Below are 55,264 nucleotides of genomic sequence, written 5' to 3'. Positions count from 1 at the left end.
TCTTGCTCCCGACAGACGCTGATCATTAAGCAAGATGTGTTGGGCGAACGCTTACCACCCACCTCTACGGCACCCACCACAGTTGGCTGCTCGGTCTATTGCGCCGCCGCCTGAATGACCGCTGGGATGCCGCCGACCTGGCCCACGACACCTTCATCCGCATCCTCAACCGCCCACCCAGCGAGACCGATCACCTGCGCCAGCGCTCCTACCTGGCCACCATCGCCCGGGGTTTGTGCATCGATCACTGGCGCCGCCGCCAACTGGAAAAAGCCTGGCTCGACAGCCTGGCCCTGCGCCCGCAAGACACCCAGCCGTCGCCGGAACAGCGCGCGATCATCGTCGAGACCCTCTACGAAGTAGACGCCATGCTTGCCCGCCTGCCGCGAAAGGTCAGCGAAGCCTTCCTGCTCGCCCAACTCCACGGCCTGCCCTACCAGCAGATTGGCGAACAGCTGGGCGTGGGCGAGCGCATGGTCAAGAAATACATGGCCCAGGCCCTGCTGCATTGCGCGATCCTCGAAGCCGAGCTGGACGGGATGCTGGTGCAATGACCACCCCCGGCACACTCAGCCATGCCAGCCTGGAACAGGCGGCGCAATGGTACGTGCGCTTGCAGGATTCAGGCAGCGCCCACGAGCAACAGCGCTGGCAGGCCTGGGTTGTGCAGAACCCCGAGCACTTGGCGGCCTGGCAGTATGTCGAGCGCGTCAGCCAACGCTTCGCGCCGCTGCTGGAGCAACCGCAAAACGCCGGCCGGGCCTTGCGCAGTTCCCGTCGGCAAACCCTCAAGACGTTGCTGGTGCTGTGCGGTGGCTCGACACTGGCCTGGGGTGCCTGGCGCCACACCGCCCTGCCCCGGCTGGTGGGCGGTTGGAGCGCGGACTACGCCACCACCCGTGGCGAAACCCGCGATGCGTTGCTGGCCGACGGCAGCCATGTGTGGCTCAACGCATTGACCGCGCTGGATGTGCGCTTTGATACGGCGCAACGCCTGTTGCGCCTGCGCTTTGGCGAGGTACTGATCGACACCGCCAAGGACGCCCACCGGCCGTTCCTGGTGGACACCGAACACGGCCGCCTGCAAGCGCTGGGCACACGCTTCAGCGTGCTGCACACCGAACACCGCACCCAACTGAACGTCTTCGACGGCCGCGTGCAGGTCAGCACGCCCAACGGGGCAGTGCGCATCATCGAAGCCGGCCAGCAAGTCTGGTTTACCCGCGAACACATCGACAGCACTGCCGCCGCGTCCCCCACCCGTGAAGCCTGGAGCCACGGCGTGCTGCTGGCCGACAACCTGCCGCTGGGCCAACTGATCGCCGAACTCAACCGCTACAGCCCCGGCCACCTCGGCTGTGACCCGGCGGTGGCGCAGTTGCCGGTGATGGGCTCGTTTCCGCTCAAGGACAGCGACCACGCCTTGCACCTGCTGCAAGCCGCGCTGCCGATTCGCCTCGACCGCCCGCTGCCGTGGTGGGTCACCGTAGTCCCCCGATAAAAATCTGCCTGCGCCAGTTCCCCTTTTGAACACTCGTTCGGTTAACCCTGCAGACGCTTTCAATTCGCCGTTCGATCTGATTCAAAGGGAACCCTTCATGTCGCAACCTGCTCGTTTCGCGCTGCGCCCATTGGCGCTGGCCACTTCACTGTTTTGCCTCGGCCTACCCACGGCGTACGCCGCCGAGCCGGACGCCACCCAGCAAGCCACGCGCAGCTACCGCATCGCGGGCGGCTCCCTGGTCAGTGTGCTGAACAGCTTCGCCGCGCAATCGGGCATTTTCATCGCCGGCCATAACAACCTCGCCGCCGGCAAGACCAGCCCCGGACTGAATGGCAACTACACCCCGGCCAGCGGCTTGCAGCGCCTGTTGCAAGGCAGCGGCTTGCAGGCACAGCCCCAAGGCAACAACGGCTACGTGCTCGAACTGATCCCGGCCAACGGCGACGCCCTGGAGCTGGGCGCCACGACGATTTCCGGCGAGCAACTGGGCGCCACCACCGAAGACAGCCCTTCCTACACCACCGGGTCCATGGCCTCGGCCACCGGCCTGCCGCTGTCGATGCGCGAAACCCCGCAATCGGTCACCGTGATTACCCGCCAACAGATGGATGACCAGGGCTCCAACAGCATCGCCGACACCCTGCGCCGCGCCCCCGGCATCAGCGTGCAGAACTACGACAGCGAGCGCTGGGAGTTTTCCGGGCGCGGCCTGCCGATCACCAATTTCCAGTACGACGGCGTCAACTCGACCTACGACGGCGTGTACGACTACGGCACCACCAGCACCGATATGGCGGTGTATGACCACCTGGAAATCATCAAGGGTTCGGCCGGTTTGCTCAGCGGCTCCGGCGACCCGTCGGCCACCGTCAACCTGATCCGCAAAAAACCCACCGCCGCCTTCAAGGCTTCGGCGACGCAGACCTTGGGTTCGTGGGACAACTACCGTACCGAAGGGGATATCTCCGGGCCGCTGACCGAATCCGGCAATGTGCGCGGGCGTTTTGTCGGGGTGTATCAGGATCGCCAGTCCTACCTGGACCACTACCAGAACACCAAGGACATCGCCTACGGCATTCTGGAAGCCGACCTCACGCCCGACACCCTGCTGACCTTTGGCATCGACCAGCAAAACACCCGCTCCCGTGGCGCCACCTGGACCGGTTTCCCGATGTTCTTCAGCGACGGCTCGCGCACGAACTTCTCGCGCTCGTTCAACCCCGCCGCCGACTGGAGCCGCCGCGACTTCACCAACCAGACACTCTTCGCCTCCGTGCAACAGAAACTGGCCAACGACTGGTCGCTCAAAGTCAGCCTCGACCGCAAGCGCAGTCAGCACGACACCCTGCTCGCCTCCGCCAGCGGCGGCAACCCGGACCCGGTCAGCGGCGAAAACATGTATATGTTCATGGGCAAGTACAAAGGCGACCAGGTGCAGAACACCCTGGACGTCAACGTCAGCGGCCCCTTCAGCCTGCTGGGTCGCGAGCACGAGTTGATCCTGGGTTTCATGGCCACCCGCTCGAAACAGGATGTGCCGGTGTACGGCTCGATCTACCCCAGCGTGGGTGGCAGCATCTTCGACTGGCACGGCGAGTACGCCAAGCCGGACATTCCCCGCAGCGGCCAGAACGACATCGTGCAACGCCAGACCGGCGCGTACCTGGCCACGCGCCTGAAGCCCACCGACGACCTGTCAGTGATCCTCGGCGCACGGGTCAACACTTTCAGCGGCACCGACACCACCGACTTCTACGACCCGACCAAAGCCGACAACCGCACCACCTATCGGCAGAGCGGCGTGGTCACACCGTACGCCGGCCTGGTCTACGACCTCGATGACACCTGGTCGGCCTACACCAGCTACACCCAGATCTACCGCCCGCAAACCAGCAAGGATGCCGACCGCAAGCTGCTCGACCCGGTGGAAGGCGACACCTACGAGGCGGGCCTCAAGGCCGCGTTCTACGATGGCCGCTTGAACGCCAGTTTCGCCGTGTTCCGCATCGAACAGGACAACGTCGCCCAATACGTTTCCGGGTTTGATACCGACTCGGTATACCGCGCAATTGCCGGCGCCACCACCAAGGGCTTTGAAGCCGAGCTGTCGGGCGAAGTGCTGGACGGCTGGAACGTCTCGGCCGGCTACACCTACCAGCACACCCGCGATGCCGATGACGGCTACGTGTACAGCTCGGTACTGCAAACCACCACGCCGCAGCAGGTGGTGCGCCTGTTCAGTTCCTATCGCCTGCCCGGCGCCCTGGACAACGTCACCGTGGGCGGCGGCGTGAACTGGCAGAGCGCGTTCTTTGGCAACGTGTTCCAGCCCGACCCGAGTGACAGCGTCAACGGCGGCGACTACGCGCGCATCACCCAGGACAGCTACTACCTGGTGGACTTGATGGCCCGCTACCGTTTCAACGAGCACCTGAGCACCACGCTGAACGTGAAGAACCTGTTCGATAAAAAGTACTACACGGGCCTGGGCAATTTCGGCACCGGTTTCTACGGCGAGCCGCGCAGCCTGCAATTGGCCACGCGCTGGGACTTCTAACGCCTACAGCCGTGGCTGAGAGCCGCCACGGCATCCGCTGAACCGCCTGCTGTCAGCCTGCACCCCATTGACGCAAACATGGGGTTTACGCCACGACAGGAGGCTGTCCCATGGATGGACCACGCATTAGCAAACGCTCCCCCGATGATTTTTCCAGCCCGTCAGCCAGCACCCGCTATTCGGCCCTAGTGCTGAGCCTGCGCGACGACCTGCGCAAGCAAGGCGACAAGGAGCTGATCGACCAACTGCTGATCGCACTGAACACCCCACCCGACCAGGCGCTTCCCGCCCCAACCCACCCCACCATCGTGTCCGAGTTGTCGCTGCTGGGGCAGTGGGCCGAAGTGTTTCGCAAGGCCTTCAATCAGTCAGAGCTGCTGGACTGGGCGGACCGCCGGCGCCTGGATTTCACCACGCTACGCATCCACAACGGCACCCTTGAAGGCAAAGTGCTCGGCCAGCGCACCCTCTACCGTTTTACCCTCGCCGACGCCTCAGGGTGGTGGAAGGTGTCCAGCGTGCTGGTGTTCGTCAGCCAACTGCTGGACCCGGCCGAACTGGGCATGGCGTACGTTGGCGAGCGCATCGACAACATCGCGCGCACCCTGCCCCTGGATCGGGTCCTGGCCTTCTACGGCTATCCCATCCCCGAAAACCGCCTGCAAGCGCAATTGATGATTGACGAGCTGCAGACCGCCCAAGCCTTTCCCGCAATCGATGAGGCGGGCAAAAGCCGCTCGCTGATCCATGCAGAACGCACCCAGCAGCGACTCGACTACCAACAGCTGGCCGACGCGCTGCAAGCCCTGGGTCGATTCGACAGCCTCGCGCTGTTTCGTACCCGCCTGCACCTGACGTCAGACTCACTGATGGCGCGCACGCTGAAGGAAGCCGCCCAGCGGCTGAAGGTGATCGTCGAAGACAACATCGTCGAGGGCCTGCAAGCGGCGACCGCGGAGTATTACTACGATCACCTCAAACAGGTGGTCCACGTGCTACCCAGGCGTGAAGCGGGGGAAATCCGCAGCCGCGAACTGCGCCCGAAAACACCCCATACCCGTTGGGAGATCCTGAGCCGGCTCGCCACCAAGCTGGGCACGGACATCTACCCCGAGCACAGCCTGAGCATCGCCGCGTGTTTGAAGGCGTACAACATTGAACGTCCCCTCACCCAAACAGCGCTGGCGAGCCTGGTCGTACGCCTGCGGCAATGGCCGATGCCGCCGGTGCCCACGCTCTTCGCCGACGCACGCAGCCTGCGCGAGCGCTTTGACTACAGCCTGCACGCGGGTTTTCTCAATGACCGCCACGCCATGCGCAAGGGGCTGTACAACGCCATCAGCCACGGCACCTTGAAAGGCCCCCGGGGGCTGGATGCGATTATCACGGTCGACGAAGATGACGTCCCCACGACCCTGGCGCCGGGCCGCCAGGCCCTGCAAACCCTTGCGAGCCAGCCGGAGTTTGTCGCGATACGCCAAAAGCTGCACATCGACCCCGACAGCCACATTTTGCTCAATGTGGACACCGGCCTCGCCGGCCGAAACCTGGAGGGCGAGTGGGTCTCATTGACCACCGAGGTATTGGCCGACAAAAAACTCAGCGCCATGCTGCGCAAGTTGCTGCCGCTGGCCATCCGTTCAGGCGGGCAACTGCGCACCAACGACGCGGTCAGCCTGCGCCAGGCGCTGCTGCTGTACGGGCACAAGTTGCCGGCCACCCTGGAGGACGCACGCCTCGCCGCACAACGCCTGACGATCACCGTGCCGTTGCGCTTGAAAGAAAACGACTACTGGCGCGCCCTCTCGCCGGCCCTGGAGGCGCAACCGATTGCCTGGACCTTGTCCGATACCGACCGGCAACGGGCAATTACCGTCAGTCGCACGTGGCTTCCCGAAGATGAACCCCATCTGTTCGGCTACCTCGCCCAACCGGTGCTGGAAGGCAAGTCACCGGTGGATATCCGCGCCGAGGCCGACCTGCTGATGATCCGCCTGATCGCGTCGCCACGGGCCCAGCAACTGGCCGCCAAACTGTCCTCGGACCTGCAACGGCACGGCGTCGATGCGATCGAGACCAGCGGCCACGCGAGCCGCAGTGCGTTGGTATGGGCTGCACTGATTCTGAGCCTGGACCCGGACATCGATACCCAACCTGCGCGTATCAATCGCCTGGACTGGACCGGCACGTTCTTCTGGGGAGAGTCGGCGGCCTTCGTCCGCCAGCAGTTGGAAAACAGCTTCCCACGCCTCGACCCAGGCCAGGCCGCGCTGGCCACGCACTTGATACTCTGTGGCCGCGCGCCGCACCTGCTGGTGCGTGAGATACCCGACTCGCTGCCCTATCTGGCGACCCAGACATGGGCACTGTTCCAGCAATACACAATCTACCTGGAAGAGCGGATGCCCGGCGCGGCGCGCCAGTTCTCCTATAACGAGATCATGTACCTGGCCCATCTACCGCCCGATGGCAAGTGGGCCCGCTTTCTACAAGGCCCCCTGACCGCGCCGGCTATCCAGGCGTGGGCCGTGACCAACGGCCTGTTGCCACGCCAACAACGCTACAGTGTCGAACAGAGCAATGCCGCGATTGCCGCGCTCAATGCCTTGCGCGCACGGTTGCGCACGGCCATGGAGGCCTTTGCCGCTCCGTTACCGGGCCGGCGCGCCCTGGCCCTGCAAGCCCTGGAAAAGGTCTACCCGCAGACCCCGTTGCTGGATGAGCTGATACTGATTGAGCTACCGGAAGACTCGGAAATTTCCGAGGACCGCTGGCCCGACGACGCCCCTCAGGGCAATCTATATTCCTTCGTGGACCTGTATATGGCCAATGAGCTGCAGGTGACGACGCAGCGCTGGCACTCCAGCGACAAACGCATCAAGTACCGCGAACTGGCGCCGCGCTTCGACCAGTTGAACGCGTTCAGCTCGCTGTTTGCGCAAACCTTCAACGAGCACCTGCTCCGCCTGCAGACCGCCTTGATCGACTACCTGCTGGATGCCTTGCCGGGGCTGACATTGCCCTGGCGCGAGGCGCTGGAGTTCGGCAAGGTGGAATTTTTTGCCCTGCGCGACGGCAGCGGAGCTGTCGGGACCTTCGGCCTGATCGTCTGCGCCAGCTTCTACCGCGACCGCCGTGTGTATGAATGCTTCCCCAAGCACCTGCTGATTCGCGCGCGTCATGACCTGGATTACGACACGCTGGTAGCGGCGGCGGATTCGCCCGGTCAGGCTGTCTCCAGCCTGGCGCTCGATTGGCCGGCTTATGCCTCGGGCGTCCAACCCATCGACGTGAGCGCCGTGAGCCGTGCCCCCGGCGTACGCATCCGCCGCCTCGACGAGGTGCTGCCCGCCGTCGGAACCCTGCCGGAAGCCGACGCCGATGGCCACCGTATTCCACGCAGCCTGGACTCGCCGCGCTCCCGTGCGGTGGCGAAAATCATCGTCGAGCGGCATTACCTGCAAGGCGCCGCCAAACTGAAGGAAAGCGCCGCGCAGGTACAGACGCTGGAACAGGTCAGTCGCGACGAAGACCCTTGGGCCGAGTACCTGCGCGCGGTCACACTCGCCACCCAGTGAGGCCTTGAACAACGGCCGGTTATAGATGAGTCTACGCACTGGTTCTTTTGGAGCACTGCGCCATGTCCTCGCCCGCAAGCCCGGCGGCCCCTTGTTTCTGGCGTGATGCCGCGCTGCCGTTTATCGAGGCGCGCACCATCGCCGACGGACGCAAGGTCACCTATACCCGGCACGCCCATGAGCATTTTTCCATCGGCGCGGTGACCCACGGGCGCAGCTACTACCACTACGGTGTCGAGACGTTTGAGATCAGCGCCGGCACGGTGGTGCTGATGAACCCCGGCGATGTGCACGCGTGCAACCCGATCCAGAATGAGCACTGGTCCTATCAGATGCTGTACCTCGATACGCCCTGGCTGACCGACCTGCAATACCAGCTGGGTTTCAGCACCGACCAGGGCTACCGAGCCTTCAGCACGCCCTACACCCGCGACCCGGTGCTGTACGACGGCCTGCTCGAACTGTACGCAACCCTGGTGGACGAGCACGCCGAGCACCTGCAAAAGCAGAGCGCGCTGGTGAGCTACTTCAGTGAAGTCCAACAGCGCCTCAACCCCGCCCAAGCGCCGTTGCGCGAGGTCAACCACAAGCTGGAACGGGCCGCCGACTACATCCGCGCGCAGTGCACCCAAGCCTTGAAACTGGAGGACATCTGCCTGGCCGCCGAGCTGTCGCCGTCTTACCTGATCCGCGCGTTCAAGCAGTATTACGGGTTCACGCCCCACGCTTTTCTGGTGAACCAGCGCATCCAGTTCGCCCGCACGCAACTGCGCCAAGGCGAGCTGATCGCGGATGTGGCCCTGGCCGCAGGCTTCGCCGACCAAGCGCATTTCCAACGGGCCTTCAAACAGCATTTCGCCGCGACGCCCGGGCAGTACCGCGACGTGCTCAAGCCATCAGCAAATAACCCACACTGGCCACCAGCAACGCGGCCATTGAGCGGTTGAACACACGCACACCCTGGGGGTTAGCCAGGTAGCGACGCAGAAAGGTGCCGGCATAGGCCCAGCACGCCACGGACAGGTAGCAGATCACCAGGTAGAGCGCCGCAAACAGCCAGACTTGGCGAGCGTCGCCATCAGCCACGAACAACCCCATCCCGGCCACGCACGCCAGCCAGGCCTTGGGGTTGAGCCATTGCATGATCGCGCCATAGAGCATCGAGGGTGCCGTGGCGCGGCCCTCGGCATTGAGCCGGCCATCGTCCATCGCCAACTTCCAGGCCATGTACAGCAAGAACGCGACTCCGCCCCACTGGATCAACTGCGTCAACAGCGGCCAGCGCACCAGCACTTCGTGCAGCCCCAGACCGATCAATACCAGCAACAAGGTAAAACCCGCCGCGGCGCCAAACACGTGCTTCTGACTGGCGGCAAAACCGAAGCGCGCACCGCTGCTGAGGGCGACCACATTGACCGGTCCCGGGGTGATCGAGGTGGCCAGGGCGAAGGCGGCCATGGAGATAATCAAGCTCATTGCGATTCCCTTTTTGTCATGACGCTAAAGATGGCGTCACGGTAAAGGGCGCGTCGCGGGCGGTATTGCACAAAATGCCCCTCGGGGCATTCACGTCTGCGACGCTGGCACCTGGGTGACGATATCGTCGAGGCCGAGTACCCGGCCATCCTCGGACAGCACCTCAACCTTGCGCAACGGTTTGAGCGAGCGCGCATCCAGTAGCCGCGTACCGCCCCACTCGGGTGCAGTGTGGGCCTCACCCCATTGCGCCAGGGTCACCAGTACCGGCATCAGCGCACGGCCCTTGTCGGTCAACTGGTACTCGCTGCGTGCGCCGACTTCACGGGTTTGCAGCAAGCCTTGCTCGACCATGTCCTTGAGCCGCGTGGCAAGAATATTTTTAGCCACACCCAGGTGCTTGTGAAAATCACCGAAACGCGTCACGCCGGCAAACGCGTCGCGGATAATCAGCAGCGTCCACCAGTCGCCCACCACGTCCAAGGCGCGAGCCACCGGGCAACCATCGCCTTCCAGGCATTTGCGTTTCATTGTCGGGCCTCCGGCCGTCGGGAAAATATGGTTGCATTATAGGACCAGTACCCTCAGGATAAAAACGGTTTCATTATTAAACCTAATTCGCAGCATGGAGTTCAGCATGGACATTCGTGGAAAAGTGGTACTGGTCACCGGTGCCAATCGTGGCCTGGGCAAAGCGTTCGTCAGCGCACTGCTCGAAGCCGGCGCGGCCAAGGTCTACGCCGGCGCGCGCAACCCTGCCAGCGTTGATATTCCAGGCAGCACGCCGATCGCCCTGGACATCACCGACGCCGCCAGCGTGCAGCACGCCGCGCAGCAGTGCCGCGACGTCAGCGTGGTCATCAACAACGCCGGTTTTCTCCAGTACGGCTCGCTGCTGGCCGAAGACAGCGTGGAGAACCTGCAGCAGCACTTTGACGTGAACACCTTTGGCACCTTGCGTGTAAGCCGCGCGTTCGCACCGATCCTCGCCGGCCAAGGCGGCGGCGCGCTGATTAACGTGCTCTCGGTACTGAGCTGGCTGAGCCCGCCGGGCACGGGCGGCTACAGCACGTCCAAGTCCGCCCAGTGGGGCTTGACCAACGGCCTGCGCGGCGAGTTGCGCGCACAAGGCACCCTGGTCATCGGCGTGCACCCCGCCTACATTGACACCGACATGGTCGCCGAGGTGCAGGCGCCGAAAAGCACGCCTCAGGAAGTGGTCGCACTGACCCTGCAAGCCCTGGCCGAGAACCGCGAAGAAGTGCTGGTCAGCGACACCAGCCATGGGGTGAAGGCATCGCTGTCCACGGACAGCCCGGTGTACCTCAACCATTAATCAAGGACACGTGCGTGCCCACCCCGGCACGCACACCTTCGGCCACCGCCAACGCCACGGAACCGGCGGCGAGGGAAGCATCGCCACAGGCAAATACGCCGGGGACGGAGGTCTGGCGAGTTTCGTCGCTGCTGACATAAGGGCCCGTAGGGCCATCGACCCTTGCGCAGCCTAACTGTTCGACCAGCGGGCTGATTCGCGTACGCGGTAGCGTGAACAGGCCATCCAGGCTGAAGACCCGGCCGTCCGCCAACTCCACATCGGCCCGCTCACCGCTGATGCGGCGCACCGCGCCACTTTCCCAGTGGACGCCACGCCGCTCCAACTGCGCCCGCTGTTCGGCATCCGGGGTGAATACGTCGTTGGTGAATAAGGTGGTCGGGCCCCAGTCCGGCAACATCAGCGCGTGATGCATTGCCAGCGCGGAACTGGCCAATACACCGATGCGCCCTTGTTCCAGCTCATAACCATGACAGTAAGGGCAATGGAATACCCGCGAGCCCCAGCGCTCCTGCAGGCCCTCGACAGCGGGCAACTCGTCCACTACGCCGGTCGCGAGGATCAGGCGGCGGGCGTCAAATTCGCCGTTGCATTGGGTGCTGATGCGAAACCCGTCCGCCTGGCCATGGGCCTGGAGCACGCTGTCCTGCACCCAACTCACTGTCGGGTACTCCATCAGTTGGCTGCGCCCCTCGGCGGCGATAACGTCGGGCGCCTGGCCGTCCTGGCCGAGAAAGCCATGGGAGGTGGCGGCAAACCGGTTGCGCCGCTGCCCCGCATCGATCACCAGCACCTTGCGTCGCGCCCTTGCCAGTTGCAGGCCCGCAGACAGGCCGGCATAACTGCCGCCCACGATAATGACGTCATACAGCATGATCGGTGACTCCGTGTTTTTCTGCGCCAGGGGGTCCTTGCGCTATCACGGCACACCATAAGTTACATGAAAATACAGCGTCAAGAGTCTCGCAACTTTTTAGGTTACGAACGATACTTCGCAGCGAATCGACCCTGAGGTTTTTTGATGAGAAACGACACCCGGCTTTCGCGCATGCTGCACGTGCTGATCCATATGGGCCGCCATGAAGAACGCGCGACCTCGGAGACCATCGCACAGATGCTCGGCACCAACCCGGTGGTCGTGCGGCGCACGCTTGGGTTGCTCAAGGAAAAAGGTTACGTACGCTCGGAAAAGGGCCACCAGGGCGGCTGGACACTGGGCAAACCCTTGAGTGAAATCACCTTGCTGGATATTCACCGCGCCCTGGGCACACCGTCGATCTTTGCCATCGGCCTGTCCACCGACCACCCGGAATGCCTGGTGGAACAGGCGGTGAACGCCGCCCTGACCGACGCCTTCGAACAGGCCCAGGCCCTGCTGTTGAAGCGCCTGGGCGATGTCAGCCTGGCGCAGTTGGCCGAGGACTTCGACGAGCGCTATCGCGTCGCAACGCTGCCCTAGCGCTGGGCCGGAATGCGGATGTCGCCCTCGCGGCAGGTGCTCTTCACGCTGCGCGGGCAGCCGGCGAACGCGAGGTCCTTGGTCAGGCACACGCGCACTTCCGACAACACCTTGCCCTTGCAGATCACCGCCAGGCCATGGTTGCCCATGCGCGGGTTGCTCTCGCGAAACAGCGCCTCGATCTCACGGGCCGGCAACGCAGGTGGGGTATTGAACGGCTGCAGTTGCGGCGGGATAACGACCACGCCGAGCGCCTCGTCGGTCTTGTCCAGGTATTGCAACGGCTCAAGCCCGGAACAGGTGCCATGCTTGGCCCATTCATGCTTGAGCAGTGCACGGGTCGGGAACAACGCCGCGCCCTTGTCCATTTCCTCGCGGGTCAACCGTGCCTGCGGGGCACATGACGCCGGCCAGCCGCCCCGGGCGTACTGCGGCCACAAACCGTGCAGCACAAAACCATAGCCTTTGCCCGAACACTGCTCGTTGTCCGGGTGCGTCAGGCAAAACGTCGGTGACCACGACAGCGATAACACATAAAAATCAAACTCGCCCGGCGTCCCTTGGATACGCGGGGCGGCGGCTGCACTTGTGGCCATGACCAGCCACAACACCATCCAGTATTTCATTCGTCGGTTTCCTTGGAAAAAACTCACCCTATCGCGCCTACCCAGGATGGTAGGGGTTACGTTGCAGCACCTTGTCCAGGATCCGATCGGTCTTCAACGCCTCGATGGCCAACGACGGATGCTCGGCTTCACCGCGGATATGCGCGTTCATGCCCAGCACGTGATGCCACTGGATATGCGCATGACACGGCACTTCAAGCACCTCGTGGGTTTCGCCGGCAAGCCGCAACGGTTGCTCGTCGAACACTGAAAACTCGATACGGCCGCGGCTGCCAATCAACTCGACACGATCTTCACGGCGGTCCGCGACGAAATTCCAGCAGCCCATGCCCAGTGCACCCGAGGCGAAACGCCAGCTGGCGGTCACTGCATCTTCGGCGGCATAACGGCCTTCCTGGCGCGACGTAAAGCCGGCCACTTCAATGATGTCCCCGGCCAGGTACTGAAACAGGTCGAAGCCATGGCTCGCCAGGTCGGCAAAGTAGCCACCACCGGCAATCGCCGGGTCAGTGCGCCAGTTGGCTGCGCTGGCATCTTCGACGGCAGGCGGTTTGCACAGGGTCCAGGTCAGGTGGCGCAACTCGCCAATGCGCCCTTCCTGCAGCCAATCCCGCACCTGCTGGAAGCGCGGCAGCGAGCGCCGGTAGTAGGCGACGAACAGATGCAACCCGGCGCGCTCGAAGGTGCGTTGCATCAACGCACTTTGCTCGGCATTCATCGACATGGGTTTCTCGACGCAACAATGCTTGCCGGCTGCCGCCACCATCAGGCTGTATTCAAGGTGACTGGAGGGTGGCGTGGCGATGTACACCGCATCCACTTCAGGGTCGTGGATCAGCGCTTGGGCGTCGGTATAGACGCGGGCAATGCCATGGCGTGCCGCATAATCGCGCACCGCTTCTTCACGGCGCCCCATCACGGCCACAAGCGCCGAACCTGGCACTTTGTAGTAAGCGGGTCCACTCTTTACCTCAGTGACACTGCCACAACCGATCATCCCCCAACGTACGGTGTCCATCTATGTTCCTCGGCCGTTCAAATCAAGGGCGCAGTATCCACATACCTTGAGGCCCTCGCCACCAGCACTTAGCATGACAATTGCATTACACTTTTATGACAATCATCCACCTGCGGGGGCACAGACGATGAAAATTCGCGCAACGGTCATTTGCGAACACGAGGGGCAAATCCTCTTCGTGCGCAAGGCCAGATCGAAATGGGCACTGCCGGGCGGCAAGGTCGAACCCGGCGAGCGTCCGGTTGGCGCCGCTGAACGGGAGCTGCAGGAAGAAACCGGGCTCAACGTGGACGGGTTGCTGTATTTGCAGGAATTGAAGGCGCGCGACACGTTGCATCATGTGTTCGAGGCGTCGGTGGTGAACATCGCCGATGCAAAGCCTTGTAACGAAATAGTCGATTGCCAGTGGCATGCCTATGGCGCGATGGACCAACTGGACACCACCGACGCCACCCGACATATCGTCAAATCCTTCCTGCGTCGCCTGTAACCTTCATTTCTGTTTTGTTTTGGCCTGCCCTCGCAAATACAACGCCTCCACCAGGTTCTGTCGCTCAGCCTGGGGCAGCGTGCTGGCGAATTGTGCCAGCGTCGTGTCCACCAGCGCGCGCAAGGCCATATCCGCTTCGCGCGCCTTGGCCAACTCGGCCACCAGTACGTCACGCTCCAGTGTCGGCGCTTGCAGTTGCTGGATCACCCCAAGCCGGGCTTCGCGACCGGCCATAATCAACGGCTGGCTGTCGGCACGGTTATGCCGCAGCAGTTGGCGCAGTTCCCGGCGGCGCTCCGGTGGCAACTTGAACATCGCCTGGCGCAGCCCGTGTTGGTTGACCACCGCTTCGACGGGTTTGGCCGTCGCCATCCAATGGTAGAGGCCACCGCCCACGCCACCGATCAAAAACACGTTGAGCAACACCGATAGCGCCAACCACGGTTTAAGGGACTTGGGCGTCATTGTTCGGTTTCCTCGGCGTTAACGCTAAACACGACTTCCGCATCGCCCTGATCGAAGACACTGGGCAGCACTTCGGAAGACAGCATTGGCAGCGGCACACTCATCGAGGCCACCAACACCCCGGCGGCAATGCCGGCAATCCCCACGCCCACCAGGCCGGCGGGTGACAGCCAGGTGGCATACCGCGACAGGAATGACGCCCGGCGCGGTACGGATTGGCGAATCTGCCTGGCCAGCGCCGGATCGCTGAGTAGCGCTGAGTGAGCATCCAACTGCGTATCCAACCCAGCGGCCTCATGCAAGGCCTGCCGGGCGCTGGGGTTGCCGCTGTCGAGCAGGGCCTGGGCTGGCGCCTGTTCAGCGTGAGGCCAGCGATGCAGGTTGGCTCCATAGGCATCAGCCAAATAGGCGAATCGTTCGGGCGTCATGGTTTTTCCCTTCCTGGGCGGGCAAGCCCTGGTGTGTCGGCAAGTCTATTGCGCAGCTGGCGGCGAGCCCGCGACAGCAGACTCTCCAGTGCCTCGACGCTGATCTCCATCAAGGCCGCGGCGTCGATGTTCGACAGCTCCTGGTAATACTGCAACACAATCGCTTCGCGCTGACGTTCGGGCAATGCGGCCAACGCCGCGGCCATCCGCGCGCTGCGCTCTGCGGCTTCAAGGTGTTCGTCGGGCGACGGTGCGCTGTCGGCCAGCGCCAGCGCCTCGTCTTCGTCCAGCGGGCGCTCCTTGCGCCGGCGCAGGCGGTCGCGGCACAGGTTCAACGCAACCCGGTGCAACCAGGTATCAAATCGCGCGTCGCCGGCCCGCCAGCTCGCCGCCTGACGCCAAATACGTAGAAAGCTCTCCTGGGCCACGTCCCTGGCCTCATCGGCATCCCCCAGGATCCGACTGGCGAGCGCCAGCAAACGCGGGAGCTTGCGCGTCACCATTTCGTTGACGGCCGCAGGTTCGTTGTTGCCAATACGCGCCAGCAGCTCAACGTCCGGATCAGTGTCTTTCAATCGGGGAATTCTCGGTCCGCAGGCTAAGTAGCAGGTTTCAGCGCATCCAACGGCCTTCACGCCAGTACCAGTTCGGGCCACGGGACTCCCAGTGCCCGGGCTGCCAGCGCGCATTGCGCATCACCGGCTGCCAGTGCCCCGGCACCCAGGCATAGGCGCCGCGCTGCCAACCCCAATGGCCACGGTCCCAGGCGTAACCCGGGCGCCCGGCGGGGATCACCTCGACACGCTCCACCGGCGGCGCCTGGCGAATGATGACTTCGGTCTGGGCAAACGTCGGGGTGCTGACAAACGCCGCGAAAACCAGCGGGACCAGCAAGGCATAGCGCAATTGGGCCAGTGTGCTCATGGCAACTCCTTCAGGCGGCGGACGAAAATGTTCGCGGCTGATGGGTTGAACGGCGGGTGCCGGAAAATCCGTCGCAGGGCACGCAGGTTTTTTTCCGGGAGTGCTTGAAGGGCAGTATTGCCCAAGGGATGACAGCGCTTGATGAAATGTTTGAAAGCCGCGCGACGGATTTATGCAGGCGGCGACGTTAAAGGAATAACGCCGCACACACCCAGAGGAAATACCATGTCCCGTCGCCTATCCATGCTGGTTGCCGCCCTGCTGATCGCCAGCCTCAGCGGCTGCGTGATCCTGCCCGAACACCGCCATTGCTGCTGGCGCTACTACGGCGCGGCCACAACCGCCACAGACACCGTCAACAGCTAACCCACCGCCGCAAACCCCCGGCGCCCGGCCTTGATCTCGGTGCGCAACTCACCGATCAGGTTTGAGATGGCACGGATGCTGTCCAGACCTTCGGGCGACACCCGGGTCAGCAACAGATCGACGCGCCCGGACACCGGCTCGAATACGCTGATGCGCAGCGAACCGTCGCCATTGAGGGTGCAGTCGCAGGCCAGTGGCAGAAAACCCACGGCCATGATGCGATTGAGTTCGATGATGGAAATCATGATAAGCCCCCGTCCCTGGGTTCTACCCTGCTGGTTGGATTCGACCAGATTAGTTGAGGTTTGGCCGCACCTGGAGAATTAATGCAAAAGTGTTAGCCACGCCTCATTTCGCCCGTAAAGCGCTGGCCCGCTGGCGCCAGAAACCCAGCACACGACCTCTCGTCTGCTGCCACGGCGAAGGCTTGACTCCCACCCGCGATCACCAGACGCTCTTGGCTTTTCGCCACTCCCGGAGCCGCCACCGATGAGCATCGTTCCCCCGAGCCCGCCCGATAGCGATGTGTACAAGACCCTGCTGGAATCGACCAAGGCCATCCCCTGGCGCATCGATTGGCAGACCATGACCTTCAGCTACATCGGCCCGCAGATCGAAACGCTGCTGGGCTGGACCCCGCAAAGCTGGGTCAGCGTAGATGACTGGGTCGAACGCATGCACCCGGATGATCGCGAGTACGTGGTGAATTTCTGCGTGTCGCAATCCCGCGCCGGCGTGGACCACGAGGCCGACTATCGCGCGCTGACGGTGAACGGCGACTACGTATGGATCCGCGATGTGGTGCATGTGGTGCGCAAGGACGGCGAAGTCGAAGCGCTGATTGGCTTTATGTTCGATATCAGTGAACGCAAGAAGACCGAAGAACACCTGATCCGCCTGCAGAAACAACTGGAGGAATACTCCTTCCAGGACGGCCTCACCGGCATCGCCAACCGACGCATGTTCGACACCGTGCTGGAGCGCGAATGGACCAGCGCCCAGCGCAGCCAATTGCCCCTGTCGTTGATTATCCTCGATATCGACTTTTTCAAGCAGTACAACGACCACTACGGCCATATCAAGGGCGACGAATGCCTGCGCCAGGTGGCACACACCCTGTCACAAGCGGCCAACCGCCCACGGGACTTCATCGCGCGCATCGGCGGTGAAGAGTTTGTGTGGCTGTTGCCGGAAACGGACGCCGCATCGGCCAAACTCGTCGCGCAACGCTGCCTGCATCTGATACGTCAGCAGCAGATCGAACATGGGTTTTCCCCGGTCTCGAAATGGCTGAGCCTGAGCCTCGGCGTGGGCACCCACACCGTGACACCCAGCAGCGCAATGCTGGGGTTTGTCGAACAGGTCGATAAGTTGCTGTACCAGGCCAAACGCAATGGCCGGATGCGCGCGGAGTTTGCCGCTATTGAAGTTTGACGCCGGGTCAAATCGCGGGCAAAAAAAATCCCAAGTAGCTGATGGAAACTTGGGATTTAAAAATGCATAAACCGTGGGAGGTGAACGCCCGGCTATAGTAGCGATTGTAAAAAGCTGTAACAAGTAAAAATCCATCCTTTCGTCGGATTAAAACAGCCGTAAGTCATTCAATAACCACATGTTTTTTAAGGTGGCCGGGTATATGAGTGCCACTTTTTGGTGCAAGTAAGGGGGATACTTGCGACGTACATTTCCCTTTATTAAAGAGGGTTATTGATTAATGCGACCTGACACTTCGCCACCGTTGCTCGCGCAACTGTCGCCCAGTTTCAGGCCGCCGGACGCAGCGGCGCTGGCCAGACGCTCCACCTGCTGGCACAGCACCAAACGCTCAGCCGCCTCGGCCCGCTGGCGATCCGCGCTGGCGTTGATGTGCATGAAGTAACCGCCCAGCAGCACCGCGATACACAGCACGCCGACCGCGAAGTGGCGCAGGCTGTTGGGTGATGAAGGCTCTGGCTGGTACATGGTCCGGCAACGACCTGCTCTACTTGCGACGAAGCGTGCAATTGTATGCAAATAGAAACACAGCAATTGTCGTGGTTTTGTAAACCGCCTCGCTAGAGGGTCACAGGTTTGGCAGCAGTCCCTGTTAGCCCTATCCAAGCATAGGTATCTACACAACTACTGGACCTGACAAAACCCGAAGCTCTGGCTCTGGCTCTGGCTCTGGCTTTGGCTTTGGCTTTGGCTTTTCAGCTTTTGATCTTAGGCGCCCCGTTAACCACGCTGGCCGAACGCAGGCTTGAATCCGTGGGTAACCCGGCAGGACGCCGGGTTAGCCGTCCTGGGCCAGGGATGGCCCATGACGGCGGCCCACGGATTCAAGCCGGAGAGAGGGCACACCGAGCCTAGGCGAGGTGCCGAGTGGTGGGGCAAGAGCGTTTTGCTTACTTTTGCGCTCTTCAAAAGTGAGCCGCCGTAAGGGCGGAACCCTAATCAGCCGTTACCTAAATTACGGATATGTACTCCGATCAAAGACATGCAACGCCTGACACATAGCCTTCGCGAGCAAGCCCGCTCCCACATTTGGACCGCATACACCTACCAAAGCTCGGGCGCCTGCGAAAAAGGCTATCGCAGGCAAGCCAGCTCCCACAGTTGAACCGATTTACATCCGGTGAGACTCGGTCGCAGGACAGTCCGTCACGGGAGCAAGCTCCCTCGCCACAGGTCCAGCAGCAATGCTCACTCTGCCTATCCAAGAGCAGCTCAACAGCCGATACAACGGCAAGCACGCCGCCTGGATCAGCAGCATGCGCATCACCTGCATCGCCGTCACCAACGTCACGGCCAACCCCAAGGCCTCGGCAGTCAGGCTCATCTCCGGCGCACTGCCGGGCATCATGCCCAGGGCCAGCGACAGCCACGGCATGCCCAGCCACATGCCCAGCGCCCAGGCCGCCAGCGCGGTGGCGATTATCGAGCCGCTCAGCAGCACCAGCACCTTGACGAGAAAGCCTGGGGCGCGACGGAAAAAGCTGCGGTCAAACGCCGCGCCCAATGCACAGCCGATCAGCAACTGGCCAACGCCACTGAGCCAGCCGGGCATGCTCATCGACAAGTTGTTGCAGGCGACGCCCACGGCGCAAATCAGGAACGGGCCGAAGGTCCAGGGATTGGGCAGGTTGCAGCGTTTGAACCCCATCGCTGCCAGCAGGCTGATACCCAGGATAAAGATCAGCCAGGGCCAGATCACCGGCAATGGCGCGGGGGCGGCGGTATGCGCCAAACCAAAAGTAGCGACCGCAGGCACTGCCAGCAGGATCAGCAACAGCCGCAGACTGTGCGCGGCGGCGATGAAACCGGGGTCGGCTTGGCGCTGGCGGCCCAGGTGGACCATCTCCGTGGAGTTGGCCGGCATCAGCGCAAAAAACGCGGTGCCAAAGGCCTCGCCCCAGCGATGCAGCAACCACACCGAGGCCAATGCCAGCACCAGCGTCAGCAGCACCGCCGTGACGATCAGCCCGAGGTGCGCGACCACTTGTTGCATCACCGGCAAGGTGAAGTGGCAGCCAATGGCCACGGCGACAATCAACTGCCCGGCCTCGCGCCCATGGGGAATTTGCGGAACCCTCGCGCCGCCACATCGGCTGACAAGCACCGCCAGCAATGAGCCGATCACCCAGGGCAACGGCCAACCGGCCCATTGCGCCAGGCTGCCGCCCAAGGCGCCGACAATCAGGGTAACAAGCCAATACTGGCGAAGGTTGAGGGTCATGATGAAGTCCGGCATGGAGAAGAGTGCCGACAGGTTATAGACTGTCCCTCATCACAAAAAATATCCATTTGTGAAACATCCCATCACTATTTGTTATGTGAGCGTTCGTGAACCTGAAAGCCCTGGAGTACTGCGTCGAAATCGCCCGCCAAGGCAGCTTTACCAAGGCCGCGCAGGCCCTGCATGTGGCGCAACCGGCGCTGAGCATGGCGGTCAGCCGCCTGGAAGATGAGCTGGGCGTGGCCCTCTTCAACCGTGCCACGCGGCAGATCAGCGTGACGGCCGAAGGCCAACTGTTCCTCGCCCGCGCCGAAGCCTGCCTGCAAGGGTTGGCGGGGGCCCGTCGTGAGTTGCAGGATTTGACGCAATTGCACAGCGGCGAAATCCGCGTCGGCATCCCGCCGATGTACGGCATCCGCCATATTCCCGAGCTGCTGATGCAGTTCCGCGCGCATTACCCCGGCATTGCCATGCACGTGGTGGAAGGCAGCGCCGATGACATCAGCGCGCGCCTGGCCACACGGGATATTGATGTGGCGCTGCTGGAGTCGCGGCGCGTCGATCCGGATTGGCACTCGGTATTGCTGGGCAGCGACGAGATGGTGCTATGCATGCATGAGCAGCACCCATTGGCGAGCGCAGCCTCGGTCGCGGCCGAGCGCTTGCAGGGCGAACCGATGCTGGTGTTTGACAACACCTTCCTGCAACGTCACCTGCTGGATGCGTTTTGCAGCCATGCCCGGGTGCGCTTCAACATCGTCCTGGAAAGCAACTTCGTGCCGCTGGTGATTGCCGCCACGCGCAGTGGCATGGGGCTTTCCACCCTGCTGCGTTCGGTTCAGGAACAGGAGCCCGGCTTGGCCGGGGTGTCTTTCGAGCCTGCGCAGTTCATGCATTTCAACCTGTGCTGGCGGGGCAGCGAATACCTGTCCCAGGCCAATCGGCGGTTTATTGAAACGGCGAAGGTGTATTTCCAGGAGGACGCCAGCTCACCGCTGTCGCACTGAACCGGCTATTTGCGCGCCACTTTGTAGCGCACGCAATCCTGGTAAAAACTCTGGCGGATCGCTTCGGGCTTGAGCCGGGAGCGACTGTCATAGGTCTGCTCGGTGATGCCCATGGCCATCATGCGCATCCACGATTTGTTGAACTTGATGGTCTGAATCTTCTGCCGCGCCGCATACAACGACACCCCCGACAGCTTCAACTCCTGGGCCCTGGCAGCCGTGCCCGCGCCCCAGCTGCACATGTACTTGTCACCCTCGCGCAGCTCCCGTGCCTGCACGGCAGCCGCGCCGCCTGCCAGTGAACAGGCGATCAGCATGATTCCAACAGTGCGCATTAACATCCCCGACTAACCGACTGAAAATAAAAGCGATTCTGCCGAGGATTTTGTTACACAGGGGCCATTAAAGTGCCTTATCACCACTGATAGGTAGCACTCGCTTGTAGCGTGCGCTGTGAGCCATACCAGCACCACGAGTAGGAATAGCACGACGCGACGTACTCTTTATTCGCCAGGTTGGTGGCGTTGAGGGCCAGGCGCAGGTTGTCCTTGAGACTGGTGATGTTCGGGATGTCGTAATGCACCGCAGCGTCGAACAAGGTGTAGCCCGGCACTTTCAGGGTGTTGGCCGTGTCGCCCCAGGACGAGCCGACATAACGCGCACCGGCACCGGCGCCGAAGCCCTTGAGGTGGCCGTCGTGGAAGGTGTAGTCCGCCCAGGCCGACGCCGTGTGGCGAGGCACGGCGTAGGTGGTGGTGCCTTCGGCGGCGATGGCCGGGCCTACGCCGATGTCGCTGATCGGCGCATAGCGCACGGTGCTGTTGGACTTGCTGATGCGGTTGTCCAGGTAAGCATAAGCCGCGGTGATATCCAGGTTGTCGTTGAGGCTGGCCTTGCCTTCCAGCTCAAAGCCACGGGATTGCACTTCGCCGTCCTGGCTCTGGCAGCGGCCGGTGCCGCACAGGTGGGTCGGGTCTGGATCGGTGGTCAGCACATTGCTCTGGCGCAGGTCGAAGATCGCTGCGGTGATAAAGCTGTTGCTGCCCGGCGGTTGGTATTTGATGCCAATTTCATACTGCTTGCCTTCGGTCGGCTTGAACACCGAGCCACCGTAGCCGGTGCCCGACTGCGGGTTGAACGACTCCGAGTAGCTGGCATACGGCGCCAGGCCGTTATCAAACAGATAGACCAGGCCGATGCGGCCGGTGAAGGCCTTGCTGTCCAGGGAGGACTTGCTCTTGGCGCCGGTGCTGAGGGTCTGGGTGCTGTTATCGGTGCTGGCCCAGTCATAGCGCCCGCCCAGCAGCAACACCCACTGGTCCCACTTCATCTGTTCCTGCAGGTACACGCCGGTCTGTTCGCTGCGCGAGGTGCCGTCGGTGGTGTACGCCGGCACCGGCACCGCCGCGCCGTACACCGGGTTGAAAATATCCAGGGTCGGCCCGGCGGTGTAGACGCCGGAGCCGGACTGGGTGTCGGTGCTGGTGTTCTGGTAGTCGAGGCCCATCAACAAGGTGTGCTGCAACGGGCCGGTATCAAACTTGGCCTGCAGCTGGTTGTCGAGGGTGTAGGCGTCCATGTTCACATCGCTGGCGATGGTCGAGCGGCGGATGGTGCGGTAGTCCGTCATCAGGTAGTTGCTGTAGAGGCTGCGGTACTGGCCTTCGCTGCGCAGGTAACGCGCGTTCTGGCGCACGGTCCATACGTCGTTGAAACGGTGTTCGAAGGCGTAGCCGATGGAGTAGTACTCGCGGTCACTTTTCTCGAAGTTCTTCTCGCCGTCATAGAAACCCACATCGATAGCGTGCCCGGTGGGGCTGTGCAACACCGAGCCCCACGCCGGCACCGAGCCATAGGACGCGCCCTTGGGGTCCTTCTGGAAATGCCCGAGCAGGGTCAGCGAGGTGTCGTCATCCGGGCGCCAGGTGAAGGCGCTGGACAGGGCCTGGCGGCGGGTTTCGGTGTGATCCACCTGCCCGTCGGCATCGTCGAAAAGCCCGGCCACGCGGTAGGAATACACGCCCTGGTCATCTATCGGGCCGCTCAGGTCGAAGGTGGTGCGCTTCTTGTCGAAGGTGCCGTACTCCACGCCCACCTCATGAAACGGTGTGTCCAGCGGGCGCTTGCTGACCATGTTGATTACGCCGCTGGGCGTGCCCTGCCCGTACAGCACCGAGGCCGGGCCACGCAGGACTTCGACGCGTTCCAGGTCAAAGGCATCCTTTTGCGGCAACGCGTCGCGGCTCGATGGCATGCGCAGGCCATCGAGGTAAGTGGCGGGCGAAAAACCACGGATGGTCAACTGGTCGAGACGCGAGGCGGTGGCGCCACGGGTTTCCGGGACCACAGCCGCGCTGTAGCGCAGGATCTGGTTGAGGCTCTCGGCGTTCTGCGCGCGCATCTGGTCTTTGGTGACAATGGAGATCGACTGCGGGGTCTCGATGATCGGCGTGTCGGTCTTGGTGCCCGACAGGCTGCGGGTGGCCACATAACCGGCCACGGGTCCGGTCGGGCTTTCGCTCGGGTAGGCACCGCTGATGGTGGTGGCCTGCAACTCCATGGCCGCGCCGTTATCCGGGATGGCTTCGAGGCGATAGCGATCGGCGGAGAGCTTCAGCGCCTGCAAGCCGCTGCCGGCGAGCAACTGGGTCAATGCCACATCGGTATCGTACTGCCCGCTCAAGCCGTTGCTGTGTTTGCCACGCGTCAGGCCAGCATCGAACGCCAGCACCAGGCCAGCCTGCTCGGCAAGGCTATTGAGGGCCTGGCTCAAATCGCCAGCGGGAATCGAGAAACCGCGCACGCTGCTGGCGCTCTCGGCAGCACAAACGGACGGGATATTCAGCAACGGCACAGCAGCAAAAGCCATCGCCACTGACAGGGCCAGTGGGTGCAAGGGACGGGCAAGCGACATGGGAAGTCCTGGGTAATAGAGGTTCTATTAACCATGACGGGCAGCGCGGAAGATCGGGCAAGGATGCGAGCGATTTTTATTTGCGCAGGTGCCTTTTCAACTCCACGCCACGACCAACAACCCCACCCCCAGCACCAGGCACAACGGCGAATAGAAATACGTATCCAGCCGGGCAAACCGCGAACCACCGACCTTCTTGAAAAACCCCACCAGCTCCGAATCGCCAATCGCCCGGGCAAACATCACCAGGGCTATCGCGCTGATGCCCCACTGCAACGCGCCATGGGACACCGCCGAAAAGTACAAGCCGGCGCGCAGGCACACGAGCAACGCAATCGCCACCAAGCCCATCGCCACCAGCAAGGTGCCCAGTGCCGAAGGCTTGAACGCCGGCCTTGGCCCCCGGGCAAATTCGCCGGGCAGTTGGGGGATGGCGGCGAGGCTGCCGAGCTTGCCGCCGGCAGCCCAGTAAAGGTGGACCATGCTGATGCAGGTAAACACCCCGACGATCCATCGCGCAATGACGAAGCTCATGGCTGGCTCTCCCTAGAAAAGTCCGAAAGAGGATAGTCGCCCTGAGTTTTTTTGCAGGCATTTCGTCGGCGGCTGATGGTAAAGTGCCGCCCCATGAAATTCGCCCGCACCGACCGCTCACTCATTGCCTGGATGCTCTACTGCTGCGTCCTGTTCAATGTGTTCGCCTGTAGCATCGGTCACGGGCAAATGGTCGGCATGCAGCTCAACGGCATCGGCGGCCAGTTCTGTACGGTAGACCCGCGCACCCAGGCGCCCGCCCCTGCCAGCTCCACCGATGAAAGCCTGCCGACCCTGGCCAAGGCGTTCGGTTGCCCGCTGTGTTCCAGCGGCGGAATGGGCCCGGCCCTGAGTTCCAGCCTGAATGTGGCGGTATTGCCCCAACCCCATGCGCCACCGCCTGCGGTGGTGCTGGCCGCTGACATCCCTGCCCGCTTTACCTGGCCCACGGCTCACCCGCGTGCGCCACCTGCTGTCGCCTGATCCCTTCGCTGTCTGATCTGCACGGAGCACTGCATCCCTGAGGGAGTGCGCGCGGCTGTGCGTTGTTTTCAAGCCAAGTTTTTCAGGATTCAACCATGAAACATCTACCCCTGTTGGCCGGCCTGTTCGGCTGCCTGCCTGTCTGCGCCTGGGCCTTAGAGCTGGCACCCACCACCATCGATGGCGAGCAAAGCGCCGAACCCGGCCTGACCCTGGATCAATCCAGCGGCATGGCCTCAAGGCTTGGGCTGAGCGTGCGGGAAACCCCGGCGTCGGTGGCCATCGCCAACCGCAACGATATCGAACGCCACGGCGCCAAGACCTTCCGCGATGCGGCCAACACCCTGCCCGGCGTCAACGCCAGCGCACCGCCGGGGTTTGGCGGGTTCGTGTCTTATCGTGGCTTTACCAGCAGCCAGATCACCCAGATGTTCAATGGCATCAACGTCGCGACCGGCCTGGCCCGTCCGGTGGATGCCTGGATCTACGACCGGGTGGAACTGGTGGGCGGCCCCTCCTCCCTCATCAACGGTGCCGGCTCCGTGGGCGGTTCGCTCAACTACGTGACCAAGCTCGCCGGCCGCGAAGAACAGGCGGCGCAAGGCCAGCTCAGCTATGGCAGCTACGACACCACTGGCATCGCCTTCGGCCTCAACCACGCCCTCACGGAACCGGGCGCCGCGGTGCAGCACTACGCGCGCCTGGATGTGAGCCGCAACAGCAACCACAGCTATATCGAGCGCGATCAACGCGAGGCCTGGAGCCTGGCGTTTTCCCTGCTCAGCGACCTCACGCCAGCCCTGTCCCACACCCTGGCCCTGGAATACCAGGACGAACATGAGGACAGCCCTTACTGGGGCACCCCGGTGCTCAATCCCAAGGCGGGCGAGCTGAAGATCGACCGGCACAACCGCTTCAACAACTACAACGTCGCCGACGGCCGTTATGAGCAGCGCACCCTGTGGGCGCGGTCGATCATCGACTACCGGATCAACGACAACACCACGTTGAAAAACACCCTTTATCACCTCGACAGCCAGCGCGACTACCGCAACCTGGAGACCTACCAGTACAACGCCGACAACAGCGCGGTAAACCGTTCGACCGCCTATCAGGTGCGCCACCAGGGCGAGCAGAATGGCAACCAGTTCGAGCTGCGCCACGACGCCAGCGTCTTTGGCCTGGCGACCACCTGGTCCGGCGGCTTCGAATACAAGGTCAACAGCACCACCAGCAGCCCACTGCGCGCAGCGGGCAACAGCGCGGTTGACCCAAACCACTTCGACCCGGGGCATTTCTATGCCATCCCGGGCACCCGACCTGGCTTTATCAAGGACAAGACCAACGAGGTCACCACCCGCGCCCTGTTCGTGGAAAACCGCCTGGGCCTCACCGACAAACTGTCGCTGCTGACCGGCTTGCGGTATGACGCCATCGACCTGGATGTGACCAACCACGGCACGGTAACCGCCACCAACCCGCGACACTTCAAACGCAGCTGGGAGCCATTGACCGGACGCGTCGGCCTGACCTACCAGTTCATCCCCTCGGCGAATATATACCTGCAATACAGCACCGCCGCCGAGCAGCCGGCGACCACGACCCAGGTGTTCGATGTATCCACCGGCAAACAGTGGGAAGTGGGCAGCAAGTTCGACTACCTCGACGGCCGTGGCTCGGCCACCGTTGCCGCCTACCGGATCGAACGCAAGGACTTTGCCGTCACCGACCCACTGGACCCGACCAGCAGCATCCCCGTGGGCGCACAGACCTCCCGAGGCATCGAGTTGGCCAGTTCATTGCGCATCACCCCACGGTTGCTGGCCGAAGGCAATTTCGCCTGGGTCGACGCCGAATATGATGAGTTCAACGAAAAAATCGCCAGCGGCGCCGTGGTGTCACGCAAGGGCAACACCCCGACCAACGTGCCCAAGCGCGTGGGCAACCTGTGGCTGACCTATGACTTCGCTGAAGACTGGCAAGGCGGTGTGGACGCGCGGTATGTCGCGCAGGTGTATGCGGATAACGCCAACACCCTGACCGTGCCGGCGTACACGTTGTTCGGCACGTTCCTGCGCTACAAGGTGGATCAACACACCTCTTTGACGGGTCGAGTGCGCAACCTGACGAATGAGGTGTATGCCGAGTTTGCGCATGTTTCACCGGCTTACTACCTGGGATCGCCGAGAACGCTCGAGCTGGCCGTACAAACCCGGTTCTAAACCTGGAATGCAGTGAAACCTGTGGGAGCTGAACTTATGTGGGAGCTGGCTTGCCTGCGATGCAGACACCTCGGTACATCAGGCACACCGAGTCGATGCCATCGCAGGCAAGCCAGCTCCCACAGGGGAACGCGCAAGCTTCGTCGATGAGGTCGGCTGTCAGGCCGCCTCGCTTTGTTTTTGATCTTGATTTTGATTTTGATCTTAGGCGCCCCGTTAAACACGCTGGCCGGAATTCGACATGGATTTGGGGGGTAAACCGGCAGGGATGCCGGTTTAGCCGCCCCGCGCCATGGATGGCGCGTGGCGGCGGCCCCCCAAATCCATGTCGGATTACGGGCACACCGAGCCTATGCGAGGTGCCGAGTGTTGGGGCAAGAGCGTTTTGCTTACTTTTGCGCTCTTCAAAAGTGAGCCGCCGTAAGGGCGGAACCAATAGTCGCCGTGACCAAAAAAACGGATATGTACTCCAATGAGCCTACTCCCCTACGCCTGGGCCAAATCCCAACGCATCCTCCTGCGCACCAACGCCGAAGGCATGCTGCTAACGGTGTGCCCCTCAACCCCCGGCTGGTCCATCAGCGAAGTCCACCGCCAATTCGGCCCATCCCCCATCGAACAAGTGCGCGACGACGAACTCGACGGCCTCCTCACCAGCGCCTACGCCGACACCGGCAGCGCCGCCGCCGTCGTCGGCGCCGCCGAAAACGAGGTCGACCTCGACCGCCTCATGCAAGACATGCCCGAAGTCACCGACCTGCTCGACACCCAGGACGGTGCCCCCGTCATCCGCATGATCAACGCCTTGCTCACCCAAGCCGCCCGCGACGAAGCCAGCGACATCCACATCGAACCCTACGAAACCCACTCCGTGGTGCGCTACCGCGTCGACGGCACCCTGCGCGACGTCGTGTCCCCCCGCAAGGCCTTGCACGGCGCGCTGGTTTCGCGGATCAAGATCATGGCCCAACTCGACATCGCCGAAAAACGCCTGCCCCAGGACGGCCGCATCGCCCTGCGCGTGGCCGGGCGGCCCATCGACATTCGCGTGTCCACGGTGCCCACCGGCCATGGCGAACGCGTGGTCATGCGCCTGCTGGACAAACAAGCCGGGCGCTTGCAACTGGAAACCCTGGGCATGGAGCCCCAGCTGTTGGCGCGCCTCGACACCCTGATCCGCCAGCCCCACGGCATCGTGCTGGTCACCGGGCCCACCGGCAGCGGCAAGACCACCAGCCTCTACGCCGCCCTGGCGCGGCTGGACGCGAGCACCAGCAATATCCTCACCGTCGAAGACCCGGTGGAATACGACTTGCCGGGCATCAGCCAGATCCAGGTCAACGCCAAGATCGACATGACCTTCGGCCTCGCCCTGCGCGCGATCCTGCGCCAGGACCCGGACATCATCATGATCGGCGAGATCCGCGACCTGGAGACCGCGCAAATCGCCGTGCAGGCCTCGCTCACCGGTCACCTGGTGCTGGCGACCCTGCACACCAACGACGCGGTGTCTGCGGTCAACCGCTTGATCGACATGGGCGTCGAACCCTTCCTGCTCGCGTCGTCGTTGTTGGGCGTGTTGGCCCAGCGCCTGGTGCGCCGCCTGTGCCCGCACTGCAAGCAGGAAGATCCGGCCGCGCCCGGCACTTGGCGCCCGGTTGGCTGTGGGCACTGCAACGGGATCGGCTACAGCGGCCGTACGGGTATTCACGAGTTGTTCAGCGTTGACGACGACGTGCGCAGCCTGATCCACCAGGGCGCCGGTGAGCAGGACCTGCGCCTGGCCGCCCGCCGCGCCGGCATGTTCAGCATGCGTGAAGACGGCGAGCGCTGGGTGCGCAGCGGCGCCACCGCCCCCGAAGAAATCCTGCGTGTGACACGGGACGCCTGATGAATCGCTATCGTTTTGAAGCCGCCGATGCCAGCGGCAAGGTCGAGTCCGGGCATGTGGAGGCCGACAGCCAGAGCGCGGCGTTTGCCAACCTGCGCGGGCGCGGTTTGACCGCGTTGCGGGTGCAGCTCGAAGGCAACCAGCAAGCGGCGGGCGGCAGCAGTGTGTTCACCCCCAAGCTCTCGGACAACGACCTGGCCTGGGCCACGCGCCAGTTGGCCAGCCTGCTGGGCGCGAGCCTGCCGTTGGAAGCGGCGCTGAGCGCGACGGTGGAGCAGGCCGAGAAAAAACACATCGCCCAGACCCTGGCGGCTGTGCGCGCCGACGTGCGCGGCGGCATGCGCCTGGCGGAGGCGTTGGCCGCACGGCCACGGGACTTTCCGTCGATCTACCGCGCGCTGATCGCGGCGGGGGAGGAGTCTGGCGACCTGGCCCAGGTGATGGAGCGCCTCGCCGACTACATCGAGGAACGCAACAACCTGCGCGGCAAGATCCTCACCGCGTTTATCTACCCCGGCGTGGTGGGGCTGGTGTCCATCGGCATTGTGATTTTCCTGTTGAGCTACGTGGTGCCGCAGGTGGTCAGCGCGTTCTCCCAAGCGCGCCAGGACCTGCCGGGGCTGACCCTGGCGATGCTCAACGCCAGCGACTTCATCCGCGCCTGGGGCTGGCTGTGTTTTGCCGGGATCGTCGGCGGTTTCTGGAGTTGGCGCCTGTATCTGCGCAATCCCGTGGCGCGCCTGAATTGGCATAGCCGCGTATTGCGCCTGCCGCTGATCGGGCGCTTTGTGCTGGGGTTGAATACGGCACGCTTCGCCTCGACCCTGGCGATCCTCGGCGGCGCCGGTGTGCCGCTATTGCGTGCGCTGGAGGCGGCGCGCCAAACCCTGTCCAACGACCGCCTCGACCAGTGCGTCTCGGATGCCACCGCCAAGGTGCGCGAAGGCGTCAACCTCGCCCCGGCGCTGGCGGTGGAGAAGGTGTTCCCACCGGTGCTGATCCACCTGATCGCCAGCGGCGAAAAAACCGGTTCGCTGCCGCCGATGTTGGAGCGCGCGGCGCAGACGTTATCGCGGGATATAGAGCGGCGGGCGATGGGCATGACCGCGCTGCTGGAGCCGTTGATGATCGTGGTGATGGGCGCGGTCGTGCTCGTCATCGTCATGGCCGTATTGCTGCCCATCATCGAAATCAACCAACTCGTCACCTGATCTTGCTGTGTGAACACAGATCAACTGTGGGAGCTGGCTTGTGTGGGAGCTGGCTTGCTCGCGAAAGCGGAGGGTCAGTTACTGAATTCATATCTGACCCACCGCATTCGCGAGCAAGCCCGCTCCCACATGGGGTCTGTGTGTGTTCAGTGAATTTTGGGTACTCCCGTCCAACCTCGGGTTCCTCATTCCGTCACATCCCAAGCTCCATACGGCCTGCAGCCCCACCCACTGAAACCTCGCTGTCACCTACCCCAAAACCGCTCAAAAGCATGACCAAAACACCCGAGAATCTTTTTAAAAATCAAGCGTTTTCTCCCGAGGTTTTTTCCCATAACCGTCATCGGAAACTGCGACTTTCTCTCCCATGGTTTTCACCCCTGGCCACCCCCGCAAGACGGCTTGGGACCGAAGCCATGGCGTCATGCAAGAGCCATCTACCCCAAACGTACAAACACGACGAAAGGAGCTTCTTCATGTTTAAGCGCAACGTTCTCGCGGTATCCATGACCCTCGCTGCCCTGTGCTCGGCACAGGCTGCATTCGCAGACGTAAACGGCGGCGGCGCCACTCTGCCACAGCCTCTGTACCAGACTCCTGGCGTACTGACTGCCGGCTTCGCCCCTTACATCGGCGTCGGCAGCGGCAACGGCAAGGCGGCCTTCCTGAACAACGACTACACCAAGTTTGTCGCCGGTGTGACCAACAAGAACGTGCACTGGGCGGGTAGCGATTCCAAGCTGTCGGCTGCCGAGCTGCTGGCTTACAAAAACAACAAAGAAGCAGGCTGGGGCAAATTGATTCAGGTGCCTTCGGTGGCCACTTCGGTTGCCATTCCGTTCAACAAGACCGGCACCAACGCGGTTGACCTGACTGTTCCGCAACTGTGCGGCGTGTTCTCCGGTCGCCTGACCACCTGGAACCAAATCACCGGCTCCGGTCGTACTGGCCCAATCGTCGTGGTTTACCGTGACGAGTCGAGCGGTACCACCGAGCTGTTCACCCGCTTCCTCAACGCCAAGTGCACCGAAGCCAAGAAGTTCGCCATCACCACTACCTTCAAAGACAGTTATGGTTTCGTTGCTGGCGTCAGCGCCGGTTCCGTGCCAGCCAATGCTGTGCCTGCGACCACCAGCCAAGGTGTGATGAACGCACTGAACGCTGCCCAAGGCCGTATCACCTACATGAGCCCGGACTACGCGGCCACTACTTTGGCCGGTCTGGATGACGCCACCAAAGTTGCCAAGATTGGTGGTGTGTCGCCTGCTCCAGGCAACGTGTCGGCCGCTATCGGTCAGATCCTTGCACCCACCCAAGTCCGCCCTGATGGTTCGGTTATCGACGCCACCAACCAGGATAACTGGGTTCCGGTGTTTGCTGCTGCTGCGAGCGCTCCAGCCACCTTCGCTTACCCATCCACCGGCTACCCGATCCTGGGCTTCACTAACCTGATCTTCAGCCAGTGCTACGCCAACGCTGCCCAGACTGCCCAAGTGCAAGACTTCTTCCTGCGTCACTACGATGCAGCCATCAACAACGACACCGCCATCAACGACAACCGCTTCGTACCGCTGCCAGCTAACTGGAAACAAGCGGTAACCGACACCTTCGCGACCGTTTCCAACGCCCAAGGCATCGGCAACACCAGCGTCTGCAACCAAATCGGTCGTCCGCTGTAACCCCTGCTTTCAACGCCCCGCAACACCGATCAGCAACGGCCTGTGCCGTTGCTGATTTTTTTTGCGTTAGCAGCCGTATATGAACTTTGCATGACAGAAGTTCAGTCGCGCCCCTCGCCAACCGCCTAACCCTCATACGTGCGCCTGTCTTGCCCCGGGGCGCTAACAAAGAAGGAAGATTCCCGATGGTCCGCTGCAAACCCACGCTCAAGCTGAATGCCCAGGGCCCGCGTGCCCAGACCGTGTTGCGCCTCAAGCCGCTGGCCCAGGCCATTGCCTTGTTGATGGTGGCGGGCAATGCCCATGCCGCCCAGGCGTTCAGTGCTGCGTGGTTTGCCGAAAAAGGCGCGACGCGCGCCACCACCGCTGCGCGTTTGAGCGCGGGGCAGGTGCCGGGCATGCCGACGTTGAGCCAGCAGGCGCAGGTCAACCAGCGCCTGGCGCGGTCCATCAGCACGCTGAACACCAGCGTCGCGGCGATTGCGGCCCAGCAGGCGGCGCAGGCGGCGGGGCGGCAGGCGGCGTTGGGGCAGGTGTCGACTATTCCCGATGGTCTGGGCAAGGGCGGTTTGCAGGTGGACAACAGCCTGACCCAGGGCTGGATCAACGCCAAGGCGCCGACCCAGTCCCAGGCGGGTGGCAAGACCACGGTGAGCATCGAGCAGACCGCCGACAAGGCGATCCTCAACTGGGAGACCTTCAACGTCGGGCGCAACACCACCGTGGACTTCCAGCAGCAGTCCAACTGGGCCGCGCTGAACCGCGTCAATGATCCGAATGCGCGGCCGAGCGAGATCCAGGGCCAGATCAAGGGCGCGGGCACGGTGATGATTATCAACGCCAACGGCGTGGTCTTCGGCGGCACCAGCCAGGTCAATGTGCGCAACCTGGTGGCGGCGGCGGCGAACATCACCGATGAGCAGTTCACCCAGCGCGGCCTCTACGTCGATACCACCGGCACCCAGCCGACCTTCACCGACGCGGCCGGCAAGGTCGAGGTGCAACGCGGTGCGCTGATCCAGACCCACAACGCCGCCACCTCCACCGACGCGGGCGGCTATGCCTTGCTGCTCGGCACCGAGGTGGAAAACGCCGGCACGATCATCACCGCCAAGGGCCAGACCACCCTGGCGGCCGGTGACAGCTTCTACATCCGCAAAGGCGTCGGCACGGCGGGCAACGAGCGTTCCACCACCCGGGGCAATGAAGTCGCCACCGCCCTCAACTTCGACAGCACGGCGGGCAAGGTCAGCAACAGCGGCCTCATCATGGCGTCCACCGGTGACATCACCCTGACCGGTCACCAGATCCAGCAAAACGGCGTGGCGCTGGCCAGCACCTCGGTGGACACACGCGGCACGATTCACTTGCTCAACTCGGCCAGCGACAGCACCGGCAGCGTGACCCTCGGCGCCGGCAGCACCACCGCGATCCTGTTGGATGCCAGCGGCAGCACGGCCCTGAATACCCAGAAAAACAACGGCCTGACCCTGCTCGACGGCAAGCCTGCCAACCTGATCGACGGCCAGTTCGACCACCTCAGTGCGGTGGCCGACCGCACCGACCAGTCGCGCATCGAGATCGTCAGCGGCGGCACCGTGGACTTCCAGAAAGGCTCGATCACGTTGGCCACCGGCGGGCAAGTCGCAGTCAGCGCCGGCCAGCGCAGCCTGGTGCGCGATGGCGCGATCATCGACGTGTCGGGGGCGGTCGGCGTCAAGGTGGCGATGGAAGCCAACAACATCAAGATCAACGTGCAGGGCAACGAGCAGCGCGATGCAGCGGTCAACCGCGACAACGGGCAACTGATTAACAACGACGTGTGGGTGGACCTGCGCGAGCTGGTGTTTGTCGCGGCGGGCACCAACGGCTATGCCACGGACCGCTGGTACACCGCGGGCGGCTTGCTGGAAGTCGGTGGCTACCTCGGCACCCAGGGCCACTCGGTGGGCGAGTGGATGGCCCAGGGTGGCACCGTGACCTTTACCGGCAAGGATGTGGTGACCCAGCAGGGCGCGCAGATCAACCTGTCAGGCGGCACCGTGGATGTGCAGGACGGCTACATCCGCCAGACCTGGCTCAAGGGCCCGGATCGCCGCTTGTATGAGCTGTCGCGGGCGCCGGGGGACATTCTCTATTCCGGGATCTACAAGGGTTATGAAGACACCAGCGTGCGCTGGGGCCAGACCGAGTACTACTACAACCCGCTGATTGCGCCGCAGGGGCGCAACGAGGCCGGTTATACCGTGGGCCGCGACGCCGGCAAGCTGGTGGTCGGCACCACCAGCGCGGTGCTGGAAGGGCAGGTGGTCAGCGATGTATTCCAGGGCGAGCGGCAGATGCAGGCGCCGGCGATCAACCTCGACGGCTACCAGCAGTCGCAGAACGCGATGGCCCAGCGCGCGCAGTTGATTATTGGCCAGTACGTGCCGATCTATAACAAGACCACCGGCACCTTGCGTTATGCATTGGGCGCGACGGCCGAGCAGGTGTTGATCGACAGCAACACGCAAAAAATCGCCGACGGCCTCGACCTCACCACGGAACTGCCAACCGAGCGTCAGGGCCAGGTTGTGCTCGACAGCGAGCAACTCAACGGTTTCCAGTTGGGCGCGGTCAAGGTTGCGGCCAACCAGCAAGTCAGCGTCAACGGTGCGCTCAACGTCGCCGATGGCGGCACCATCACCCTGTTCGCGCCGGGGGTGGCGGTCAACGCCAACCTCACGGCCCACGGCGGCAGCATTCATGCCGGGAACATTCTCAGCCAGGTCGACCCGCTCAAGGACGGCGCGGTGGCCGATACGATCCTGCCGGGCGATGGCAGCCTGACGGTGGCGGAAGGGGTCAAGCTGGACGTCAGCGGGCGCTGGAACAACCTGCTGCTGGACGCTGCCAACAACACAGGCGTGGCCTATGTGAACGGCGGCAAGGTCTCGCTGCGCGGCACCGGCAACATCAGCCTGGCGGCCGGTAGCGTGGTGGACGCGTCTTCCGGCGCCACGCTCGGTGTGGACGGCAAGCTGGCAGGCGGCAAGGGCGGCAACGTGACCTTGAGCGCACTCGGTACCCTGGGCCTGGACGGCGAGCTGCGCGGCTACGGCGTCAACGGCGGCGGCACCCTGGCGTTGCAGACACGCAAAGTGCAGATCGGCGACAGCGCCGTGGCTGCGGATGCCGACACCCTGAAACTGGCGGGCGACTTCTTCAACAAGGGCTTTTCGGCCTACGACATCACGGGCAACGAAGGTTTGCTCGTCACCGATGGCACGCAGGTCGATGTCAGCGCCCCGGTACTGCGCGCGGGTGAGCAGGCGTTGTCTGCCGCCACCGGCAGCGATCCAGCCATCGCCCTGGAGCGCTGGACTCCCGCGCTCTACCAGGAAGATGCGATCAAGGGCGTACTGACCCAGCGTCGCGGTGCAACCCTGAGCTTGAACGCCGGCGAGATCAATTCCACCGCCGAGCAAATGGCAAGCACCGTGCTGACGGTGGGCCAAGGTGCGGTGATCAATGTTGACCCCGGCCAGGCCATCAACCTGCGCAGTGTCGGCCAATTGAACATGGACGGCACGCTGAATGCCTGGGGCGGCAGCATCACCCTGGGAGGGCTGCGCGCCGCCGCGTCCGATGCGGTGAACTCCCTCGGCCATGGCCGCTCGATCTGGGTCGGCGAACACGCGCTGATCGATGCCGCAGCGCGGGCGGCGACCGCGCTGGACAACCGTGGTCGCGCCTATGGCGTGGTCCGCGACGGCGGCACCATCAATATCGGCGGCACCCTCGACCTGGCGACGGGCATTGCCACCGCCAGTGATTTGTTTGTGGTGGTGCGCGAAGGCGCGCGCCTCGACGCCTCCGGCACCCAGGCACCATTGAACATTGCCGGGCAGGGGCTGGTGCAGCAGGCCAGCAATGGCGGCAGCATCAGCCTGGCGTCGAATAACGGCCTGTACCTGGACGGCAGTTTTGTCGCCCGGGCGGGCGGCGCTGGCGCGGCGGGCGGTAGCCTGGCCGTGGCGCTGGAAAGCCCGAACTACGAGCGGTTCACCGCCGTCGATCAGGTGCTCAAAGGCCGTGAATTGCTAATCAGCCAGATCCATCAGCGTCACGACCTGGCAGGCACCCCAGAGGAGGCTGCCGCAGGCCTGGAATACGGCCATGGGCGCCTGGGAGTGGATCAAGTCAGCGCTGGCGGCTTTGATAACCTGGCGCTGATGAGCAACGGCATCATGGGCTTTGACGGCGACGTCGCACTGGCGATGGGGCAGAGCCTGCGCCTGTTCGGTTCGGCGTTTGCCCTTAGTGAAAATGCTGCGGGTGATTCGCGGGTCAACCTGTCGGCGCCGTATCTATTGCTCAACGGCATCAACACGCCCGGCAAGGATCAGTACATTCGCCCGATTATCGAGCTGCCCAAGCCGTCGTTTCTGGAAACGGCCGCGCAGTTCAATGCCAGTGGCAATCTGATCGATGTGCGCGGCAGTGTGTTGTTTGGCCTCAAGGGCAGCCTGAATCAGGCGGACTGGAGCTTGTTGGACATCGAGCGTCGCGGTTTTGATCAGGTGAACCTGACCAGCCAGGGCGACCTGCGCTTCCTCGCCGGGCCGAATGAGAACGCCATTGCGCCGGGTATCAGCACGCAATTGCTGACCCAGGGCGACATGACCCTGCGCGCGGCCCAGTTGTATCCGGGCACCCAGGCCAGTGCGCGGGTGATTGCCGGCTATCTGGGGGAAGTGACTGCCAACTCGATCCAATTCGACCCGCTGCGTACGCTGACCATCGGCCGTACCGGCAGCGCCGACGCCGCCATGCCGTATTCGGCCTTCGGCCGCCTGCAACTGGGCGCGGCGACGGTTCGCCAGGGCGGTGTGGTGCGTGCGCCATTGGGCCTGATCGATATCGGCAGCATGGGCAGCAGCCTGGTGCAATTGTTGCCGGGCAGTCTCACCTCGGTGAGTGGCAAGGGCCTGGTGCTGCCGTATGGCGGCACGCTCGACGGCCAGGAGTACCGCTATAACGGGCAAAAGGTCACGTTTATCGGCCAGGGTGGCGTGGCCACGGCGATGAGCGATCTGAGCGTCGGGGTGATTCTCGGCGGTACTACGGTGGCCGTGCAGCCGCAGGCCACGCTGGATCTGTCCGGCGGCGGCGAATTGCTTGGGGCTGGTTTTATTTCCGGCCGTGGCGGCTCTACCGATGCGCGCTTCAACCCGCTGGTGCAGTTTGGCGCCAACGGCGGGTTCGTGCTGCCGGGCCTGGCTACCAACCCGGTCTACGCAATTGTGCCCGGGATCCAGCCGGGTGCAGCGCCCGTGGCGCCGGAGGGCGGCGCTTCAGCGCCAATGGTCGGCCAGCAGGTCACGATCGGCGCCGGCGTGCCGGGGTTGCCGGCGGGCACCTACACCCTGATGCCCTCCACCTACGCGCTGCTGCCTGGGGCGTTTCGCGTGGAGGTCAATGGCCTCGCCGGGCTTGGCAGCGACGCGGCGACCACCTTGATGCGCAATGGCTCGTGGGCCACTTCCGGGCACCTGTCGATTGCCAATACCGGGATCAGCAACAGCATCGCCAGCCAGCTGATCCTGACCTCCGCCGATACCCTGCGCCGTTACTCCCAATACAACGAAACCAGCTATGCCCAGTTCGCCAAGGCCGATGCCGCGCGAATAGGCGTGCCGCGACCGATGCTGGAAGCCGATGCCAAGACCTTGAAGCTGGCGCTGAGTCCCGGTGCGGGGGCCGATGGCTTTTCGTTCGAGGGGGTAGGGCGGTTTGAGGCTGCTTCAGGTGGGTACGGCGGTACGGTGGCCGTGACGGACCCAACTTGGCAGGGCATTGAAGTGATCGGCGCCGGCAAGGCCGCCACGGCAGACTACGCCGGCATCACCCTCAAGGCCGACACCCTCAATGCCTTGGGCGCCTCACGCCTGGTGGTGGGCGGGATGACGGTGGTGGAATACGGCCAGTCCGGCAACTTTATCGGGCTGGCAGGGGGCCTCAATGGCGCCAACAGCACGGTGACGTTGCGCGAAGGCGCAACCCTTGCCGCGCCGGAAGTGTTCCTGGTCAGTGACACTGGCGGCATCGTGGTCGAGCAGGGGGCCTCGATCAACACCCTCGGGCGTGGCAAGGCCAGTTACGACGCGCGTGACGGGTTTATCTACCAGGTGCTGAACATGCTGGCCGTATCCAACGGGCTGCTCAATGTGGTCAGTGCGCGCTCGCAAGGGGGTGTCAGTCAGGGCATTAACGTGGGGGCTTGCGACAGTGGCGCGTGCAGTGGCGGGACTGGCTTGTATTCCGATGGCAGCATCGTCGCGTTGACCGACGGCACGTTCCAACTGGGCGACTCGGTGCGCTACGGCACCCGTCACCTCAACCTCGGTGTCAGCGCGATCAACCTGGGCAGCGTCGAAGCCCTGGCCGCAGCGGGGAACCGCGTGCCGGCCGGACTGACCCTGACCCAAGCGCTGCTCGACCGCCTGCTGCGCGGCGACACGCAATTCGGCGCGCCCGCGCTGGAAACCCTGCAACTGTCCGCCCGTGACAGCTTCAACTTCTACGGCAGCACCAGCCTCGACACCTACGACCCGCTCACAGGCAAGTCGCTGCTGAGCAACCTGATGCTGTCCACCCCGGCGATGTATGGCGCCGGAGGCGCCAACGATGTGGCGACGATCCACACCGCCAACCTGATCTGGCTGGGCGCCACCAACGCTCCTGGCACCGTGGTGACAGGCGGCGCGGGCACCGGCAGCGGGCGCCTGGACATCAACGCCGAGCGCATCGAGTTCGGCTATGGCGACTTTGGCCAGCCGAGCAATGTAAAAAGCTTCGACCGCCTGGCCCTCGGGTTTGCCAACGTCAATCTCAACGCCAGCGAGCGCGTCACCGCCAACCACAAGGGCAGCCTGAAGGTGTACCAGAGCCAGGGCGCCTATGACCCGGTCACCGGCTTCCAGTACAGCGGCGGCAACCTGACCCTTCGCACTCCGCTGATGACCGGTGCTGCCGGCTCGGTGAACCGCATTACCGCCGGTGGCGCAATTGATATCGGCGCCTCCGCCGGTCCCCGTGGCACCGCCAGCGGCCAGGGTGCCGAGCTGGCCTTGCAAGGCGACAGCATTCGCGTGGCCGGTGCGGTGGTGTTGCCCAGCGGCAAGGTCAGCCTCAGTGCCCGTGGCGATGTGGTGTTGACCGATGACGCATTGATCGACGTGGCCGGGCGCCCCATCGCCTTCAACGATGTGACCCAATACGGCTGGGGCGGCGACGTGTTGCTCGACAGCCGCAACGGCAATATCCGCCAGGCCGCCGGTTCGACCATCGACCTGTCGGCCCAGCACAACCAGGCCGGTAAATTGCGCGCGGTGGCAACCGACGCGGCGGCCGGGATCGTCGATCTGCAAGGCAAGATCCTTGGCGGCAGCAGCGGTTATTACCTGGCCGGTGGCACGTCGATGCCCTACGAGGCCGCGACCGTGGAACTCCAGGCCCAGCGCCTGGGCGGCAGCGGTTCCCTCGACCAGCAATTTGCTGACCTCAACGGGCGCCTCAATCAGGGTGCGGTCTACGGTGGTCGCAGCTTCCAGCTCAAGCAGGGCGACTTGACCATCGGCAACGGCCTCAAGGCCGGCAACATCAGCGTGTCCCTCGACAACGGCCGCCTGCGGGTCAACGGCCTGGTGGACGCCAGCGGTGAGCGCGTCGGCAGCATTACCCTGGCCGGCAAGCACGGCCTGACCCTTGACGGCACGGCGGTGCTCGACGCCCACGGCAGCAAACTGCGGGTGGACAGCTACGGCAAGATCATCGACTCACCGAACCGCGCCATGGTGGTGCTGGGCTCCGGCGACGGCCAATTGACCCTCGCCAGCGGCGCCCGCATCGACCTGCGCCACGGCACCGACGGCGCGTCTGGCAACGACGGGCGCAATCGCGGCACCCTGGAACTCAACGCGCCACGCCTCGGCAGCAATGACATCGCCATCGACGCCAGCGGCCGCGTGACGATCCAGGGCGCGCGTTCCATCAGCCTCAATGGCATGGCCACCTACGACGATGCCCCGGAAAAAACCGACGCCACCGCCAGCGGCAAACCGTATCAGGAGATCACCCAGGGCTACCTGGATGGCAAGCACCTGTTGAGCAACGACTTTATCAAGGCGGCGTTGCAGAACACCGACTTGCTGCAAAACAAACTCGCAGGGCTGAACAACGCCACCTACGCCGATGCTTTCCATGTGCGCCCCGGCGTGGAAATCGTCAGCAAGACGGCGGACGGTGACCTGGTGGTGCAGGGCGACCTGGACCTGTCCCGTTATCGCTACGCCAGCCTCAACCCCCATAGCCAGCAGGACAACGCGGTCTACGGTTCCGGTGAATCCGGCAGCCTGACCCTGCGTGCCGGTGGCGACCTGAATATCTACGGCAGCATCAACGACGGCTTCGCGCCGCCACCGCCGTCGGCGGATGACAAGGGCTGGGTGTTGCTGCCGGGTATCGACTACCGGGGCGGTACGGTGGTGGTGCCAGGCAACGGCGTGACCCTGGCCGATGGCACGGCGTTCCCGGCGGGCACTACGCTGAACTATGACCTGCCGATCAAGGGCCTGACGGTCGCGGCCAACACCCGTCTGCCGGCGACGGCGACATTGGGCCAGGAACTGATATTGCCGGCTGGCAGCGTCGTTGCGGCGGACGTGCGCGATGCGGGCGGCAATCTGTTGTTCGCCGCCGGCACCTTGCTCAGCGAGGCGCAGACCTTGGTCGAGGGCACGCAACTGGGCGCCGGTACGCTGTTGACCGAGGGCACCGTGTTGCAGGGCATGCTCTGGCCTAAAGGCGTGCCATTGCCAGGCGTGCATCAGGCCAATCCGAGCAACAACCTGGTGTTGCTCGATGGCACCAAGGACCTGCCCAAAGGCGCGTTGATTCCTGCCGGCACCAACGTGAAATTGCCCGATGGCGTGAGGTCGGTGCAACTGCGCGCTGGCGGGTCCGGGCAGCTCTGGGCAATCGCGCCGATGTTGGCTGAGGGCACGCAGTCGTGGTCGTTGCGCCTGGTGGCAGGCGCCGATACCGAGGCCGCCGACAGTCGCATCCTGCAAGCGCATCCGCGCAGCGGCGACCTGCATCTGGCGGACACTCACTACGGCATGTTCGCCAAGCAATTGCCGCCGCGCGGCGTGGAAGTCTGGACGGCGGCTGCGGTCGCGTATCTGGGGGGCAAAGGGGTGACCGTCAAGGTGGGTGATCCTGTCGATCAGCAGGTACTTGATGGCCTCAACCAGGGCTCGATCAATGACTTTTGTGGTGCGTCCCCGCAGTTCTGCAAGACCACGGGGGCTTATGTCTTCACCCAGTACTCCGTCGATCGCTTCGCGAGGGCGGGGGTCGTGGTAACGCTGGGTGCAGAGATGACCGACGAACTGGTGTATCGCTTCAACCGGTTTACCGTCGACCAGCTATGCGCCGCCAGCATGATGTTTTGCCAGCTCAAAAACCCGCTGGAGTATGCAGCTGCACCGGCGAGCACACGTTTTAGCGTGATCCGCACCGGCACCGGCGACCTGGACTTGTTGAGTGCAGGCAACCTGAGCATGGACTCGTTGTATGGGGTGTACACCGCCGGCACGTCCTCGTCGGGCACGTTCGAGGGCGACCCGTATAACCAGGCCAAGGCGAAGCAGGGGGTGGCGAAAACTGTGCTGGGCGACACTAACAGCCTGTTCGAGCAGTTCGTCAACGGCTCGCCCACTAGCCTGTACCGGGCTTGGTATCCAGAGGCTGGGGGTAATCTGACGATTACTGCTGGGGGCGATTTGACCGGTGATATCACCAGCGTCGCTCAGAGCAATATTGGGCGGCCCAACCCCAAGGACGGTGGGAGCGACTCGGCAGCCGTTGGTAACTGGCTATGGCGCCAGGGCAGCAACGCTGTCGAGACCGGTGGCGAGGCGCAGCCGACCGCCTGGTGGATCAATTTCGGTAGTTATGCTGCGGCACAGGGGGCGGACAGAATGCTTGGCTTTACTGGCTTCGGCACCCTGGGAGGCGGGGATCTGGATGTCAGCGTTGGCGGCGACGCCGGGGTCTTGAACACTCTGCTTTATAGCCTCGGCAACGTAGCAGTGAACCCCCACAGCCAAGGCCTGGTGCTGGCAGTCGGCAGCACGGGCAGGGTTGCCAGCGATGGCAGCTTGCAGTTGACCGGCGGCGGCGATCTGCGGGTGCGCATCGGCGGTAATTTGAACCCTGCCAGTATGGTTGTTGCTAACGCGGATCACCGTGACGGCATGTTGGTCAATCTTCGCGGCGATGTGCAGTTGCGCAGCGCCACGGTGGGCAGCATCGATCTGTTGTACGGCAATACATCTACCGAACAGAGCCCCGGCGAGACGCGTGCATTTGACCCGCTGGTTTCGACCCGTGGCGTGGCTCACGGTGGGCTGACCCTGGTGCCGGGTGACGCCACGTTCAGCGTGCAGACCCTGGGTGACCTGGTAGTGAAAAACGTCGAAGATCCAGGTCGGGTGTTGTTCAGCCATGCTTCGCCGTTTGCGCAGGGTGACACACTGGGCACCGGGGCTAGCTGGTTCACGTTGTGGACCAAAGGCACTGCGATTGATCTGTTCTCCCAAGGCGGTAACCTGACGCCATTCAGCCTTTCCGATACACCGACTGATTTGGCTGTGATCTACCCGTCGATCTTGAGGGCAACTGCGGCTGGCGGCAGTCTGTATTACGGTAAAGCGGCCGAACTGCAAGCCAACCTCGATGGAAACTATAGCTACCCATTACTGCTGGCGCCGGGGCAGAACGGCCAGTTGCAGTTCCTTGCTCAGGGCTCGATCTACGGCGGTGGTATGGCGGTCAGCCAGTCCGGGGCGGCGCAAAGTTCGCTGGCCACCCCTTGGAATCCGGCCTATCAAGCTCGTATTGGTACTGCTGTGGTTGCCAGTAACCTGCCAGCCAGTGGCAGCTTGGGCTCCTTGTCGTTGTTTGCGTTTGGGCCAGCTACGGCAGCTGCGTCCGCCGTTGGCAGTGCTGAACCGGCGCGTTTTTATGCGATGGACGGGGATCTGGTCGGAGTAAGCAGTGGTCGGATTATCACGTTCAGCGCAACCCCAGGGTCACTGCATGAAGGTGAGACTTGGTATGAAGGGAACGGCGCGATAAGGATGATGGCCGGGCGGGATATCGTCAGCAGTGGTCGTGCTTTTGGCCTGGACCGGACTGACGCGGCTTCGAGCAATAACCTGTTCCTGCACATGAACCCCAACGACATCTCCATCGTCTCCGCCGGCCGCGACATCCTCTTCAGCAACTTCCAAGTCGCCGGCCCCGGCCTGCTGGAAGTTTCCGCCGGGCGCAACATCCTGCTGACCGGCGCCGGCGGCGAGCACAGCGTGACCAGCCTCGGCGCGATCCTGCCGGGCGATACCCGCCCTGGTGCGAGCATCGTCATGCAGGCCGGTGTCGGCGCCAACGGGCCGGATTACCAGCGCTTCGTCGCGACCTACCTGAACCCGCTCAACCAGGCGCAACCCGGTGAGTCGCTGCAGGGCGTCAAGGTCGCCAAGACCTATGAAAACGAACTGGTCACCTGGCTGGCCGAGCGCTTCGGCTTCGTTGGCGACAGCGAGCAGGCGCGGGCCTACTACGCGGCGCTGCCTGCCGAGCAGCAACGGGTGTTTGCCCGCGACGTGTATTTCGCCGAACTCAAGGCCGCTGGCCGCGAGTACAACCAGGACGGCGGCGTGCGCCAGGGCAGCTACCTGCGTGGCCGCACGGCGATTGCAGCGCTGTTCCCGGACAAGGATGTGGCCGGCAACCCGATCACCTATCAAGGCGATATCACCCTGTTCAACGGCTCGGGCGTACACACCAATGCCGGTGGCTCGATCCAGATGCTCACCCCGGGCGGTGGCCAGACCTTCGGCATCGAAGGCGCGGCGCCACCGTCCACGGCCGGGGTGATTACCCAGGGCGCCGGGGATATCCAGCTGTACTCCATGGGCAGCATCCTGCTCGGCCAAAGCCGGATCATGACCACCTTTGGCGGCTCGATCATGGGCTGGACCGCCGAGGGCGACATCAACGCCGGGCGCGGTTCCAAGACCACCGTGGTGTACACGCCGCCCAAGCGGGTCTATGACAACTGGGGCAACGTGAGCCTGTCGCCGTCGGTGCCGAGTACCGGCGCGGGCATCGCCACGCTTAACCCGATCCCGGAAGTGCCGGCGGGGGACATCGACCTGATTGCGCCGCTGGGCACCATCGATGCGGGCGAGGCGGGCATTCGCGTGTCGGGCAACATCAACATCGCCGCCCTGCGGGTGGTGAACGCGGCGAATATCCAGACCCAGGGCAAGTCGTCCGGGGTGCCGGTCTCGGCCACGGTCAACACCGGCGCCATGAGCTCGGCCAGCGCGGCGGGGGCGGCGGCGTCCCAGGCCGCAGAAGATGCCGCGCGCAGCCAGCAGGCGGCAGCGAAGCAGGGGCGGCCGTCGATTGTCACCGTGGAAGTGCTGGGCTTTGGCACGGAGCCAGTGCCGCGTGAGCCGGAGCAGAAGAGCTCCAGCTACAACCCCAACAGCCCGGTGCAGGTGCTGGGCGCCGGGCCGCTGAGCGAACAGGCACGGGCGCGGTTGACGGATGAGGAGCGTAAGCAGATCAGTTTGTAGTGTTTTGAAGAACCTCTCGATGTAGCTTTGGGGCGATCACTGATCGCCCTTTTTTTTGATGCTTGAGAATGTACGCCGATCCAAATGTGGGACCGGGCTTATGTGGGAGCGGGCTTGCTCGCGAAGGCGGTAAGTCAGTCAGAACATTTTTTGCTGACACACCGCTTTCGCGAGCAAGCCCGCTCCCACACAAAAGCCCACACACACATTGTCCACCGTGTCGGGGCCTGAGAATTGCCCCCCAGCCAATCCTAAATGAAGCTTTCATGACAAAAGTTCGGTAGCTCCCACCCACGCCTGTCTCTCCTATGTAACGCGCTGGACACGATCAAAAGTCGTCGCCAAAGCCGTCAGCAGGACGCCAGGAGTGGGGCAAATGGGAACTATGGAACGTTACTCGAAAGTCGGTATGCAGGAGCTCGATCAGCGCCTGTCGAAGATCGTCGAAGCCGCGCGCAAGAAGCCGGTTTCGGTGTACCGCTACGGCGCGCCGTGGGTGTGGATCGTCTCCCAGGACGATTGGCAGGGCGCGCTGAAAGAAGTCTCCAGCTTTATCCCGGCGGGGCACTCGCTGGTGTTGCTGCGCCCGCAGATCGACGAGGTGCTCGACAGCCATCGCGACTGGCTCCAGCCCGAGCCGGGCATGCTGATTGCGCCGCACACCGTGGTGCACATCCTCCTGCTGCAACTGCTGTATTCGGTGCCCAGCGAGCAACAACTGCACGAGCAACTCAACTACAACCTGCTGTTCCGCTGGTTCGTCGGCCTCGACCTGAACCAGAAAGTGTGGGGCATCCATGTCCTGCAACGGGACATCGCCAGCGTGCTGGGCAACCCGCGTGCGGTGCAGTTGATCCAGACCATCATCGGTGAAGTGTTTTGTGGCGCCTTGCTGCACATGCCGGAGTTCTCGCTGAACTTCGCCTTGCTGCACACCTGGCTGGCCCGGCACAGCCACCTTTCGACAACCAGCAATTGAGCAGGCCAAACGCCGTGCAAACGGCGACGGCGCGTAATCTTGGAAAGTTAGGGGGCGGTGTGGAGCATCTGTTCAAGTCAACGCTGGCGCTGTGCTGCCTGACGCTGGGGGCTTTGGCCTCACCCGCGCAGGCCGAGGAGGAGGGCGCGGCACGCCGGGTCGACGTCAATGAGTACTTCGTGCGCGGCAATACCGTGCTCGATGCGGCGGCGATCGAAGAGGCGGTGTCCCCGTTTCTTGGCCCGCAAAAAACCTTGGGCGATATAGAAGGCGCCCGCGATGCGCTGCAAAAGATCTACCAGGCGCGCGGCTACCAGTCGGTGTTTGTCGAGCTGCCGGAGCAGAAGGTCGATGACGGTATCGTCTACCTGCAAGTCAGCGAAACCAAGATCGGCCGCGTGCGCGTGGTCGGCGCCAAGCATTATTCGCCGGTGGAAATCCGCGACGAAGTGCCGGCCCTCAAGGAAGGCGAGGTGCCGGACTTTGCCACCGTGCAAACCCAGCTCGCCGGCCTCAACCGCGGCGTCGGGCGCCAGGTCACGCCGCTGGTGCACGAAGGCCAGCGCCCCGGCACCATGGACGTGGACTTGCAGGTGGAAGACCAGAACCCGTGGCACGCCAGCCTTGGCCTGAACAACGACTACAGCGCTGATACCGAAAAGCTGCGCTCGGTGGCCACCCTGGGCTACGACAACCTCTGGCAACTGGGCCATAGCATATCGCTGACCTATTTCACCGCGCCCCAGGACAGCAGCAACGCCAAGGTCTGGTCGGGCTCCTACAGCGCGCCGCTGGATGAGCGCTGGACCTTGCAGTTCAGCGGCTACCAGTCCGACAGCAACATCGCCACCATCGGCGGCAGCAACGTGCTCGGCAAGGGCCATTCCTACGGCGTGTCGGCGATCTACAACCTGCCGGCGACCAATGTCTGGGCCAACTCCTTCTCGTTCGGCATCGACTTCAAAGACTTCGACGAAGAGATGCAATTCGGTGCCAGCCGCGACCAGGTGCCGCTCAAGTACGCGCCGTTCACCCTCGGCTACAACGGCTATCGCTACACCGAGCAATCCCAGTTGGGCCTGGGCCTGAACCTGGTGGTGGGCACCCGCGCGTTCTTTGGCTACGGCAGCGATGCCGAAGAGTTCGACTACAAGCGCTACAAGGCCAACGCCAGTTTTGCGGTGCTCAAGGGCGACCTGAATTACACCTACACCTTCGCCAACAACTGGCAGTCGGCGTCGAAGGCGGCGTTCCAGCTGGCCTCGGGGCCGCTGGTATCCAACGAGCAGTATTCCGCCGGCGGCGCCACGTCGGTGCGCGGTTACCTGGCGGCAGAGCGCACCGGGGACGAGGGTTACTTGCTGTCCCAGGAGCTGCGCACGCCGTCGGTGGCCAAGTACCTCGGCAGTTATGTGCAGGAGTGGCGCTTCTATGCGTTCGCCGAGGGCGCGCGCCTGCGCCTGCACGACCCGCTGCCCGAGCAAGAAGACGAATACAGCCTGGCCAGTGTCGGCCTGGGCACCCGCGCCAGTTTGAGCAAATGGTTGTCCGGCAGCCTGGATTGGGGCTACCCGCTGCTCAATGGACCGAACACCCAGAAACAGGACTCGCGACTGCACTTCAGTGTGCAGGCGACTTTCTGACTTTTTCTTTCGGAGACTTCACCCATGCAACGCCTAATCCTGAGCCTGTTGATCTGCCTGGGCTTCACGCTCCCGGCCACCGCCCATGCCTGGTGGCAAGACGACTGGCACTACCGCAAACAGATCACCGTGGACACCACCGCCCAAGGCGCCGCGATCAACCAGGCCCTGGGCCGCACCGCGCTGCTGGTGCGCCTGCACACCGGCAATTTCACCTTTGACGGGGTCAAGGACGACGGCGCCGACCTGCGCTTTGTCAGCGCCGATGACAAGACCGTGTTCAACCACCAGATCGAAAGCTTCGACCCGCTGATGGGCATGGCGCTGATCTGGGTCGATGTGCCCAAGGTCGAAGGCGGCCAGCGCCAGGACCTGTGGATGTACTACGGCAACCAAAAAGCCCCGGCCACCAGCAACGGCCAGTTGGCGTTCGACCCGAACTACACCGCGCTCTATCACTTTGACGGGGCCAACGGCACCCCGGCCCGCGACACCACGGCCTACGCCAACACCTCGGTCAACGCCACCGGCGCGAGCATCGACGGCGTGATCGGCCGCGCCTTGCAGTTCGGCGGCCAGCCGCTGTTGTTGCCGGCCAGCCCCTCGCTGCAACACGCCGCGGGCGGCGCGTTCACCTTCAGCGCCTGGTTGCGCCTGGACCAGGCCAGTGGCGAGCAGGTCGTCCTCGCCCGCCGTGACGGTCCCCACAGCCTGCTGCTGGGGCTGAACCAGGGCACGCCATTTGTGGAAGTCGATGGCCAACGCGTGGTCTCCACCCAACCACTGAACCCGGGCCAATGGCAGCACCTGGCGTTCACTGCCGAGGGTGAAAAAATCGCCCTGTTTGTGAATGGTCGCGAGACGGCGAGCCTGGCGGTTGCGCTGCCAGCGTTCAATTCCCAACTGGCGATTGGCGGCGATCTGCCGGACGCCGGCACCGCGCATCTGCCGTTCGCCGGCGCCATCGATGAGCTGCGCCTGTCCAAGGTCGCGCGCCCAGCCACCTTGCTGTTGGCCGATGCCAGCGCCCAAGGTGCCGAGTCGAAACTGGTGGCCTACGGCGTCGATGAAGAGCAGTCCGGTTTTGGTTTCGGCAGCCTGGGCTTCTTGCTCAACGCCGTGCCGGTGGACGCCTGGGTGATTATCCTGGTGCTGGTGGCGATGATGTTCCAGTCGTGGGTCATCATGCTGCGCAAGAACCGCCAGGTCAGCCGCGTCAGCGGCGCCAACGAGGTTTTCCGCGAACACTTCGCGCAGATCGGCACGCGCCTGGAGATGTTTGCCGATGACGCCCAACTGGGTCAGCGCCTGCAGCATTCGTCGCTGTGGCGCCTGTACCTGGTGGCGGTCAAGGAGATCCGCACCCGCCGCGCCCAGGGCGCCGACACCTCGTCCGTCTCGGCGGCGACCATCGAAGCCATCCGCTGCTCCATGGACGGTGTGCGCACCCGCGAAAACCAGGCCCTCAGCGCCAAGCTCTCGACCCTGTCCAACGCCATCGCCGGCGGCCCGTACATCGGCCTGCTCGGCACCGTGCTGGGGATCATGGTGGTGTTCCTTGGCACGGCCATGGCCGGTGACGTGAACATCAACGCCATCGCCCCGGGGATGGCCGCCGCGTTGCTGGCCACGGCCATGGGCCTGTTCGTCGCGATCCCCGCGCTGTTTGGCTACAACCGCCTGATTACGCGCAACAAGGAAGTCAGCGCGGACATGCGTGTGTTCGTCGATGAGTTCATCACCCGCCTGGCGGAGATGCACGGCGAGAGCCAGTCCAGTGAAGCCGCGCACCGCCGCGACCATCACGCTGCCGTACCGGCCTGAGGAGAATCAGCATGGCTTCCGTAAACGCCTCCCACGACGATGACGATGATGCCGCCGTCGATAGCATCAACATCACGCCCCTGGTGGACGTGCTGATGGTGGTGCTGGTGATGTTTATCCTCACCGCCACCGCCCAGGTTTCGGGCATTCAGATCCACCTGCCCAAGGCCAGCGCCTCGGTGTCGTTGTCGGAGGCCAAGACCAAGGCGATTTCCGTCAACGACGGTGGCCAGGTGTTCCTCGACGCGTACCCGGTGACCCTTGGCGAGCTGGAAGAGCGCCTGCGCATCGAAAAAGCGCAGAACCCGGATTTCCCGGTGATCGTGCGCGGTGACGCGTTGGTGCAGTACCAGAAGGTGATCGAAGTGCTCGATTTGCTGCGACGGCTGGAGCTGTCCCAGGTCGGGCTGGTCACCGGCAAACCGAGCCAGGGCTGAGCCATGACCGCACAGATCCCGATGCCGCCCTTGCCGGTGAAGAACAAGCCGCCGCTGCGCCCGTTGAAGTGGGGCGCAGGCCTTTTGCTGGGCGCTGTGGCGGCCTGGTTCCTGTGGCAGTGGGCCAATGACATGAGTGGCGTGCGCCGCGAAGCGCCGAAGATCCCGACGATTATTCCGTTGCCGCCACCGCCACCGCCACCACCGGAAAAGCCCAAGGAGCCTGAGCCCCAGGTCGAAGAAAAAATCCCCGAGCCGGTGCCCACGCCCGAGCCGGAAGAGGTCAAGCCTGCGGACGAAGCTCCGCCTTCACCGGCGGACGATTTGGCCAACCCGATGCAGATCGACGGCGATGCCCAGTCGGGCAATGACGGTTTCAACATCGGCGCCGGCAAAGGCGGCGGCATGGCCGGTTCCGGTGGCGGCGGTTTGGGCACCGGCACCTACAAGCAGTACCTGGCAGGGGTGTTCCAGCGCCTGCTGCGCGAGGACCCGGAGTTGCGCAAGAAAGCGTACGCGGTGCAGGCCGATTTGTGGCTGAACGCCGATGGCCAGGTCACCCGTGCCGAGTTGGCCAAGTCCAGCGGTGATGCCGAGACCGATGCCCAGGTGTTGGCCGCGTTGCGCGCGCCCCATGCCACGCAACGGGTGCCAGCCGCCGTAACGATGCCGGTACGCCTGTCCCTCAAGGGCCGGCGCCCGGAATGATCGAACCCTTTTCTACGGTTTTTTACAGGAGTTGCGTACACATGATTTCCCCCGTGAATCGACTGACCCTGGCGGTCGGCCTTGTCATCGCGACCCTGGTTGGCCAAGCAACGGCCGCCCCGGTTGCGCCTTCGGAAAACGTCACCATCAACCTGATCCGCTTGTTGGTGCAGCAGGGCGTGTTGACCCAGGACACCGCCAACGGGCTGATTGCCCAGGCGGAAAAAGAAGCCCTGCAAGCGCGCCAGGCGAATGCCGCCCCGGTGGTGGCCGCAGGGCCTGCGGCAGCGCCGGGGGACGTGCGTGTGCAGTACGTGCCGCAAGCGGTGCGCGACCAGATCCGCGACCAGGTGAAAGCCGAAGTCATGGCCACCGCCAAGCAGGAAAACTGGGCCCAGCCCAATACCTTCCCGGATTGGGTGTCCCGCGTGAGCTTTGACGGCGATATCCGCCTGCGTGACGAGTCGCGCTACTTCTCGGGCAAGAACGACGACACCATCACCGACTACGCCAAGCTCAACAACAACGGGCCGTATGACGTCAACCCGGCCTCCAGCACGCAGCTGCCGCCGTTGCTCAATACCCGTGAAGACCGCGAAAACCTGTTCCGCATCCGCGCCCGCCTGGGCATGAAAGCGGTGATCTCGCCGGAATGGACCGCCGGCATCCGCCTCGGCACCGGCTCCGACAACAACCCGGTGTCCACCACCCAGACCCTCGGCGGCGGTTTTGGCAAGAAGGACATCTGGCTCGACCAGGGTTACCTGAGCTGGAAAGCTTCGGACAGTGTGACCTTGACCGGCGGGCGGATTGCCAACCCGTTCTATTCCACCGACATGATGTATTCCAACGACCTCAACTTCGACGGCGTGGCGGCGATCTTCAACCACCGCCTTGCCAGCGATTGGAACCTGTTCGGCACCCTTGGCGCGTTCCCGGTGGAATACACCTCGGACACCGCCAGCAGCAACGGCTTCGACAAGGAAGAAAGCGACACCAAATGGCTGTTTGGCGGGCAGATCGGCGCCGACTGGAAGATCAATCGCAGCAACAATCTCAAGCTCGCGGGCGCCTACTACCAGTTCCAGAACATCGAAGGTGAACGCTCCAGCCTGTGCAAACCGTGGGAAGGCAAGCCGGGTTGCGACACCGACGGCTCGCGCGTGGCCTTTATGCAAAAGGGTAACAGCGTGTTCAACCTGCGTGACATCGCGCCGAACCCGGCCACCCCTGGCAAGACGCCGGAGCCGCAGTTCGTGGGCCTTGCGTCCAAGTTCAATCTGCTCGACCTCAACGCGGTTTGGGACAGCGAGTTGCCGAGCGACTTCAAGCTGCGCAGCCAAGCCAACTTCATCCACAACCTGGGCTACGACAAGGGCGAGATGCTCAAGCGCAGCGAAGGCCACATCGTCAACAACCTCAACAGCAATGGCGAGTTTGAAAGTGGCGGCAATGCGTTGATGGTCTCGTTCACCCTCGGCAGTGCCCTGGAGATGCGCAAGCGCGGCGACTGGAACCTGTTGGCCGGCTACAAGTACATCCAGCCTGACGCCTTGCCCGATGGCTTCAACGATTCGTCGTTCCACCTCGGCGGCACCAACGCCAAGGGCTACTTCATTGGTGCCAACTACGGCATCGAAAAGAACATCTACGCCAGTGCGCGTTGGTTGAGCGCCTCGGAAGTCTACGGCCAGCCGTTTGAAGTGGATGTGATGCAACTGGAACTCAACACGCGCTTCTGACGCGCACAGGAGATGCCACATGAACACGCGAATCTGCGGGCTGCTGTTGTTGTTCGTCGCCACCGGCGCCAGCGCCGAAGGCATGGAAGAGCGCCTGCGTACCCAACTGCGCAGCACCACCCAGCAGTTGCAGGCGTTGCAAAGCGAACAGGCCCAGGCCAGCGCCGCGCGCATCGCCGCGGAAACCCAGGCCAAGCAGGCCCAGGCGCAGATCAAGCAATTGACGGCCGAGCTGGAAAAGACCCGTGGCGTGGCCGAGCAAATGGCCGGCCAGCAACAAAGCCTGCACAGCCAGGCGCAAGCCCAGGTGGCGGCGAGCAACGAGCAGATCGGCAAGTTCAAGAAGGCCTACGGGGAACTGCTGGTGCTGGCCAAGGGTAAGGAGGCCGAGCGCGCCAGCCTGCAAGCCAAGCTGAGCGAACGTGACACACAAGTGCAGCAATGTGCAGTCAAGAATCAACAGATGTACGGCGTGGCCCAGCAACTGCTGGCGGCCTACGAAAAAATCGATGTGGCCGAGGTGATGAGTATCCGCCAGCCCTTCGCCAGCGGTGCGCGGGTCAAGTTCGAGGAACTGGCCCAGGGCTTTGGCGACGATTTGTACAAGAGCCGTTTTGATGCGCCCCAGGCAACTGCCAATCACTGATCGACAAGGAAGACTTCACCATGAGCGAATTGATCACCAGCGTCACCGTCCAGAGCCTCACCGAACTGCTGCAAGAAGCCGGCTACCGGGTCAACCCGAGCGAGCAGAACGGCATCGTGCAATTGCTCAGCGCCAGCCAGGGCATCGGCTTTGCCGTGCGTTTCGGCAACCCGGCGGGCGAGCAGGGCGGCTATGTGGATTTCACCTACAGCTGCGCGCTGCGCATCCAGGGCGAACTGCCGGAAGGCCTGGCCCAGGTGTGGAACGCATCGCGCCGCTTTGCGCGGTTGTCGGTGCAGGGTGAATTCCTGCTGATGGAAATGGACGTGGTGGTGGCGGGCGTCAGCGTCACCTACCTGCGCAGCCAGTTGGAATTGTGGGACCGTCTGTTGCAGGAATTCATTGTCTATCTGCGTGAATACAGCCAGCAGGCCGCGCAGTTGCAGGCCGCCGCGCAATCCGTTGGTGAAGAGGCGGCGGTATTGTGAAAAAGCCAACCTTGATGGTCGGCGCGGGTGCGCTGGCCTTGCTGGTGGTGGCCGTGGGCTTGAGCCTGCGGCCGGGCAGCGACCCGGTGGCGGCGCAGCAGCCGGCGCCGGTGCTCACGACGCCGGCGGGCGGCCCGGCGGTGGCGCGCCTGGGCAACCAGCAAATCGACCTGACGGAAATGCAAAGCGTGCTGGCGAGCCTGCCGGCCGAGACCCGCGAGCAGCTGCGCGGCAACCGTGGTGCGCTGGAAACCTGGCTGCGTTCACGCCTGGCGCAAAAGGCCGTGCTGGAACAGGCCGACGCCCAGGGCTGGCGTCAGCGCCCGGAGGTGCAGCAACAGACCCGCGCCGCCACCGAGCAGATCGTGTTTCGCGACTACATGCTCTCGGTCAGCCAAGTGCCGGCCGGCTACCCAAGCACCGCTGAGTTGCAACAGGCCTACGACGCCGGCAAGGCGCAGTGGGTGACGCCGCCGATGGTTCGGGTGAGCCAGATTTTCCTCGCCGTGAACGACCCGCAATCCGCCGAAGCAGTAAGGCGCCAGGCCCAGGAATTGAGCCGCAAGGCCCAGGCCACGCCGGGGGATTTTGCCGCCCTGGCAACGCAATATTCCCAAGACCCGAACACCGCCTCGCGTGGCGGCGATTCGGGGATGCAACCGTTGCAGCAGTTGGTGCCGCAGGTGCGCGAGGCGGTGGCGCGGCTCAAGGTCGGCGGGGTGTCGGAGGTGGTGCAGAGTGCGGCGGGCTTCCATGTGCTCAAGCTCACCGCCCAGCAACCGGCGCGCACGGCGACGTTGGATGAGTTGCGCGCACGCCTGACCGAGGCCTTGCGCAGTCAACGTCAGGAGCAGATCGCCAAGGCCTACCTGGAAGGCATGCTCAACACCGCCACCTTGAGTATCGACGGTGCCGAGCTGAACAAGGTGCTGGAGTAAGTCGCGACAACCCGCATTGGATGCACAGACCAACAAGACAGGGAGTCTCCCATGGCATATCTAGAACCGTCCGGTCCCCAGGCGCCCGCCGCTTATCGTACGGCGAGCGAGGCGCGCAGCAGTTGGCCGGCTTTGGCCTGCGAGATCGAGCCGGAAGTGGCACGCTACTTTCTGGTGAGTGCGCGCTGTGGCTGTTTCATGCAGGCGGCGCGCAGCCTGAATATCAAGTCGACGCTGCTGCGCAAGCGCCTGGCGCAGCTGGAAGAACAGGTGCGTCATGCGCTGTTCACCTATCAAGGCAATGGCCTGGTCCTCAGTCGCGACGGCCTGCAATTGCAGGCGCAACTGATTGCGCTGGCCCATGAGCGGCGCTTGCCGGTGGTGGAGCAGCCGCTGATCCGCCTGGCGGTGGCCGAGCCGATCCTGCACGACATCCTTGGTCGCGACCTGATCGCCTTGCTGCGCCGCAACGCCAGCGTGCGCCTGGAGATCATCTCCATCGACAGCCAGCTGTCCCTGCAAGCGGTGGACGTGGACGTGGTGCTGTGGCTCTCCGACACCGACGGCGCCGCGCCCGGGCCGAGCTTTCCGATCCAACCGCCACGGCCGCTGGCGCGCCTGCATTACCTGCCGCACATCGCCAAGCGCTACTCACGGCTGACCACCCGCCCGGACAGCGTCGACGACCTCGACGACTACATGCTCGTGCAATGGCAACCCGACGCGCAGGTCGACGCCCTGCAACCGTGGAACCACGTGGTCGACCAACGCCGCGCCGCCGTGGTGCAAGTGCAGGCCTACTCACTGATGCTGGAAATGATCCGCTGCGGCGCCTGCATCGGCTTGCTGCCGCACTACATGAGCAGCTTCGACCGCGGCCTGGTGGCACTGCCGGGGTTACTGGCCGACAGCATGCAGCGCCAGGTGTGGCTGGCGGTGAATGCCCAGGTGCAGGATGCGCAGGCGGTGCAGGTGATAGTCGAGTTGATCGTGGGGACGTTTGAGGGGCGTAAGGAGTGGTTTGATTGAGCGGATGGTGGCGGCTGACCCACCGCCATCGCAGGCAAGCCAGCTCCCACAGTTTTATCGGCGTGCACATGATCCAGCGTGTAAACCCAATCCCCTGTGGGAGCGGGCTTGCCCGCGAAGGCGGCCTGTCAGTTAACACCGATGCAGCTGACCCACCGCCATCGCAGGCAAGCCAGCTCCCACATTTTGATCGGTGCCAACCTGAACTGGCCTGCAAACCCAATCCCCTGTGGGAGCGGGCTTGCCCGCGAAGGC

Annotated in this window: 40 protein-coding genes and 2 pseudogenes; 27 read left to right on the top strand and 15 right to left on the bottom strand. The window is 63.5% G+C overall.

The annotated features are described in order from the left end of the window. Positions 1-47: 47 nt before the first annotated feature. From NUV89_RS04160 to NUV89_RS04140, 5 genes and pseudogenes are all read left to right on the top strand, one after another. Positions 48-554 (top strand): annotated as a pseudogene (locus NUV89_RS04160) (sigma-70 family RNA polymerase sigma factor); the annotation flags it as partial. Further along, positions 551-1,501, top strand: a complete 951-nt coding sequence (locus tag NUV89_RS04155) for a FecR domain-containing protein (protein WP_257780406.1) — start codon at positions 551-553, stop codon at positions 1,499-1,501. The pseudogene NUV89_RS04160 and the gene NUV89_RS04155, both read left to right, overlap by 4 nt. 97 nt (positions 1,502-1,598) lie before the next feature. After that, complete coding sequence (locus NUV89_RS04150; RefSeq protein WP_257780405.1) at positions 1,599-4,061, top strand: TonB-dependent receptor; 2,463 nt, start codon at positions 1,599-1,601, stop codon at positions 4,059-4,061. Positions 4,062-4,171: 110 nt separating this feature from the next. Then, complete coding sequence (locus NUV89_RS04145) at positions 4,172-7,639, top strand: hypothetical protein (protein WP_257780404.1); 3,468 nt, start codon at positions 4,172-4,174, stop codon at positions 7,637-7,639. Positions 7,640-7,701: 62 nt separating this feature from the next. Next, positions 7,702-8,586, top strand: coding sequence for an AraC family transcriptional regulator (locus NUV89_RS04140; RefSeq protein WP_257780403.1), 885 nt, complete (start codon positions 7,702-7,704; stop codon positions 8,584-8,586). Here NUV89_RS04140 and NUV89_RS04135 read toward each other — a convergent pair. Next, a complete protein-coding gene (locus NUV89_RS04135; RefSeq protein WP_257780402.1) occupies positions 8,528-9,115 on the bottom strand; it encodes a LysE family translocator in 588 nt (195 codons plus the stop codon). The genes NUV89_RS04140 and NUV89_RS04135 overlap by 59 nt on opposite strands. A 90-nt stretch (positions 9,116-9,205) precedes the next feature. After that, positions 9,206-9,646, bottom strand: a complete 441-nt coding sequence (locus tag NUV89_RS04130) for a helix-turn-helix domain-containing protein (protein WP_257780401.1) — start codon at positions 9,644-9,646, stop codon at positions 9,206-9,208. 106 nt (positions 9,647-9,752) lie between these two features. Between NUV89_RS04130 and NUV89_RS04125 the strand changes: the two genes are divergently transcribed. Further along, on the top strand, positions 9,753-10,451 hold the full coding sequence (locus tag NUV89_RS04125) for an SDR family oxidoreductase (protein ID WP_257780400.1): 699 nt from the start codon (positions 9,753-9,755) through the stop codon (positions 10,449-10,451). Here NUV89_RS04125 and NUV89_RS04120 read toward each other — a convergent pair. Then, the gene (locus NUV89_RS04120) at positions 10,441-11,325 is read right to left on the bottom strand and encodes an NAD(P)/FAD-dependent oxidoreductase (RefSeq protein WP_257780399.1); all 885 of its coding nucleotides are present in this window, start codon (positions 11,323-11,325) and stop codon (positions 10,441-10,443) included. The two genes, NUV89_RS04125 and NUV89_RS04120, sit on opposite strands and share 11 nt — an antisense overlap. Positions 11,326-11,472: 147 nt before the next feature. Between NUV89_RS04120 and NUV89_RS04115 the strand changes: the two genes are divergently transcribed. Beyond that, the gene (locus NUV89_RS04115; RefSeq protein WP_257780398.1) at positions 11,473-11,910 is read left to right on the top strand and encodes an Rrf2 family transcriptional regulator; all 438 of its coding nucleotides are present in this window, start codon (positions 11,473-11,475) and stop codon (positions 11,908-11,910) included. On the opposite strand, the gene NUV89_RS04110 is transcribed toward NUV89_RS04115, so the two are convergent. After that, positions 11,907-12,536, bottom strand: coding sequence for a ribonuclease T2 (locus NUV89_RS04110; RefSeq protein ID WP_257780397.1), 630 nt, complete (start codon positions 12,534-12,536; stop codon positions 11,907-11,909). The genes NUV89_RS04115 and NUV89_RS04110 overlap by 4 nt on opposite strands. 37 nt (positions 12,537-12,573) lie before the next feature. Then, positions 12,574-13,554, bottom strand: a complete 981-nt coding sequence (locus tag NUV89_RS04105; protein WP_257780396.1) for a Gfo/Idh/MocA family protein — start codon at positions 13,552-13,554, stop codon at positions 12,574-12,576. Positions 13,555-13,681: 127 nt separating this feature from the next. Here NUV89_RS04105 and NUV89_RS04100 point away from each other — a divergent pair, with 127 nt between their 5' ends. After that, positions 13,682-14,044, top strand: coding sequence for an NUDIX hydrolase (locus NUV89_RS04100; RefSeq protein ID WP_257780395.1), 363 nt, complete (start codon positions 13,682-13,684; stop codon positions 14,042-14,044). 3 nt (positions 14,045-14,047) lie between these two features. Here NUV89_RS04100 and NUV89_RS04095 read toward each other — a convergent pair whose 3' ends face one another. The 4 genes from NUV89_RS04095 to NUV89_RS04080 are packed head-to-tail and all read right to left on the bottom strand — an operon-like array spanning position 14,048 to position 15,861. Continuing rightward, positions 14,048-14,509, bottom strand: a complete 462-nt coding sequence (locus NUV89_RS04095; protein WP_257780394.1) for a periplasmic heavy metal sensor — start codon at positions 14,507-14,509, stop codon at positions 14,048-14,050. Further along, positions 14,506-14,937: a hypothetical protein gene (locus NUV89_RS04090; RefSeq protein WP_257780393.1), complete on the bottom strand. Its 432-nt coding sequence runs from the start codon at positions 14,935-14,937 to the stop codon at positions 14,506-14,508. Before NUV89_RS04090 ends, NUV89_RS04095 begins: the two co-directional genes overlap by 4 nt. Next, a complete protein-coding gene (locus tag NUV89_RS04085) occupies positions 14,934-15,512 on the bottom strand; it encodes an RNA polymerase sigma factor (protein WP_257780392.1) in 579 nt (192 codons plus the stop codon). The genes NUV89_RS04090 and NUV89_RS04085 overlap by 4 nt, the downstream gene beginning before the upstream one ends. Before the next feature lie 37 nt (positions 15,513-15,549). Then, positions 15,550-15,861, bottom strand: coding sequence for a YXWGXW repeat-containing protein (locus tag NUV89_RS04080; protein WP_124529184.1), 312 nt, complete (start codon positions 15,859-15,861; stop codon positions 15,550-15,552). Between the two features lie 225 nt (positions 15,862-16,086). Between NUV89_RS04080 and NUV89_RS04075 the strand changes: the two genes are divergently transcribed. After that, positions 16,087-16,227 carry a hypothetical protein gene (locus NUV89_RS04075; RefSeq protein WP_257780391.1) on the top strand — a complete coding sequence of 47 codons (141 nt, stop codon included), beginning with the start codon at positions 16,087-16,089 and terminating at the stop codon, positions 16,225-16,227. On the opposite strand, the gene NUV89_RS04070 is transcribed toward NUV89_RS04075, so the two are convergent. Beyond that, the gene (locus NUV89_RS04070) at positions 16,224-16,472 is read right to left on the bottom strand and encodes a DUF1652 domain-containing protein (RefSeq protein WP_257780390.1); all 249 of its coding nucleotides are present in this window, start codon (positions 16,470-16,472) and stop codon (positions 16,224-16,226) included. The two genes, NUV89_RS04075 and NUV89_RS04070, sit on opposite strands and share 4 nt — an antisense overlap. A gap of 244 nt (positions 16,473-16,716) precedes the next feature. On the opposite strand from NUV89_RS04070, the gene NUV89_RS04065 reads away from it, so the two are divergent. Further along, the gene (locus NUV89_RS04065) at positions 16,717-17,661 is read left to right on the top strand and encodes a GGDEF domain-containing protein (RefSeq protein ID WP_257780389.1); all 945 of its coding nucleotides are present in this window, start codon (positions 16,717-16,719) and stop codon (positions 17,659-17,661) included. Positions 17,662-17,931: 270 nt separating this feature from the next. Here the strand turns inward: NUV89_RS04065 and NUV89_RS04060 are convergent, their stop codons facing one another. Both NUV89_RS04060 and NUV89_RS04055 read right to left on the bottom strand, forming a co-directional pair. Then, positions 17,932-18,189 carry a hypothetical protein gene (locus NUV89_RS04060; protein ID WP_257780388.1) on the bottom strand — a complete coding sequence of 86 codons (258 nt, stop codon included), beginning with the start codon at positions 18,187-18,189 and terminating at the stop codon, positions 17,932-17,934. A 643-nt stretch (positions 18,190-18,832) separates the two neighbouring features. Then, complete coding sequence (locus tag NUV89_RS04055) at positions 18,833-19,942, bottom strand: AbrB family transcriptional regulator (protein WP_374684456.1); 1,110 nt, start codon at positions 19,940-19,942, stop codon at positions 18,833-18,835. Between the two features lie 107 nt (positions 19,943-20,049). Here NUV89_RS04055 and NUV89_RS04050 point away from each other — a divergent pair, with 107 nt between their 5' ends. Beyond that, positions 20,050-20,949, top strand: coding sequence for a LysR family transcriptional regulator (locus NUV89_RS04050; protein WP_257780386.1), 900 nt, complete (start codon positions 20,050-20,052; stop codon positions 20,947-20,949). A gap of 5 nt (positions 20,950-20,954) precedes the next feature. On the opposite strand, the gene NUV89_RS04045 is transcribed toward NUV89_RS04050, so the two are convergent. The 3 genes from NUV89_RS04045 to NUV89_RS04035 all read right to left on the bottom strand — a co-directional run bounded on the left by NUV89_RS04045 (position 20,955) and on the right by NUV89_RS04035 (position 24,397). Beyond that, a complete protein-coding gene (locus NUV89_RS04045) occupies positions 20,955-21,284 on the bottom strand; it encodes a hypothetical protein (RefSeq protein WP_026136677.1) in 330 nt (109 codons plus the stop codon). A gap of 80 nt (positions 21,285-21,364) precedes the next feature. Continuing rightward, positions 21,365-23,863 (bottom strand): TonB-dependent siderophore receptor, encoded by a 2,499-nt coding sequence (locus NUV89_RS04040; protein ID WP_257780385.1) that lies wholly within the window; start codon positions 23,861-23,863, stop codon positions 21,365-21,367. A gap of 96 nt (positions 23,864-23,959) precedes the next feature. Further along, the gene (locus NUV89_RS04035; RefSeq protein ID WP_257780384.1) at positions 23,960-24,397 is read right to left on the bottom strand and encodes a DUF3995 domain-containing protein; all 438 of its coding nucleotides are present in this window, start codon (positions 24,395-24,397) and stop codon (positions 23,960-23,962) included. 93 nt (positions 24,398-24,490) lie between these two features. Here NUV89_RS04035 and NUV89_RS04030 point away from each other — a divergent pair, with 93 nt between their 5' ends. From NUV89_RS04030 to NUV89_RS03955, 16 genes and pseudogenes are all read left to right on the top strand, one after another. Further along, positions 24,491-24,880, top strand: a complete 390-nt coding sequence (locus NUV89_RS04030; protein WP_257780383.1) for a DUF2946 domain-containing protein — start codon at positions 24,491-24,493, stop codon at positions 24,878-24,880. A gap of 95 nt (positions 24,881-24,975) precedes the next feature. Continuing rightward, positions 24,976-27,102, top strand: coding sequence for a TonB-dependent siderophore receptor (locus NUV89_RS04025; protein WP_257780382.1), 2,127 nt, complete (start codon positions 24,976-24,978; stop codon positions 27,100-27,102). A 472-nt stretch (positions 27,103-27,574) separates the two neighbouring features. Then, positions 27,575-28,993: a type II secretion system ATPase GspE gene (gene gspE, locus NUV89_RS04020; protein WP_257780381.1), complete on the top strand. Its 1,419-nt coding sequence runs from the start codon at positions 27,575-27,577 to the stop codon at positions 28,991-28,993. Then, positions 28,993-30,204, top strand: a complete 1,212-nt coding sequence (gene gspF, locus NUV89_RS04015) for a type II secretion system inner membrane protein GspF (RefSeq protein WP_257780380.1) — start codon at positions 28,993-28,995, stop codon at positions 30,202-30,204. The genes gspE and gspF overlap by 1 nt, the downstream gene beginning before the upstream one ends. A 476-nt stretch (positions 30,205-30,680) precedes the next feature. Next, the gene (locus NUV89_RS04010) at positions 30,681-31,883 is read left to right on the top strand and encodes a substrate-binding domain-containing protein (RefSeq protein ID WP_257780379.1); all 1,203 of its coding nucleotides are present in this window, start codon (positions 30,681-30,683) and stop codon (positions 31,881-31,883) included. A gap of 185 nt (positions 31,884-32,068) precedes the next feature. Beyond that, positions 32,069-44,575 carry a filamentous haemagglutinin family protein gene (locus NUV89_RS04005; protein ID WP_257780378.1) on the top strand — a complete coding sequence of 4,169 codons (12,507 nt, stop codon included), beginning with the start codon at positions 32,069-32,071 and terminating at the stop codon, positions 44,573-44,575. Positions 44,576-45,251: 676 nt separating this feature from the next. Beyond that, positions 45,252-45,348 (top strand): annotated as a pseudogene (locus NUV89_RS29880) (transposase); the annotation flags it as partial. Positions 45,349-45,613: 265 nt separating this feature from the next. Then, positions 45,614-47,197: a ShlB/FhaC/HecB family hemolysin secretion/activation protein gene (locus NUV89_RS03995; protein ID WP_257780377.1), complete on the top strand. Its 1,584-nt coding sequence runs from the start codon at positions 45,614-45,616 to the stop codon at positions 47,195-47,197. Between the two features lie 24 nt (positions 47,198-47,221). Next, positions 47,222-49,021, top strand: coding sequence for a DUF2341 domain-containing protein (locus tag NUV89_RS03990; protein ID WP_257780376.1), 1,800 nt, complete (start codon positions 47,222-47,224; stop codon positions 49,019-49,021). An 11-nt stretch (positions 49,022-49,032) separates the two neighbouring features. Then, the gene (locus NUV89_RS03985) at positions 49,033-49,458 is read left to right on the top strand and encodes a biopolymer transporter ExbD (protein WP_017738393.1); all 426 of its coding nucleotides are present in this window, start codon (positions 49,033-49,035) and stop codon (positions 49,456-49,458) included. Between the two features lie 3 nt (positions 49,459-49,461). After that, positions 49,462-50,166, top strand: a complete 705-nt coding sequence (locus NUV89_RS03980) for an energy transducer TonB (protein ID WP_017738392.1) — start codon at positions 49,462-49,464, stop codon at positions 50,164-50,166. A 41-nt stretch (positions 50,167-50,207) separates the two neighbouring features. Then, positions 50,208-51,908 (top strand): putative porin, encoded by a 1,701-nt coding sequence (locus NUV89_RS03975; RefSeq protein ID WP_257780375.1) that lies wholly within the window; start codon positions 50,208-50,210, stop codon positions 51,906-51,908. Between the two features lie 19 nt (positions 51,909-51,927). After that, positions 51,928-52,554, top strand: coding sequence for a DNA repair protein (locus tag NUV89_RS03970; RefSeq protein ID WP_257780374.1), 627 nt, complete (start codon positions 51,928-51,930; stop codon positions 52,552-52,554). 20 nt (positions 52,555-52,574) lie between these two features. Next, positions 52,575-53,042, top strand: coding sequence for a YbjN domain-containing protein (locus NUV89_RS03965; RefSeq protein ID WP_124528332.1), 468 nt, complete (start codon positions 52,575-52,577; stop codon positions 53,040-53,042). Continuing rightward, the gene (locus NUV89_RS03960; RefSeq protein WP_257780373.1) at positions 53,039-53,980 is read left to right on the top strand and encodes a peptidylprolyl isomerase; all 942 of its coding nucleotides are present in this window, start codon (positions 53,039-53,041) and stop codon (positions 53,978-53,980) included. The genes NUV89_RS03965 and NUV89_RS03960 overlap by 4 nt, the downstream gene beginning before the upstream one ends. Positions 53,981-54,031: 51 nt before the next feature. Continuing rightward, positions 54,032-55,009 (top strand): LysR family transcriptional regulator, encoded by a 978-nt coding sequence (locus NUV89_RS03955; protein WP_257780372.1) that lies wholly within the window; start codon positions 54,032-54,034, stop codon positions 55,007-55,009. The last annotated feature ends 255 nt before the right edge of the window (positions 55,010-55,264 follow it).

Origin of the sequence: Pseudomonas sp. 18.1.10 (assembly GCF_024655625.1) — a bacterium.
Taxonomy (GTDB): Bacteria; Pseudomonadota; Gammaproteobacteria; order Pseudomonadales; family Pseudomonadaceae; genus Aquipseudomonas.
The sequence above is the reverse complement of the archived record's forward strand: the minus strand, read 5'-3'. Positions and strand labels throughout refer to the sequence as shown.

Coding starts and splice junctions, on each gene's coding strand:
- NUV89_RS04155 (WP_257780406.1), top strand. CDS start 551: ATGACCACCCCCGGCACACTCAGCCATGCCAGCCTGGAACAGGCGGCG.
- NUV89_RS04150 (WP_257780405.1), top strand. CDS start 1,599: ATGTCGCAACCTGCTCGTTTCGCGCTGCGCCCATTGGCGCTGGCCACT.
- NUV89_RS04145 (WP_257780404.1), top strand. CDS start 4,172: ATGGATGGACCACGCATTAGCAAACGCTCCCCCGATGATTTTTCCAGC.
- NUV89_RS04140 (WP_257780403.1), top strand. CDS start 7,702: ATGTCCTCGCCCGCAAGCCCGGCGGCCCCTTGTTTCTGGCGTGATGCC.
- NUV89_RS04135 (WP_257780402.1), bottom strand. CDS start 9,115: ATGAGCTTGATTATCTCCATGGCCGCCTTCGCCCTGGCCACCTCGATC.
- NUV89_RS04130 (WP_257780401.1), bottom strand. CDS start 9,646: ATGAAACGCAAATGCCTGGAAGGCGATGGTTGCCCGGTGGCTCGCGCC.
- NUV89_RS04125 (WP_257780400.1), top strand. CDS start 9,753: ATGGACATTCGTGGAAAAGTGGTACTGGTCACCGGTGCCAATCGTGGC.
- NUV89_RS04120 (WP_257780399.1), bottom strand. CDS start 11,325: ATGCTGTATGACGTCATTATCGTGGGCGGCAGTTATGCCGGCCTGTCT.
- NUV89_RS04115 (WP_257780398.1), top strand. CDS start 11,473: ATGAGAAACGACACCCGGCTTTCGCGCATGCTGCACGTGCTGATCCAT.
- NUV89_RS04110 (WP_257780397.1), bottom strand. CDS start 12,536: ATGAAATACTGGATGGTGTTGTGGCTGGTCATGGCCACAAGTGCAGCC.
- NUV89_RS04105 (WP_257780396.1), bottom strand. CDS start 13,554: ATGGACACCGTACGTTGGGGGATGATCGGTTGTGGCAGTGTCACTGAG.
- NUV89_RS04100 (WP_257780395.1), top strand. CDS start 13,682: ATGAAAATTCGCGCAACGGTCATTTGCGAACACGAGGGGCAAATCCTC.
- NUV89_RS04095 (WP_257780394.1), bottom strand. CDS start 14,509: ATGACGCCCAAGTCCCTTAAACCGTGGTTGGCGCTATCGGTGTTGCTC.
- NUV89_RS04090 (WP_257780393.1), bottom strand. CDS start 14,937: ATGACGCCCGAACGATTCGCCTATTTGGCTGATGCCTATGGAGCCAAC.
- NUV89_RS04080 (WP_124529184.1), bottom strand. CDS start 15,861: ATGAGCACACTGGCCCAATTGCGCTATGCCTTGCTGGTCCCGCTGGTT.
- NUV89_RS04075 (WP_257780391.1), top strand. CDS start 16,087: ATGTCCCGTCGCCTATCCATGCTGGTTGCCGCCCTGCTGATCGCCAGC.
- NUV89_RS04070 (WP_257780390.1), bottom strand. CDS start 16,472: ATGATTTCCATCATCGAACTCAATCGCATCATGGCCGTGGGTTTTCTG.
- NUV89_RS04065 (WP_257780389.1), top strand. CDS start 16,717: ATGAGCATCGTTCCCCCGAGCCCGCCCGATAGCGATGTGTACAAGACC.
- NUV89_RS04060 (WP_257780388.1), bottom strand. CDS start 18,189: ATGTACCAGCCAGAGCCTTCATCACCCAACAGCCTGCGCCACTTCGCG.
- NUV89_RS04055 (WP_374684456.1), bottom strand. CDS start 19,942: ATGACCCTCAACCTTCGCCAGTATTGGCTTGTTACCCTGATTGTCGGC.
- NUV89_RS04045 (WP_026136677.1), bottom strand. CDS start 21,284: ATGCGCACTGTTGGAATCATGCTGATCGCCTGTTCACTGGCAGGCGGC.
- NUV89_RS04040 (WP_257780385.1), bottom strand. CDS start 23,863: ATGTCGCTTGCCCGTCCCTTGCACCCACTGGCCCTGTCAGTGGCGATG.
- NUV89_RS04035 (WP_257780384.1), bottom strand. CDS start 24,397: ATGAGCTTCGTCATTGCGCGATGGATCGTCGGGGTGTTTACCTGCATC.
- NUV89_RS04030 (WP_257780383.1), top strand. CDS start 24,491: ATGAAATTCGCCCGCACCGACCGCTCACTCATTGCCTGGATGCTCTAC.
- NUV89_RS04025 (WP_257780382.1), top strand. CDS start 24,976: ATGAAACATCTACCCCTGTTGGCCGGCCTGTTCGGCTGCCTGCCTGTC.
- gspE (WP_257780381.1), top strand. CDS start 27,575: ATGAGCCTACTCCCCTACGCCTGGGCCAAATCCCAACGCATCCTCCTG.
- gspF (WP_257780380.1), top strand. CDS start 28,993: ATGAATCGCTATCGTTTTGAAGCCGCCGATGCCAGCGGCAAGGTCGAG.
- NUV89_RS04010 (WP_257780379.1), top strand. CDS start 30,681: ATGTTTAAGCGCAACGTTCTCGCGGTATCCATGACCCTCGCTGCCCTG.
- NUV89_RS04005 (WP_257780378.1), top strand. CDS start 32,069: ATGGTCCGCTGCAAACCCACGCTCAAGCTGAATGCCCAGGGCCCGCGT.
- NUV89_RS03990 (WP_257780376.1), top strand. CDS start 47,222: ATGCAACGCCTAATCCTGAGCCTGTTGATCTGCCTGGGCTTCACGCTC.
- NUV89_RS03985 (WP_017738393.1), top strand. CDS start 49,033: ATGGCTTCCGTAAACGCCTCCCACGACGATGACGATGATGCCGCCGTC.
- NUV89_RS03980 (WP_017738392.1), top strand. CDS start 49,462: ATGACCGCACAGATCCCGATGCCGCCCTTGCCGGTGAAGAACAAGCCG.
- NUV89_RS03975 (WP_257780375.1), top strand. CDS start 50,208: ATGATTTCCCCCGTGAATCGACTGACCCTGGCGGTCGGCCTTGTCATC.
- NUV89_RS03970 (WP_257780374.1), top strand. CDS start 51,928: ATGAACACGCGAATCTGCGGGCTGCTGTTGTTGTTCGTCGCCACCGGC.
- NUV89_RS03965 (WP_124528332.1), top strand. CDS start 52,575: ATGAGCGAATTGATCACCAGCGTCACCGTCCAGAGCCTCACCGAACTG.
- NUV89_RS03955 (WP_257780372.1), top strand. CDS start 54,032: ATGGCATATCTAGAACCGTCCGGTCCCCAGGCGCCCGCCGCTTATCGT.